The following is a 57,036-nucleotide window of genomic DNA, read 5'->3' on the forward strand; positions in this document are numbered from 1 at the left end:
CGACCTCGATATTCTGGCGTCCGTGCAGGCGTTTGGGCGCAAGATCCTGAGCGATCCCGAAAGCCGTAAGGTGCTGGATGCGCTGATGATTTACCGCCTGACCTGGGATGAGGCGGCACTTGAACCGGTGCGCCGACCGATCGAAGGTGTCTATTTCGACAACGAGCTGTGTGCCCCCAATGAGCGCGAAATCTTCGTCGACGGCGGGGCGTTTGACGGTGATACGGTGCGTCAGTTCATCGCCCGCACCGGGAGGCAATACCGCCATATCCATGCCTTTGAGCTCGACCCAATCAATGTTGATAGCTTACGGGCCAAGACGGCCGATGTGCGTGATATTAGTGTCCATGCCGCCGGTCTGTGGAGCCATGCCGACAGCATTGGGTTCGAGACGACCGGGGCTATGGGTAGTGCGATAAATCAGGCCTCAGAGGTGCGTTTGCCGGTTGATGCGCTCGATAATATGAACCTTGGTGAGATCACCTTTGTTAAGTTCGACATCGAAGGCGCCGAAGGCCCGGCTCTTGACGGCATGACCCGCACGATTACCGACTATAAACCGAAAATGGCCTTAAGTGCCTATCACAAGGCGGATGATATTCCGGTGTTGGCGCAAAAGCTGCTCGATCTGCGGCCGGATTATCGGTTTGAACTGCGCCACTATTCGTCGATGATCTGGGAAACGGTGTTGTACGCCTCCTGAACTCGCCTCCCCATGGAATGGGGAGGCGTGAGGTCAAACCCCAATATTATCAATCAGCCGCGTTGTCCCAAGCCACGCCGCGGCCAGTATGCGCTGAGGTTCACCATCGACCGGATCGCCCAGCGTTTCGGCATGGCGCACGGCGATGTAGTCGACCTTAGCAAAACCGGCGGCGGTCAGATTACCGGTCGCCTCAGTTATAGCGGCTTCAACATCCAAACCGTCCACAACGGCGGCCCGGACATGGCGCAGGGCATTATAGAGGGCTATAGCCTGCGCGCGGTCCTCTGGCTTGAGATAGGCATTGCGCGACGACAGCGCCAACCCATCCATTTCGCGCACGGTCGGCAACCCCACCACCTCAACCGGCATATCCAAATCACGCGCAAAAGCCTGCACCACCTTTAGCTGCTGATAATCCTTTTCGCCAAAGACGGCGACATCGGGCATGACCTGATTGAACAGCTTACAGACAACCGTGGCCACGCCGTCAAAGAATTGTGGGCGGAAATCGGTCTCCAGACCCTGCGCGGGGCCATCGACATGAACGCGGGTGACGAAATCCGCCGGGTACATAATCTCAGGTGTCGGCAGATAGACCAGATCACAGCCGACCTCAGCCAGCTTTGCGATATCTTCGACCTCCCGGCGGGGATAGCGCTCAAGGTCTTCGGTCGGGGCGAACTGCATCGGATTAACGAAGATCGACACCACCACCTTGTCGCTTACGGATTGGGCGTGCCTGACCAGCGCCAGATGCCCGTCATGCAGCGCGCCCATGGTTGGCACAAACCCGACCCGCAGGCCGTCGCGCTTCCAGGTCGTCACAACGGTGCGCAGATCGGCAATAGTGCGGGCAGTCTTCGGGTTTTGCGGAAACACAGGATCTTGAACGACAGGGGCGGACATAAGCTTACGTTAAACCTTTAAAGCAGGATGGGGATTAACCATCTCTGTTAAGTACATTTTCTAACCCCGTTTTAAAGGGCTATGAAGTAGAGTGGCGTTATGGCGTATCTTCTCCCTCTTAGTAAAGATCTGGCCCCTCTGAGTAAAGGTCTGGTGCATAAGGCGTGGGTCGCAGGTGTTGCGACCTTGAGCCTTGGCGTAAGCGCGTGCGAAGGCCCTAAGCGCGACGGGCAGGATTTCCAGCGTCTGGCCGCTCAGATCCAGTCCATTCAGGTCGATGAGACCTCACCGGCACCGGCGGCGAAAACCGATCCGGCTGCGGCCCCTGTGCTGGCGCAGGCTGAGATAACAGGCCCGCGCGACGATAAGGCGATCAATGTTATTGTCGACACCGCCCGCGACATGGCGGTGGGCCAAGGCGGGCTGTTTACGCAATATAATAACCTTAAGGTTCAGATCGTTGACCCGCTGGAGCTGGATCGCAATCAGCCGCCCAAGGGCGTGGTGTTGTCTGAGGCCGAGCCTGAAGAGGCTTCCTCCGTTGAAAAGGTGGTGGCCCCGGCCATGGCCTTTGCGGACGCTAATCTATCGGCAGTTCTGACGGAACGCGAAGTCAAGCCGGCTTCCCAGACCGTCAACACTGGTCGTACCATCCAGATCGGGTCATTTTCCACCCGTCAGGGTGCGCAGGCGGCTTGGGATAAACTGACCACCGTCCACCCGGAAATCGCGCGCTTTAACCCGCAGATGCAGAATGTCCGCACCAATGGCGGCAAGGTTCTGGTGCGGCTCAAGGTCGGGCCGGTCTATACCGATGCCGAAGCGCAGGTTTTGTGCGCCAAGCTTGAGGTCAAGGATAGCTGGTGCACCCGCGCGGCGGGATAAGGTTCAGGCCCCAGCCGGTGACGGTTTTGCCCCCTGAATGTCACCCAGCAACTGCGTAAAGCGGTCCAGGCTGACGGGTTTGGTGACATGGTGATCAAATCCGGCTTCAAACGCGGTTTTGCGGTCGCGTTCCTGACCCCAGCCGGTCTGGGCAATGATGATGGTGTCTTTCAGCGCCGCGTGTTTGCGTAACTCACGACATACCTCATAGCCGTTCATGCCGGGCATACCGATATCGAGCAGGATGACATCGGGCGGGGTCGCCTGTGCGGCGGCAATGGCGTCCCTGCCGTCATGGACCATGCGCGCCTGATGGCCGATCAGTTCCAGCATCCAGCTTGTGGTCTGGGCAGATTCGCGGTTGTCATCGACCACAAGCACATCCAGCACCTGTCCGCCCGCCACCTGCGGGGCGGCGTCTTCGGTGACGAGGCCTTCGATATCGGTGACCGGCAGATGGACGGTAAAGGTCGAGCCCTGATTTTCACCGGCGCTTTCCGCCGTGATCGTACCGCCATGCATCTGCACCAGCCGGTGCGCGAGCGCGAGCCCAATGCCTAGGCCGCCCTGCGACAGATTAAGGTTGCGCTCGACCTGGGTGAACAACTCAAACACCTTGGGCAGCATATCGCGCTCAATCCCAAGCCCGGTATCGGCCACATGGATGCGGGCCTCATGGCCGTCACGCGTCAGGGTGAGGCGGATTTTACCGCCGTCAGGGGTATATTTAGCGGCATTGTTCAACAGGTTTGAGACCACCTGCGCCAGCCGGGTCAGGTCGCCATTTACCGGGATCGCCTCGTCCGGCATGTCCAGGCTAAATTCATGCCTGCCGGCATCGATGGCTGGGCGGCTGGTTTCCAGCGCGGCCTTGATCACATCCTGAAGGTCGATCCGTTCACGGCGCAGGTCGATCTTGCCCTGACTGACCCTTGAGACATCAAGCAGATCATCAATCAGCCGCACCAGATGGGTCATCTGGCGGTCCATCATGTCGCGCACATCCTCAGCAATCTTGGGGTTGGGCGACATCTTGAGGATATGCAGGCCGTTGCGAATAGGCGCCAAAGGATTGCGCAGTTCGTGGGCGAGGGTGGCCAGAAACTCATCCTTGCGCCGATCGGCGTCTTTTAGGGCCTCAGCATATTTGCGGCTCTCATTGAGCAGGCGGACGTTTTCCTCGAACGCCGATTGCAGGGCGTCACGCTGAACCACAATGTGCTGCCTCTGGCGGTAAAGCTCGAAAAACACCTCGACCTTGGATTTGAGGACATCAGGTTCTAGAGGCTTTTGCAGAAAATCGACGGCACCGGCCTCATAGCCGCGGAACCGACGGGTGTGATCTGCCGTGCCTGCGGTCAAAAACATGATCGGCACGCGCTTGGTGCGCTCAGAGCCGCGCATCATTTCGGCCAGTTCAAACCCGTCCATCTCTGGCATCTGCACGTCCAGCAGCGCCAGGGCAACCTCTTGCTTGAGCAAAATCTCCAGCGCTTCGGGGCCGGAGCGGGCTTTCAGCAGCACCAGACCGTCGCGCCGCAGCAGCGCCTCCAGAGACAACAGGTTCTCTTCGAGGTCATCGACCAGCAGAATATGAACGGGCGCTTTCAGTCTTTCAGGCATATAAGGTTCGGTCTCAGTTATGGAAATTCATAGTCAGGCAGGTGTCAGGCGGCGTTTTTCAATTCTAATAGAATGTCGTCCAAATCTAAAATCAATGCGGATGGGCAGGCCTCGATCGCCGCTTCGGGCATGGCGCGGGAAAAGGCGGTGGCGGGGGTCTGGATTAAGCCCTTACCGCCATAAGCCATCACCGCCTTAAGGCCCGCCGCCCCGTCATTATTGGCCCCGGTCAGTATAACACCAATCAGGCCGTCACCATAAGCATCCGCCGCCGTTTCAAACAGAACATCAATGGACGGACGCGAAAACAGCACCGGCGCTTCGGACGACAGCGACAGTTCAAAACTGCGTTCCACCAGCAAATGATAGTCGGGCGGCGCGAAAAAGACGCATCCCCCCTCAATCGGGGTTTTGTCCTCGGCTTCGACCACGCGCACCTGTGATTTTTCCTCAAACAGGGGGGCGATCAGGCTGCGGCGGTGCGGCGGCACATGGATAACGACCATGATCGGCAGGGGGTAGTCGGCGGGCAGGTGAGGCAGGATCGCCGACAGGGCTTTCAATCCCCCGGCCGACGCGCCGATGACCACGGCACGATAGGGTTTATGGGCGGGCTCAGGCATCAGATACCCCCGCGCTTCTGATACAGACGTTCATCGCGCGAAAATTCAGTGAATTCATCGGCATGGGGCGAAAAGCGCAGGGTTTCCTTGGCCCCCAGCCCCAGAAAGCCATTGCGGGTCAGCGAGTCCTTGAACAGGCCGATGGCCCGGCCTTGCAGGTCGCGTGTAAAATAAATCAGCACATTGCGGCAGGACACAAACTGGGTTTCCGCAAACACCGCGTCGGTCACTAGAGAATGGTCTGAAAATACCGTGCGTTTGCGCAAAGATTTATCGAAGGTCGCCGCCCCATAGCCTGCCGTATAATAGTCCGACAGGGACGACTTGCCGCCCGACAGGCGGTGATTTTCGGTGAACAGCTTCATGCGTTCAAGGGCGTAGACGCCCATCTCAGCCTTGCGCAGGGCGTCGGCATTGATGTCGGTGGCATAAAACATGGTCCGTTCCTCAAGCCCTTCCTCACGGAACAGGATGGCGAAGGAATAAAGCTCCTCACCGCTGGAACAGCCCGCAATCCACACCTTGAGCGACGGATAGGTTTTAAGGTGCGGCACCACCTTTTCACGGATGGCCCGGAAATAGGCCGGGTCGCGAAACAACTCGGAGACCTGCACCGTCAGATACCCCAGCAACTCATCCATCATGCCGGATTCATTCAGCACCATATCCTGAAGCTGGGAGAAGGAGCGGCACCCGAACTGATCGCGGGCCTGGGTCAGGCGACGCTTGATCGACGCCAGAGCATAGTTCCTGAAATCATAGTGATATTTCAGGAAAATCGCCTCCAGCAGCAGGCGTAATTCTATGTCTTCGGTGCGGGCGATGGCGTTGGGCATGGGACTATTTTTTATCCTATCTCGGCATCCACACGCGCACCAGTGAGACCAGTTTTTCGACATCCAGCGGCTTGGCCATATAGTCATTGGCTCCGGCGTCAATGCAGCGTTCCTGATCGTCCTTCATGGCCTTGGCGGTCAGCATGATCACCGGCAGTTTGGCCCAATCCGGGTTTTTCCTGATTTCGCGCGTGGCGGTCAGGCCGTCCATTTCCGGCATCATCACATCCATCAGCACCAGATCCACGGCGGTCTGCGGGGATTCCTGCGCCTCGGTCAGGGCCTCCAGCGCCTCACGGCCATTGCGGGCAATCTGGACGATGGCCCCCAGCGGTTCAAAGATGTTGGTGACGGCATAGACATTGCGCACATCGTCTTCGACCACCAGAATCCGGCGTCCTTCCAGCATGGCGTCGCGGTTCTTGGCCTTTTTGATCATCTTTTGCTGTTCGGGCGACAATTCTGAGACGACCTTATGCAGGAACAGGGTGACCTCATCCAGCAGACGCTCCGGCGACTTGGCGCCCTTGATGATGATCGACTTGGAATAGCGGCGCAGTTTCTGCTCATCGGCGCTCGACAACTCACGGCCGGTATAGACGATGACCGGCGGGAAGGAATAGGCGTCCTCATGGCTTAAGGTTTCCAGCAGCGAATAGCCGGACTGATCAGGCAGAGACAAATCCAGTACCATGCAGTCAAACGTCTCTTCTTTAAGCTTTTCAAGACATTCGGCTGCGGTGCCGACCGCGACCGTTTCCACGTCTGTGGTTTGCAGCAGGCGGGCCACGCTGTCGCGTTGTACGTCGTCGTCCTCAACGATCAAAATCCGACGCACGCTGGCGGTCAGGCGCATCTCCAGCGCCTTAAAGGCGTCGACCAGTTCCTCACGCTTGACGGGCTTAAGCATGTAGCCGATCGCCCCCAGCGACAGGGCGGCATGGGTGTAGTCGTCGCCGGAGACCACATGGACCGGAATGTGGCGGGTGCGCGGATCGCGCTTGAGGCGGTCGAGCACGGACAAACCGGAATGATCGGGTAGGCCGACATCCAGAACGACCGCCTGCGGCAGGTACTGACGTGCGACGCTGAGCGCGTCCTCAGCCGTGTGGGCCACCAGGCACTTAAAGTCCAGTTCGTGGGCCAGATCAAACAGGATGCGGGCAAAGGCCTCATCATCCTCGACCACCATGATGGTGCGACTGTCGGGCTCCAGCTTATCTCGATCATCCTGCGCCGCCGATGCGGTCAGCAAACTGTCGTCCATGGCCGTGCGGCTGGCCAGGGCCTTTTTCGCCCGTGACTTTGCGGTGGCAGTGGGCTGTTGCGCAGCCATGTCAGGGGTGACCGACATCGGCAAGGCGTCGCGCACGGCAATACCTGTGGAATCATAGATGGCGGGGACGGTGACCGCAAAAGTCGAGCCCTGACCATAGGCGCTGTTCAGCGATATGGCCCCGCCCAGCAACCGCGCCAGTTCGCGTGAGATCGACAGCCCCAGGCCCGTGCCGCCATATTTACGGCTGATGGTGCCGTCCGCTTGCCTGAACGCATCAAAGACTGTGGCCTGATGGTCTTCCGAAATGCCGATACCGGTGTCGGTGACGCTGAATGATATCTGACCATCCGCCGCCATCTGAACCCGGAAGCGTACCTCGCCCCGCTCGGTGAATTTAAAGGCATTGGACAGCAGGTTTTTCAGGATCTGCTCAAGACGCAGCCGGTCGGTCTCAATCACCTCGGCCACACCCGGTTCAACAAAGGTACTGAATTTCAGCCCCTTATCGCCCGCGACCGGATCAAAGGTGCGTGTCATGTCACTAACAAGGCGTTTAATCGATACGGTTTCCGGCCGGATGTCCATCTGGCCGGCTTCGATCTTGGACAGGTCGAGAATATCGTTGATCAGCAACAAAAGGTCGTTGCCCGATGATTGAATAGTGCGGGCGAACTTAATCTGTTCTTCGCTGAGATTGCCTTCGGGATTGTCGCCCAGAAGCTTGGCCAGAATAAGCGACGAATTGAGCGGGGTGCGCAGTTCGTGGGACATGTTGGCTAGGAAGTCAGACTTATAGCGGCTGGCCTGTTCCAGTTCCTGAGCCTTGAGGGCGATTTCGGACTGTGATTGCTCCAGATTATCGCGCTGAACCTCCAGAAGCCGTGCCTGTTCGGACAACTGAACATTGGTCTGTTCCAGTTCGGCCTGCTGCTGTTCAAGGCGCAGTTGCGATTCGCGCAAAGCCCGGCTTTGTTCTTCGAGTTCTTCGTTATTTACGCGCAGTTCCTCAGATTGGGTCTGAAGTTCTTCGGACTGGCGTTGGGTTTCCTCCAGCAGGTTTTGCAGGGAGGCACGGTAGTTGGCCGACTTAATCGCGACTGATACGGACTCCGCCGCCCGCTCCAGCAAGGCGCTGATTGTGAATGGCATAGGGTTGATGAAGCCCAGTTCAATGACACCGTCGACCTGACCGTCCGAAGCCACGCCCACAAGGGCCAGATGCCGCGGTCGCCACTGTCCAAGGCTTGTCCCTACCATAAGGGCATCGTCGCCCGGCATGTTTTCAATGACGATGGCGCCACTCTTGAGCGCAGCCTGACCCGGCAGACCGTCACCGGGGCCAAAAGTCAGGGGCAGGTCGTTTTCTGGCGGTACGCCAAAGGTTGAAACCTGCTTGAAAATGCCACCATCCTTGGCATAAAACGCTGCCGCCTGAGCGCCGGTATATTTGGCCAGGAAACCCAGAATGTTCTTGCCCAGTTGATCGAGCCGAAGTTCGCCCAGCATGGCTTCGCTCAGGCCAACCTGAGCGGCCTGCAGCCAGGCCTGACGGCGACGCTCCATAGTAGAGCGGCGGATGATCACACCCACAATTATGGTCAGGATTAGTCCCAGAATGGCGGTCGTGATGACACTGACGACCGTCGCCCGGTAGGCTTTTTCCATTTCATTCAGGCGCTCGGTGCGTCTCTGGCGCTCAAATGATTGCATTTCCTGTATATGCAGGCGGATGGCATCCATGTGATTTTTGCCAAGGTGCTTATTGACCTCTTCTTGGGCGGCGCTTAACCCGCGGGTACGCCTTACATCAAGGGTGCGGGCCAGTTCGTCAGTCTTGGCGGCGATCAGCCCTCTCAGGATCGACAGCCGCTGCCGCTGGTTAGACGTGTCGGTCATCAACCGGTCAAGATTTGACAATTGCGCCTGAACGCCATTCAGGCCGGTGGAGTAAGGCGTCAGATAGGCACTGTCGCCGGTGATAATATAGCCGCGCTGTCCGGTTTCGGCATCCTTCATTGACGACATGACTTCGCTCAAGGCCAAAAGCACATCGTGGGTCTGCGTCACCTGGCGCGTGTCGCGGTTCAGGGTATGAATGTTATTATAGGAAATGGCACCGGTGATAACAAAGAACAGTCCGACAACGATCAGGCTTATCAATATACCGAGATCAGCGCGTGCAGCTCGGTCAGATAGCGAAAGCTTAACAGTGTTCGGCATTTGAAACGGCATCCCCCAAAAAATACAAAGTCTTACAGGTAAAAATTAAAGCGGTGAAGCCCCTTAAGCCGCCGCGTTTTGGGCTATGGCATCTAAGGTTGCCTGTAATTTTTCAATATTGACCGGCTTGACCAGATGATGGTGGAAACCGGCGTCTTCGGCCATCTGCCGGTGTTCGGGTTCGGCACGGCCGGTCTGGGCAATGAATACCGTCTCCGACAGGTGCGGCTGCGCGCGCATCAGGCGGCACAGGTCATAGCCGTTCATGCCGGGCAGGCCAATGTCCATGATGATGACGTGCGGCTTATACTCAGCAGCAGCCGCAATGGCGCTGTCGGCGGTGTGGCTGAAGCGGTAGTCGTGCCCAAACATTTCCACGATCCAGCCGGTCGTCTGGGCAAGGGCTTCGTTGTCCTCAACGATCAGAATCTTCATTGTGCAGTCCCCACGCGTGGCGCCATTTATAACCGAACAGGGCTATGGGCCGTTTTGATTTGATGGGGAAAGCTAGAGCATTTCAAAACGGCTGGCAATATTATAGGGGCGAAATTATGGCTAACGTATCCCTGCTTATCGATTACTTATAATTTTTGCTTAAATTTTTTCAAAATAATGATGTGTATTTGCTTATGTGTTATTGTGTTTATTTTGACACTATTTGCTTTGGTTTTAAAAATTAAACTGACTTTATAAGTGTAATTTATATTTATTTCTGCAAAGTCATTCTTATATATTCATTTATTTTCTGATGATTAAAAGATTTAGTGATCCACAGCCTGCGCGTTATGATGGCTAAGACCGTTAAGGGATTCGGTCGCTGTAAGGTTTAAAGTCATGGCCACCCGGCTCAACGTCAATCATCTTCTGATCGATGCGGCCACGCGCCTGGTCCCCAAGTTGTTCGGTATTTTGACGTTTGTGGCCGGGGTTGCCCTGCTGCTGCTGGTGCTGACGCCGATCGACCCTGAGGCACTGCCGGTGGTACAGCGTCTGTTGCCGCTGGAACTGGTCGAAATTTCGCACATGGCGGGCACGGCGATTGCGGTACTGCTAATTCTGGTGGCGCGCGGTCTGTGGGAACGGGTCGATACCGCCTGGTATATGGCCATTGCGCTCCTGCTGTTGGGGGCGGTGGTGTCGCTGACGCGGGAACTGGCGGTCGCCCCGGCGGTCGTGCTGGCGGTCTGTGCGGCCTTGCTGGTGCCGTGTAAGCAGGCCTTCCGGCGCAAGTCGCAATTGTTGACGCTTAAGGTACGGCCCCTGTGGATGGGGGTTATCGGCATGACCCTCCTGCTGATCGGGCTGGGCGGTTTCTATGCCTATGAGCAGGTGCCCTATGCCCACAAACTGTGGGGGCAGTTTGAATATGAGGCGTCCGTGTCGCGTTTCCTGCGCGGGCTGGTCATCATGGTGGTGACGGTTGGGGTATTTGCGCTCTACCGCCTGTTTGGGGTGGCCCGCGCCGCCCCGCCCATGCCGGATGAAGATGACCTGTCTGACCTGCATGAGGTGGTGTCGGAATCGGTGAACCCTCAGGCGTGGCTGGCCTTGCTGCGCGATAAGCACATCCTGTGGAGCGACGACCGTAAGGCGTTTGTGATGTATGGCATCAGCGGTAAGCAGTGGATCGTCATGGGTGAGCCGGTTGGCGATGAAGCCCACCGCACGCAACTGTGCTGGCAGCTCAAGGACATGGCGTCGCTGGCCAAGGCCAAGCTGTCGTTTTATCAAATATCTCCGGCTATGCTGCCGCTGATTATCGATCTGGGCCTTACGCCCTATAAGATCGGTGAGGAGGCGATGGTCGATGTCAATGCCTTCACAACGGCGGGCAAAAAAGGCATCAATCTGCGCCAGACCCTGAAAAAATATGACGGCACCGCGACCTTTGAAGTCATTCCGCCCGAACAGATCGAGCCGGAACTGCCGCGGCTGCGTGAAGTCTCCGACATCTGGCTGAAGTCCAAGGGCGCCAAGGAAAAGAAATATTCGCTCGGCTTTTTCGATGAGACCTATATCCGCCTGATGCCGGTCGCAGTGGTGCGCATGGACGGTAAGATCATGGCTTTTGCCAATCTGTGGCCGACCGGCGATCGCAGTGAGCTTAGTCTTGACCTGATGCGTTATGACACCGACGCGCCGCACGGGATTATGGAGTATCTGTTCCTGCAACTGATTTTCTACAGCCGTGATGCCGGGTATCGCTATTTCAGTCTGGGGTTGGCGCCGCTGGCCGGGCTTGAGGCCGGGCCGCTCAGCCCGTTGTGGTCCAAGCTGGGGTCGCTGATCTATACGTTCGGGGGGGAGATTTACAATTTCGAGGGCCTGCGGGCCTATAAGGAAAAGTTCCGACCGCAGTGGCAGCCACGCTATTTCGCCATTGCCGGTCGCGAGACGGCGCTGGTGCCTGCCCTGATCGCGCTGGCAGCGCTTGGGGTTAAGTCCGACAAACCGCATCCGGCGAAGGCTCTGGTTAAGAAAGCGTAAATTTTGTGTGCAAAAACCCGCATCATCCCTATGTTTGATGCGTCGGGTGCATTGACCAAGGCTACCACGGCGCGACATTAGGGGGATAAAGACTGCACTTGATTGGGAGTAACGGGTTTGGCGTTTAAACAGGCATCTGGGCCAGCACGCATTTTGGTGTTCGGCAACGAAAAAGGCGGGGCTGGCAAATCAACGGTCGCCATGCACATCGCCGTGGCCCTGCTGCATCAGGGAAAGTCGGTGGCCTTCATCGATCTTGATCTGCGCCAACGCTCACTGGCGCGCTTTTTCTCCAACCGCAAGGCGTGGACGGAGGCTAACCAGAAAACCCTGCCGCAGGCGTTTGAGCCCTTCCTGCATGAAACGCCCGCCAAACTGGTCGATGCCCCCGAAGACGTAGCGGTAGCCGCCTTTGACCGCGCGCTGGGGGAAGCGCTGGCAACCTGTGATATGATCGTCATCGACACGCCGGGCGGAGATTCGGCCATGTCGCGCCGCGCCCATATGTGCGCCGACCTGATCCTGACGCCGATGAACGACAGCTTTATCGACTTTGACCTGTTGGGGCAGGTCGATCCGGTCACCCTCGACCTCAAGCGCCCCTCCATCTATTCCGAAACCGTATGGAATGCCCGTAAGCACCGCGCCATTGAAAACGGCCAGAGCATCGATTGGGTCGTTCTGCGCAACCGTCTGGCCACAACCGAAGCCCGTAACCGTAAGCGGGTCGATGAGCGGGTCGCTGCCTTATCTAAGCGCGTCGGTTTCCGGGTTTCGGCGGGTTTGCGCGACCGGGTGATTTATCGTGAGCTTTTCCCGTTTGGTCTGACGGTGGCCGATTTGAGCAGCGATGTCCGGCCGGTGGCGGTATCTCTGGCCCATGTGGCCGCGCGTCAGGAATTGCGCAGCGTGATGATTGAGCTTAATCTCGAACAGGGTGCCCAGATTGCGGGCGCCGTGGATGAGGATGAGCGCGAACGCGTTCAGGCGTAGATGATTTATATTCTGGGTGCGCTGCTGGGTGGGTTTGCCCTTCTGGTCTGGTTGGGGCGTAAGGCAAACGCCGGTAAGCTGAAGCCCGGGCCGTGGATTCGTCAGGGCGGCACCATCAATGCCTTATTGGCGCTGATGACGCTGATTTCAGGAGGTATGAGCGTGTTTCGAGGACAGTGGATCATCGGTGGCGCACTTATCCTGCTGGCGCTGGCCTTTTTAGGCGGCACACGCTTTCGTTATGAAGGCGACAAAAGCCCGCAACCGGCGCGCACCGACATGACGCGGGCGGGGGCGTTCAAGGTTTTGGGCCTGAGCGAAGGGGCCGATCGTAAAACCATATTGAGCACCTATCGCCGACTGATGAAGGATGCTCACCCGGACCTGGGTGGCACCAAGGAAAAGGCCGCAGCGCTCAATGCCGCGCGCGATATTCTGCTGAAATCCTGACAGGCGTGTTGGGGCGGGTTCTCCTTCTGTGGCTGGTGTTGGCGGTGCCGGTAAAGGCGGCGGCGATTGAGGATATGACCCGACCCTGGCCGGGAGCGGTTGTGCCGTACAAAATCGATCCCGCCATATTAAAACGCGCCGGTGCCAAGGGGACAGATTGCCGCAACTGGCGCGACTGGAGCGCGGCGACCCAAGGCTATAAGGTCTGCCGCGCCATGTCGGAATGGCAAACTGAGACCGGGGTGCGCTTTGTGGCCTACAGCAAGGGCCCAAAGTGGCTGGATATCCGCACGTCCGACAGCCGTACCAATGCGACTTTGGGCTATACCGTCATCAACTGGGTCAATGTGCAAAGCCGCTCAAGCTATGGGGCGGTGCTGCATGAATTTGGCCATGTCTTGGGCCTGACCCATGAGCATATGCGGCCCGACCGCGACGACTATATCGTGCTGGCGCCGTTCATTGCGGATAGCCTTAAGGGCTGCAATCCCGCCTCGGCCATGTGCCGGGATGTTCTGCTGAATTTCCCGCGTCATGGCCGCCTTCAAATGAAAACTGACTATGATCCGTGCTCATTGATGCATTACCTCAGCCATCAGGGGCCGCGCTATCCCGACGATCCGCGCTGGCGGCAGGCCTTTACCCTGACGCGGGCCGGGGCCGATCGCATGGATGTCTGTTCCGGGCAGTTTCAGCAGCGCGAAGCCCGCTGCCGTAAGGTCGGTCAGAAATGCGCGATCACTGAGGATGATGCTGGCCTTGTGCGCCGGTTTCATGGCCTTGCGCTCCATTGAGACGGATATCGTCCACGCGGTCGGTAATCCAGCTTTGGATCTGCGGCCATTTGTCGACCATCTGATGCAGGAGGATGCCACCGGCCACAGCCGCCGCCGTTTCAAGCACAGGCATCAAGGGGCTATGGTATCCCGTGTGTCCCAAAAGATATTGCAAGGGTTTGGCCATCCATATCTGACCCAGATATATATAAAGTGTAGCCCCGCCAATGAGATAGACGATTTTGCTTAAGCCGCGCATTACATAGATCGTTGGCACATACATGATCAGGAACGCGCTGATAATCACGCCCAGAGCACTGTGATCGCTGAAATAGAAACTGTTTATGGAGCCGGTAATTAAGCACAGGATCATCATGGTTTGTTTGGACAGGTCGACCTTAAGCTGCGACATGACGATGCCCATGTAAAACAGAGCCAGATTGGATACCGGGTTCAGTTGCAGCCAGATGGTGTTCGGCGCGAAATAGTCGACGGGCATGTCCGTGAATAAGGTCGGCAGGCCGAACCGGATCGCACACAGGCCCAGCATAACCCCGATGGTCAGGCGCAGTCTATCGGTATTCGGCCACAGTTTCTGAAGGCCCCACTGCACCCCCGCCGTCAGCAGGATCAACTTGATCAGGTCATGGGTGTACCAGTAGAGCGTATGGCGCAGCGGCTCATTCGGCGAGGCAAACATATCGGTGGTCAGGGTCAGCATCGGCCAGTAGACCGGTCCGCCCTTTGCCATATCGATCAACACCACAGCCACAGAGCACACAAAGGTTGCGGGTAAAATGGCCTTAAGCGGCTTGAGTAAGGCACTGAATTTGCCGCTTGCGAACATATTGTCCCATTGGGTGCGCCCGTACAGAAAGCCTGAGACGATAAACAAGGCCGTGGTCATGCCGTTGCCCCAGGTGCCCAGCCCGAAATGCAGCCCGACCAGAAAGATGATGGCGACGGCCCGGATCATAATCGTGCTGTCTATAGCGGCAAACATTTTATCCCGCGGACGGGCGCGGGCGACAATGTCTTTCAGCGGCAGGGACTGCCATCCTTCGGGCACGCCCCCGACCACCTCTTCGGCCGCCAGAAACGCGCCGACATAGGACAGACTGTCACCGCCCAGGCCCACAAACGTGCTGTCGGGGGTGATGTCGCGGCGCTGAAACACTTTGCGCCAGCCACCGATCAGTGTGTTGACACGCGGGTCGTCGCTTTCCGCCATAGCAACGGGCAGGTCTTTGTCCGGTTCTGACGCGAGCGCAATCAGGGCCTGCCGGTCAATCTTGCCGTTGGGCAGCAGCGGAAGTCCGTGCTCCATGACCCAGAATTTCGACGGAACCATATAAACCGGCAGGACTGACGCGAAGTGACGGCGCAGGGCTTCAACGCCATGGATCAGCGGATATTTCGGGCTGACAAAAGCTTCGATACGTCGGTTATCGCCATCGCCGGTGGTCAGGGCAATCGCGCCGCACAGGTCGGGATGCGCGTTGAGTGCGGCTGTAATTTCAGATAAATCAACACGATATCCGCGTATCTTAATCTGATCGTCAGCCCGCCCCAAACCGATGACCTGACCGTCTGCGTTCATGTAGCCGCGATCGCCGGTATAGTAGATGGTCTGACCATCTGCCGAGTGATGGCGATCGTCAGGGGCTGAAATCTGACCGTTACGGGCATATCCCAAGCTGAGATAGGCGGATTTGACGGCGATTTCACCGGTTTCACCCATAGCCACAGGTTGTTTGTCAGTATTGACGATTATCAGTTCGAAGCCGTCCGAGCCTTTACCGAGCGGGATCGGCTGATCACTTGGAACTGAGGGCAGGCGATAGAAGGCTGCCGCCTGCGGAGTTTCGGTACTGCCGTAGAAATTGATGTGCTCTGCGTTGGGCGCGACCGTTTTCATCTCTGTGACGAGGCCGGCTTGCAACTGATCCCCGCCCCAGAAGAAGCGGCGTATGGCTTTAAGCGTCGGGACTTTCGGACAGCCGGCCAGCAAAAGCTGCCCCATCGGCGGTGTCAGATGCACGACCGTGGCCTTAACCTTATGCAGCCATGTCCTGAGCGCCCCCGGCGCCGTTATGGTCGACTGCGCCGGAATATTGAGCACCGCGCCCACCGACAGGGGCGTGAATATGTCGCGCAGCAGCGGATCATGCGACAGGCCCGACAGAAGGGTGAACTGATCGCGCGCACTCAGGTCAAATGTCTTTTTATGCCAGTCAACGAACCGAACCAAGGGCGTGTGATGGCAGGCAACGACCTTGGGGTGGCCGGTGCTGCCGGAGGTAAAAAGATAATAGGCCGGCGCATCGGGCGAGGTGGCCGGGTCGTTAAACTCAGCTTTACGACGCATATCCAGATCGGCCAGATGCAGATGGATATCTGGCGGTGATGTTAGTGCATAAACTATTGATTTAAGGTGCGCGCCGCCGCAGGTTATGATCGCGTTCGGCCGGACCTGAGCGAACAAGGTATTGATGCGAGCGGCCGGGTAGGCGGAGTCGACGACCGTGAATATGGCGCCCGCCCGCAGCACCCCGAGTATCGACCAGATCAGTTCCGGGCCGCGCTCGGCGATAATGGCGACGACATCGCCGGGAATGATGCCCGCCTGGGTCAAGTGCCACGCTACCTGACCCGAGCGATCGCGGACATCGCGGTAGCTATAGGTCCGGGCGTCAAATTTGAGGCAGGGGGATGAGGGCTTGCGCTCGCAAACCGATAAAAAAGTATCCTGAATCCGCATTTAGCCGCCGCCTCGTTAGACCTGAATCGTGTTCAGGTCGTGCCCCGAACCTCTTTGGGTACAAGGTGTGAGCAACGGGCGTGCCAGATTATAAAGATTACATAAATTAAAACCTGGGCGTGTCGGGCCCTGTAAACTTAAAGGGTTGAGTGCGATTCAGCCTCACGTTGTTTAGGTTAATCGCGCACGGGGGCTTGGCGGTATTGGGTTAAATTGAACCGTCTGCAAAAAGAACTTGTCCCGAACTGGGCTTAATGGCGAAAGACGGTGTTAATGCACCGTTTCGGTTCGCCTTTATTTCGGTAGGGCCCGCAATTGACCGAACGCTAATCACGGTGGAGCCGAGTAGGTGCCTGAGTTGGGGCCGGAGGGGTGTTTCGCGCTTGCGGTTTTTTCGGCCAGTTTTTCAGCTAGGCTGCGCGGGGCACGACCCAAGGCCCACTGGATGCCGTTGGGCCAGCAGCCGGGGCAGTGGTCGTCCATGCCGCTGTTGGCATTGATCTGCGGGTCGTGGAAGTGATGCAGGCCGTAGTTGGGATCGGCGGCGTCATATATCGTGCCGTCGGGCCAGACACCGTGGGCCTCAGCCTGCGCCTTATGGATGCGGTCAAGGCGCGTGCCGATGATCTCAGCCATTTCGAGAAAGGCCTGGGCTTCGTGGTCGATGCGCTCAGCTTCGCTTAAACCTTCCAGATCGTCGTCATCGTCCTCGTCGCGTGACGGGCGGCGTGAGGGGCCAGATGCGGTCGTGGCGCGCGGGGCGGGCGCAAGCTTTTCCGCCGGTTCGCCGTAAAGCTGCACCAGCATGGCGTCGCAGGCCTTGACGGCCTTATGGGCGCGCTCAGCCTCAAGGAAGCTGTCGGGCATGGGGATCATCTCGACCGGCTTCCAGCAGCCGGTCGGCATAGGCGCGCAACCGTAACCGGCGCGTCTTTAGCGCGTCTGCGTCGGTGATGTCGGTGTCCGTGTCCATCGGGTGATGATGGCGCGGGATGGGGTGAGGGGGGATAAGTGACGCTATAACTCAGGTTAGTCTGATGGAAAAGTGAGTTCAATTTGATCAGATTGAGGTGGTAATTCCATCTCCCAAACTCTGACGACATTAAGATCAGCCAATTTTGCAAAATTTGCGAGGTTTTTATCGTCACTGTAAATTGTGTCAGCACCATTAACTTTGGCTATAGCAACGATTTGCCGATCAAACTTAATCTTAGTCCAGCTTTCATCTGATCCACCCTTTTTATCCCCCGATGCAATAGCGGCGCGATGTATAATCGCTAGCTCTACCGCAGCACGTTCATCAAATGGAACGATTTTGAATCTGGCTGATTTATGAAGTCTTTCAAGGATCAGCGGTGCACTGTCCCCTGCGAAGATCAATATTTCAGATAGGACTGGTGTGGGAATTAGTAAGGTTTCTTGTTCTTTAGCAAGTTTGGTTTGAAAAAAATCAAAACGCTCTTTTATGCGCGTTACCACGTTGCCAGTGGCAGGGTCTAAAGGTGCATTTGCCGATGGGTTTATAAGCAAAGACAGAGAGTTAGCGTCAATAGCTATCACTTAGTGAACCTCTTCATCGCCATTGCGCAAACTCATCAGGTCGCGATAAATTTGAGGCTCCATAAGTTCAGGCGAAATCGCCCTAACTTGATCCAATGTTTCGGTCAGCGGTGCATCATCAAGCAATTCATGCCTGTCTACAGAAAAGGATTCCAGCTTCCAAGCGCCGTCGGGCAATCTGGCCCAACGACCTGTGCCAAATAATCTGATCTTTTGGCCATACAATTGCGAAGCAAGGTTTCGAGCAAGCTCTCTCGATAAACTTATTCCGGTATAGGTAATCTTTCCATCTTGAAGTGTTACATGTGCAGATGCATCGGTTCCGCCTATCCTTACAATTTGGCCGTCTATGGAGCCATCTTGCTTGATGATGGGGAAATTCAATGGCTTGGGGCGGTTTCGGCCAGGGAAGGGGATTACGACAGCACCTTCGTTGTTTAATAATTTGCCGACAGCATTGTCAGAGGCAAGCATATCGTCGAGCCTACTGAAAGCTGCTTTTACATCTTTAGCTGCAAGTCCATTTAGGCGTTGCTCGACTTTGGGTGCAGTTTGATACTCGACACTGGATACAATACAGGCGCTTCCAAACTCTAGTCGTTCGAAGTGAACATTAGGTTTGTAACCTATAAGATCGGCTAAGGCGCTCATGTACTGAGCCAAGCGGTCTAAAGGGAGAGTTTCCGGAGTAAAGGCGTCGATATGAAATGTGTATTCTGTTTTCATAATCTGCCTCCTTCCACGACTCGTTCATCAGCCTATCTCGGACTGTATAATAAAATCTTGCCAACAAATGGGCGATAAATCCAGAAGAACATAAGGCGTGGGGTTGCCCTGCGCATGGCTACGGGCGTTCGGTGCGGAAATCGCTGCATTTAGTACCGATTTCATCCGGTTTGCAAAATGGCAAACCGGCGCACCTCACCCCCACACCCCGTTAATTTAGTACCAACCTATCCACCCGCGCCAAGTTACGGGTGCAGGGTCTAAGACCCTGCTGGTATATAGACTTCCGAACCCAGCGCTTTGAACTTTTCCGACATTTCCGACATGCCCGATGAGGCGGCCTCAAGGTCGGCTTTTTCGTTGTCAGTCAGGTTGGCGGCATAGTCGCGCACGTCCTGAGTGATCTTCATCGAACAGAACTTCGGGCCGCACATCGAGCAGAAGTGCGCCGTTTTGTGAGCGTCCTTGGGCAGGGTTTCGTCGTGGAAGGCCCGCGCCGTATCGGGGTCGAGGCCGAGGTTGAACTGATCCTCCCAGCGGAAGTCAAAGCGCGCCCGTGACAGTGCATCGTCCCATAACCGTGCGGCGGGATGACCCTTGGCGAGGTCGGCGGCGTGGGCGGCGATCTTATAGGTAATCACGCCGACTTTCACGTCATTGCGGTCGGGCAAACCCAAGTGTTCCTTGGGTGTCACGTAGCACAGCATGGCCGTGCCGAACCAGCCGATCATGGCCGCACCTATGCCGGACGTAATGTGGTCGTAACCCGGTGCGATGTCGGTCGTCAGCGGGCCTAATGTGTAAAACGGCGCTTCGCCGCAGGTGGCCAATTGCTTATCCATATTGGCCTTGATCTTGTGCATCGGCACGTGGCCGGGGCCTTCGATCATAACCTGGCAGCCCTTGGCCCACGCGACTTTGGTCAACTCACCCAGGGTTTCAAGTTCGGCAAACTGAGCGCGGTCATTGGCGTCGGCAATCGAGCCCGGACGCAGGCCGTCACCGAGTGAGAAGGTGACATCGTACTCACGCATGATGTCGCAGATGTCCTCAAAATGGGTATAGAGGAAGTTTTCTTTATGGTGGGCCAGACACCACTTGGCCATGATCGAGCCACCGCGCGAGACGATGCCGGTGACGCGCTTGGCTGTCAGGTGGACGTAGGCCAACCGCACGCCGGCGTGGATTGTGAAGTAATCGACACCCTGCTGGGCCTGCTCAATCAGGGTGTCGCGGTAGACTTCCCAGGTCAGATCTTCGGCCACGCCGTTCACTTTTTCCAGCGCCTGATAGATCGGCACGGTGCCGATCGGGTTGGGCGAATTGCGCAAAATCCATTCGCGGATGTTGTGGATATTGCGGCCGGTGCTTAGGTCCATGACGTTATCCGCGCCCCAACGGATCGCCCACACCATCTTATCGACCTCTTCTTCCATCGATGAGGTGACGGCCGAGTTGCCGATATTGGCGTTGATTTTGACCAGGAAATTGCGGCCAATGATCATTGGCTCGACTTCGGCATGGTTGATATTGGCGGGGATAACCGCGCGGCCACGGGCCACTTCGTCGCGCACAAACTCAGGCGTGATAAAGTCAGGGATCGACGCGCCGAAATCCTCACCGTCGCGGACGACTTCTGCATCTTGTTTGCGGCGGATGTTTTCGCGGATGGCGATATATTCCATCTCAGAGGTGATGATACCGGCGCGGGCATATTCGAGCTGGGTCACCGGACGCCCGGCCTTACCGCGCATCACCTTGGGCAGGTTCGGGAACTGCGGCGCCAGAGCGGCCTCAGAGACGTTGCCGTTGTCTTCGGGTTTGACGGGGCGGGCTTCGATAAACTCGACATCGCCGCGGTCAAGGATCAGCTTTTCGCGCACCCGTGGCAAGCCCTTATCGATCTGCGGCACAAAGCCGTCTTCGGTATAGGGGCCGGTGGAATCATAAAGGCTGACCGGCGGCTCATTGGCCTCCGGTTGCAGGGCGACTTCGCGGAACGGCACGCGCACGTCGGGGAACAGAGTGCCGGGTTCGTAGACCTTTTTCGACCCCGGAAAGGGCGAGGCTTCGACGCGGATGGGTTTTAAGTCTTTGATTGGCTTGTTCATTTGAAATCCTTCCAAAATAAGAAGGATCATGAGCGTAAGGTGCGGCTATGCTGTCGAGGTGACGGCATAGCGTTTCAACTCCCTTCGCCGGCATGACCCGGATCAGGTTCGGCGGTTTTAGGGTGAGGCTCCCGCAAGGGGTAACACCCAGTCTCAGCCCGCATAAGCCTGCGGACACTCCGGTGAACTAACTGGGTTCAATGTAAGGGAAGCCGTGCGCCTGAGCAAGCGGATAAAAAAAGACCCGAAGCGGACAAGCCGCGCCGGGTCGAAGTTTCACCACAAGGACTTAAGCCTTAATCACCCTCATGGTGTTATCAGCAACGCTCAAAAAGGGGTGCAAAGTGAACGTTCATTCATTTGTACGCATGGCCGTGCACTTTCCGTCGCGGGAATTGTAAATTTTTGATGGGGGGGAGAGGGGGGATAGAAAGCTACCCCTCCGTCGCGGACTTCGCCGCGCCACCTCCCCACTACGTAGGGAGGAGGATCGGCGCTGAATCTCCTCCCCATATCATGGGGAGGTGGATGCGAGCACAGCGAGCAGACGGAGGGGTATTACCTCAGGTGCGGCGTCACGCGGGCCTTAAGGATGGTGATGAGGGTTTCATCCATATATTCAAACTCATCAGGAATATTCAGGCAGATGATGCGCGCCGATTTCAGATGGGCTTTGAACTTTTTGCTCAGTTTGGTGCGATGGGCTTTTTCCATCAGGAAAATGGTGTCAACGCCCAATAGATGCTCAGGCGTCAGGGGATCGACGGCATCGTGGTTTAAGCCTGCTGAACTAACTTCCAGATTGGGATACTGTGAAAATACCTGTTCACCGGTCGGACTTCTTAGTCGGTTAGCGCTGCAAATAAACAGTATTTTCTGCATAACAACCAAAGGCCATGGTAAAAATTGACCATGACCTGAGTGGCGTTGTTTTTCAACGAAGATTAATCCTTACGGGCCGTCTCACCCTTTTTCGGGATATCCGCTTCGCGAAGAGCGATGGCGACGATCTGTTTGCGGCTTTTGACCTTATCTCCACTGCTGCTTTTCAGGTCACCTTCTTTAAATTCGTGCATGACCTTTTCGACCTTTTTCGACTGAGCCGGGGTTTGTTTGGGCATGATGATCACCTTGGGCTTTGGGGAGGTCATCATTATAGTCCCAATGCCGTAAGGATCGGGTGCGGATGCAGGAACGTAGGTGCAAGATTTTGGGGATGTAGTTTACCCCCTCTTTTTATTGATGCGCGCATCAATAAAAAGCTCCCCCTCCAAGAGGGGGAGTTCTTAAGGAAAGACTAAAGATTAAGCAGGGCCGGATCGCCACCCTGCGCGGTGATATTGTTGGACACGGCGCGTTCTGACGCAAAGCGGATCAGGCTGAACGGGCCGCCCGCCTTGGGGCCAGTGCCGGAAAGACCTTCGCCGCCAAAGGGTTGCACACCAACCACCGCGCCGATGATAGAGCGGTTGATATAGACATTCCCCGCCGGCACGGCGTCCGCGATATCCTCCGCAAAGGCCTCGATCCGCGAATGTACGCCCAAGGTCAGCCCGTAGCCGCGCCCGGCCATAGCGTCGGTCGTCGGCTGATAATTCTGCGAGTCATAACGCACCACATGCAGAACCGGCCCGAACACTTCGCGCTCCAGCTCATCAGCCGAGGACAACTCCACCAATGTCGGCGCGAAATAATCGCCATTAAGGCCCGCAGGCATGGGCGTGCGGTGCAGAACCTGCCCCTTGGCCTCACAGACGGCCAGATGGGCCTCTAATATTTCGCGCGCGTCTTGGTCGATCACCGGGCCGGTGTCATTGACCGGGTTGGCCGGATCGCCGATCAGAAGCATGTCCATCGCGCCTTTGAGGCCCTCGATATAGGCATCGGCGACCTCATGCGGCAGGAACAGTAACCGCAGGGCCGAACAGCGTTGACCCGACGATCCAAACGCCGACAGTATGACATCGTCAATGACCTGTTCTTTCAGGGCGGTGGTATCGACAAACAGGCCGTTCAGCCCGCCGGTTTCAGCAATAAACGGCACGATCGGGCCGCGTTTGGCCGCAAGAGTCTTATTGATCATCCATGCGGTCTCAGTCCCGCCGGTAAAGGCGACACCGGCGATATGCGGATGGGCGGTCAGTTCTGCGCCGACCGTCTCCCCGCGTCCGGGAAGCAGAGCCAGCAGGGCTGCGTTCAAACCCGCTTTGTGGAACAGCTTGACGGCCTCAGCGGCGATCAGCGGCGTCTGCTCGGCCGGTTTGGCCAGCACCGCGTTACCGGCAGCCAAAGCCGCGGCAATCTGGCCCGTAAAGATCGCCAGCGGAAAGTTCCACGGGCTGATGCACACAAACACGCCGCGGCCATGCAGTTCGTGGGAATTGCGCTCACCGACCGGGCCGGTCAGCATCTTTGGCTGGCCGAATTGTTCAATGGCAAGACGCGCATAATAGCGGCAGAAATCAACGGCTTCACGCACTTCGGCAATCGCGTCAGCCCAGGTTTTACCGGCTTCACGCACGATCAGGGCGCACAGACGGTTGAGGTCGGCCTCCAGCGCATCGCCCATTTTGTTGAGTACGTCGGCGCGCTTGGCCCCGCCCAGCTTGTTCCAATGCGGTTGCGCCGATTTGGCGAGGTCAAACGCGCCCGCGATATCGGCTTTTGAGGCTTCGTGGACGACGCCGACCTTGATCAGTCGGTTGGCAGGGGCGGTTACGACGTCAAATGCGCCGGATGTATTTTCCTGACCGCCGATCAGGGGCGCGGCGACGAATTTGGCGGCATCGACCTTATCCAGCGCGGTGGTAAAGCTATCGCGCACCTTTTGCACCGACAGATCTGGCCCTACGGAGTTCAGCCGATCCCCATAGATATTGCGCGGCAGGTTGAGGCGCGGGTGACGATCCGGGTGGGCCATGACCTCATCAATCGGGTCATGAATGACCGCTTCGGCGGGGATGTTTTCATCCATCAAGGCGTTGACGAACGACGAATTGGCCCCATTTTCCAGCAGGCGGCGCACCAGATAGGGCAGCAGGTCTTCGTGACCGCCGACGGGGGCATAGGCGCGCAACGGGAAGTCGCCAAACAGACCTTCCGCGCAGTCATAAAGCACCTCACCCATGCCATGCAGGCGCTGGGATTCGACGGTGACCTTGGCGTCGCGGGCCATGCGGCGCACGGCGGCTAAGGTATGGGCATTGTGGCTGGCGAACTGGGCATAGATATGGGGGGCGGCGCCGATCAGGGCCTTGGCGCAAATCAGGTAGCTGAGGTCGGTCGCCACCTTGGTGGTATGCACCGGATAGTCTTCGCGGCCAAGCACCTGCGCGCGCTTGATTTCCGAATCCCAATAGGCGCCTTTGACCAGCCGTACCATCAGGCGGCGACCGGATTGTTCAGCCAGGGTTTTGAGGGCGGCGATCACTTCGGGGCAGCGCTTCTGATAGGCCTGAACGGCAAGGCCCAGCCCCTGCCAGTCGCCAAGCTCCGGCTCATAGCACAGTTTGTCGAGCAGTTTCAAAGAGATAGCCAGACGGTCGGTTTCTTCGGCATCGATCGTGAAGTTGATATTGGCCTTGGCGGCCTGCACGGCCAGCGCCTTGAGGCGTGGATAGAGCACCTCGAATACGTCAGCGACCTTGACCGCCTCATAGCGCGAATAGATGGCCGACAGCTTGACCGAAATGCCGTGGTCGGCTTCGGGGCCGCGGGTGCAGACTTTTGAGAGGGCGGTGATGGCGTCAGAATAAGCCTCAGCGTAGCGGATTGCGTCGGCTTCGGTGCGCGCCCCTTCGCCCAGCATGTCGAACGAACACAGATAGCCGTCTTTTTTCGAGCGTTTCAGGGCGGCTTCGATGGTGCGGCCCAGCACAAACTGTTCCCCCATGATGCGGATGGCGGCGGCGACCGCCTGACGGATGACGGGTTCGCCCACGCGGGTGGCAAGGCCGGATACATAGCCCTTCACGTCCTTTTTTGCATGGTCTTCGACGTCGATCAGCTTGCCCGTCAGCATCAACCCCCAGGTCGAGGCATTGACGAACAGGTTGTCGGACTTACCAAAATGGCTGGCCCAGTCGGCGGAGGCAATTTTTTCGGCGATGAGTTGATCGCGGGTGTCTTCGTCAGGTGTGCGCAGCAGGGCCTCGGCCAGACACATCAGTGCCAGACCTTCGCGGGTGCCGAGCGAAAACTCTTTCAGGAAGCTTTCGACCACGCCCTGCCGACGGGCGGCTTTGCGGGTGGCGCGGACCAGATTTTCGGCTTCGGCGCGGATAACGGCGCGGTCTTGGCTCGACAGGGTGTTGGCCACCAGCAACCGCTCACAGGCTTTGGCGTCGGTCATGTATTTGGTGTCGTCGAGGGCGTCCCAATCGACGGTGAAGCTGGTGAAGGTCGCCATGTTCGCACTCCGGCATTAGATGTGCTGGTAAACTACATTATGCCGTGCCGGAACGTAATGATGTCATGTTATGATAAAACGGAATGACCTGTTTCCGGTTTTGCGGGACGTTGGAAAAGATACCCCTCCGTCCGCTTCGCGGCCACCTCCCCATGCTTGTTCGGCGCGCTACCGCTTCGCTGCTTGAGCGCATGGGGAGGAGAAGAGGGCGCGTTTTTCTCCTCCCTACGCAGTGGGGAGGTGGCGCGGCGAAGTCCGCGACGGAGGGGTATCTTTCAGGCCTTTAGGATCGACCGTGCCGCAAGAACGGCCGTGGCGAAGGTCGCTTGCAGCAGATAGCCGCCGGTCGGGGCTTCCCAGTCGAGCATTTCACCGACCGCATAGGTGTGGGGCAGGGCCTTCAATTCAAACGCGGGCGTCAGACTGTTGAAACTGATCCCGCCCGCCGACGATATAGCGCGCTCAAGCCCTTGCGCGCCGGTCAGTCGCAGGGGGACGGCCTTGATATCGGTCGCCTTGGTTTCCTGCACCAGCGCGATGGCGGCGGGGCTGAGGTTCAGCGCTTTGCGCAGGCGGTTGCTGTGGCTGTCCTTGGGCGAGGCGCGGCCCAGCTTCGAGATCACCTGACCGGCATTCAAATCAGGGCGCAAATCAACTACCAATTCGGCCTGACCGTGGCGGGTGATGGTGTCGCGCAGGGCCGCACTTAAGGCATAGATCGCGCCGCCTTCGATGCCGGTGCGGGTCAGCATCAGTTCGCCCTTGACCTCACGGCCCGCAAACTGAACGGCGATATTTTTGAGTGGTTCGCCCGCGAATTTCTCGCGGAAATGGTCGCTCCAGACGGTGGTGAACCCGGCGTTTGATGGCTGAAACGGTATGATCTCAACGCCTTTATCGCGCAGGTAGGGCACCCAGCCGCCGTCACCGCCGAGTTTAGGCCAGCTTGCGCCGCCCAGCGCCAATAGGGTGTAATCGGCCGCCACACGCACGGTCTCGCCCTGATGATCGAACACCAGATCAGCGCCCGACCATCCGCGCCAGTCATGGCGGGTGTGGAGGGTAACCCCTTGGGCTTCCAGCCGTTTCAGCCATGCCCGTAACAGCGGTGAGGCCTTCATCGCCTTGGGGAACACCCGGCCCGATGAGCCGACAAAGGTTTCGGCCTCAAGGTTATCGGCCCAGTCGCGCAAATCCTTGGGCGTAAAGGCTTCCAGTGCGGCGCGTAAATGCGGACTGCGTTTGCCGTAGCGCGCGATAAAGCGCTCAAACGGCTCCGAATGGGTCAGGTTCAATCCGCCGCGGCCGGCCATCAGAAACTTGCGCGCCACCGACGGCATCCGGTCATAGAGGTGGGCGCGGTGGCCTGCCGCGCTTAAAATCTCTGCGGCTATAAGACCGGCTGGGCCGGCGCCGATTATGGCGACGGTCTTAGTCATGGATAGCCCCCAGTTCAATATCGGCGCGAACCGGGAAATGATCCGAGCCCACGGACGGCAGCACTTTGAAGCGGGCGGAAGGGATGTCACGGGTCAGTACATGGTCAATCTGAATGGCCATGAGCGGATTATTCGTGGGCCAGGTGTAGGCAAAACCGGAGCCTTTAGGCCGCTGCATCTTGGCCGCAACCAGCGGTGTCAGGCTGTACGACCACAGGGTCGAATTGAGGTCGCCGGTGACGATGACCGGTTTTTGCGCATCGCGCACCTGATTGGCCAGCGCCTTAAGATAGATGCTGTTTTCCAGGGCGTAGGCGGCGTTAATTGGCGGCACCGGATGAGCGACCAGCAGGATGAAATCGGCAAACTCCGCCCGTAACAGCGGCACCGCCGCATGGGCAGGCGTAATCACGCGGGCCGTAAACGGGGCCTTGGCATAGAGGCTGATGCCAAAGGCGCTGCGGCCGGAAACATCGTAGCTGTAAGGGTAGCGGGTTTTCAGATCGGTCAGGGCTGATTGCCAGTGATCGGCGGCTTCGACCACGGCAAAGATGTCCGGGTCTTCGCGGGCGACCATATCAAGAACCGTGTCATAATCCGTGCTGACATAGAGCACATTGCTCATGATCAGACTTATGGGCTTTGCAGCGGGTTCGAGCGCGGGCAGGGCGGGGACACTTAAGGTGCGGGTGATGATCGGGGCCAGAGTAAGCGCAAATACCACCAGCGACGCGGTAATGGTTAGCCGGTGGCGCATCAGTAAACTGGCCGCACAAAGCACGGCGGCGGCCATAGCGATCTGAAGCCGGAACGGTGTGATCAGGTCGGCAAACCATATCCATCTAGCCAAAAATCCGAACAGGCTGACGGTGGCCACGCCCACAAGGGCAATGGTAAGGCCTGAGAGCAGGCATGAACGAAGACGAGGGGGCATTATGATCCGAGACGGTAAGTTTGCGTCACATAATCGTCTGCGAGGGCTTAAGGCCAGCCTAAAAATGCAAGGCGGCGGAATAAATTTGTCTTATCTCATATTCAAAAACAATTGATTTTACCTATATTGTAATTGCGAGTAATTTGCATTTATCGAATTTCAGGAGAGACCACCATGCGTTTAGCCGCCAAAACATTGTCGTACAGCCTTATGCACGTCACCGTTGCCACCAGTGTGGCCTATGTGCTGACCGGAAACTGGGCGATCGCGCTCGGCATCGGTTTGCTGGAGCCGATGGTGCAGACCATTGCCTATCCGCTGCACGAGTATCTGTGGGAACGCAAGCCGGTCAAGGTTGAGCTGTTCCATAACCACGGGCATTAGGAGGGGCAAACCCTAAAAGATTGCCCCTCACCCTAACCCTCTCCCCGTTGTACGGGGAGAGGGAACTTACACGAAAAAGGCCGCTGGCGTCTCTCTTCCGCCAGCGGCCTTTTCCATAAGCATGCCGGTTAAGGCGTGCGTTATCTTACATTGTCATAGTCGGCATCGTTCCACTTTTTGATCTGGGAATCGACTTCGTCCTGAGCGATGCCGTAGCGTTCCTGCAGCTTACCGGCCAGTTGCTTGCGGTCGCCTTCGATGACGTCAAGGTCGTTGTTGGTCAGCTTGCCCCAGGTTTCCTGAAGCGAGCCCTTAACCTGTTCCCAGCTACCTTCGATACGATTGCGATTCATGGTCATTCTCCGTAATTTCAATATGTTGGGTCGGTTTATACTTTAACGCGGAGGGGGCTAAAGGTTCAAAGCGGATGGTGGGCTGACACGTAAGAATGACGTAAACGAAACCGCCCTCCCGGCCGGGGAGGGCGTGATCTCAAGCCGCCACCCCGGCGGCGGCCAAGGTGGCGCAGCCACCGCCCGGCGAGGGACTAAAAATTCAGTGGGCGGCGTTGAACACCTTCTCCAGACCGGCGGCATTGGTGGCCCAGGTCGCACCTATCGCCTGAGCGGTCGGATCGGGATAGATATAGAGATCCCCCGCTTCGATGCCCGCGACGATCAGGGCGGCGGCCGATTCCGGTGTGGCTTTGCTAAGCGGAATGTCGCGCGCCATGTCGGTGTCGATCGGGCCGGGGAAGACGCCTAAGACGTCAACGCCGCTGTCTTTCAATTCTTCGCGCACCGACTGGGTGATCGACAGCAGGGCGGCCTTCGAGGCGGAATAACCCGCCAGACTATGGGCGGCCACAAGGCCTACGACGCTGATGACATTGACGATCGCGCCGGATTTTTTAGCCACCAGTTGCGGCGTGAAGGCGCGCAGTACGTTCAATGTCCCAAAGACGTTGGTGGTAAAGTCATAGCCGAACGCTTCATTGGACGTGGTCAGCACCGTGCCGAACTGAGCGGTCCCGGCATTATTGATGAGGATGTCGATGTCTGCGTGGACTGCGGCCAAAGCCTGAATGGCGGCCTCATCGGTAATGTCGAGTTTTACCGGCACGACCCGGTCATCGCCAAAGTCAGGCAAGGAGGCAGGGTTGCGGGCACCGGCATAGACTTTGGCCACGCCTTTGTTCAGCAGTTCGCGCACAATGGCGGCACCTATGCCGCGGTTGGCGCCGGAAACGAGGACGGTTGCGTTAGAGATTTTCATGATCTGGGCTCCGAAAAAGAAGGGGGATGGGAACGCTTTGAGGACTAATAGTAAACCGATCTGTTTACATTGAGGCTGTGTGTAAACCGATCGGTTTACATTGTCAACGATATCCGCTATAAAAAATATCACCCATCCCCCATCGGACTGTGCGCACATGACCAAGGCTCTGAAAAAACAGGAAATTATAGATCACGCCTATGAGCTGTTTTACGATCATGGCTTTCACGCCACCGGCGTCGATAAGGTCATGGCCGACACCGGCATATCAAAGCGCACGCTCTATAAGTATTTTGCCTCCAAAGAGGACCTGATCGCCGAACTTATCGGTCACTATGGCGAGACGTTTTTGAAAATAGCTCCGGTTGAGATCGCGCGCCTAAGCCCCGATCCCGCAGGGCAGATCATGGCGCTGTTCGATTTCCGTAAGGCGATGTTTGATGAGGGCAGTTTTCGCGGCTGTTTTGCCATCAGCGCCAATCTGGAATATTCCGGTCGCGATACACCGGTGCAGGCGGCCAGCCTAAAATTCTTTGAGACCTTCCTGAACTACATCAAAAGCCTGTGCGCGGACGGCGGCTATAAAGACCCCGATAAACTGGCGGGGCAAGTCATTGTCCTGTTTAACGGGGCGGTGGTCGCGTCTCAGGCCAGCCGCAGTCCGGCGCCGTTTGATGCCGCCAAATCGGTGCTGGCCATGCTATTGGCGGCGGCGAAATAGGCTGCACTTTACAACATTCAAATAACTGTTTATATGTTTGTCATGGATAAAGCCGTGACCAATATCGCTGTGGCCGATGACGATGATGTCGTTATCGAACTGGCTGAGATTTTCCACCTGCTGGGTGATCCCATGCGGCTGCGCATTGTCCTGTGCTGTCTGGCGGGCGAGGCGGCCGTCGGTGATATTGCGGCCTCAGTCGGGGCCTCAACAGCCCTGACCAGCCACCATTTGCGGCTGCTGAAAGCGGCGCGGCTGGTGCGCTTTCGCAAGCAGGGCAAGCAGATTTTCTATACCCTAAGCGACCATCACGTCCGCCATATGATTGAGGATATGCGCGACCATATCCGGGAGCCCGACCATGACTGAGCATGACCATTCCCACGAGCATGGCGCGACCTGTTCCCACGGCCATGATCACAGCCACGACAAAGGCCACGGTTTTCTGGGCTTGGGCCACCATGATCATGATACCGGCCCGGTGGTTGAGGCGCGCTATCGCAAGGTGTTGTGGATCGTGCTGGCGGCCAATGCGGCGATGTTTTTGGTCGAAATCGGGGCGGGGCTTAAGGGCCTGTCGATGGCGCTTTTGGCCGATGCGCTCGATTTCGCGGGCGATGCCGGCAATATCGCTATTAGCCTGCTGGTCTTAAGCGCCGTGCAGTCGGTGCGCGCTAAGGCATCCCTGTTCAAGGTCGCCTGCATGGTCGCGTTCAGCCTGTGGGTCGGGGTGGCGACGGTCGTGCAACTCATCAACGGGACGGTGCCGCGCCCTGAGATCATGGGGATAGTCTCGGTGCTGGCTATCGCCGTTAATCTGGGCAGTGCGGCGTTTCTGTATCGTTATAGGTCGGGTGATTCCAACGTCATGTCGGTGTGGCTGTGTGCGCGCAATGATGCCATCGGCAATGTTATGGTGATGGTCGCCGCCGTCATCGTCTGGCTGACCGGATCAAACATCGCCGATGCGGTGGTAGCTCTGTTGATGGTGGCTCTGGGGTTATCGGCGGCGTGGCGGATCACGCGTCAGGCGATATTGGAATTGCGCACCAGATCAAAATTTTGATCTGGTTATTTGTTTTGTCGCTCTTTCTTCACCCAAAAGTGGGGCCACTTTTGGGGAAAACGCTCTCATTAATCCCTATCAAAAACTTATTTTGAAGCGGGTACAAAACCTTTATAAGACATATGGTAAACCGCACAGGTCGTCGAAAGACCGAAGGAAAAAGGGCAGGGACATGATCCGCATTTTAGCCGCGTCAACCGCAGTGATCACCTTATCGGCCTGCGCCACCATGCCGTCCGCCCCGCCACCACCTCCGCCGCCACCTTTGGGCGCACCGTCAGCCGACGGTATCCCGTACACTTGCGCGGATGGCACCAGCTTTGTGATCAGCTTTACGCCGGATGCGGCCATTGTGACTCTGGCTGACGGTACGCAACTGCAACTCAAGCAGCAGCCGGTGGCGTCCGGCATGTGGTACACGTCGGGCAAGCATGAGTTCCGCGGCAAGGGCTCAGAGGCGACCTGGGGCGTCGGGCGCATGGTGCCCACGCAGTGTAAGACAGATTAAGTCACAAAACCGGCGGCAATATTTATCGTTAGCGCCAGTATGGCGGTATTGAAAAAGAACGCAAACACCGCATGGAACAGGTTCGTCCGGCGCATGGCTTTTGAGGTGATGGCGACATCAGCGGTCTGGGCGGCGGTGCCTATGATAAATGAGAAATACAGGAAATCGAGATAGTCGGGCGTTGGGTCTTTATCCGGAAAGCTCAGGCCGGGGGACTTATTGCGCTCAAGGCCGATATAATAGGCATGGGCGTAATGCAGCGCGAAAATCGTGTGTACGAAGGCCCAACTGGTGACAATGGTGGCCACCACCAGCGCAATGGTCAGGCTGCGCTGCGCACCATGCAGGGTTTTGGCTTCAATCAGTTCAGTGACCACCGCGGTGATGCAGATGATGATCGTCAGTACTGACAACATGAGGATGGCGACCTGCGCCACGTCCTGCTGTTCGGCCCGTTTATGCATTGACGCTTCGTTCGCCTTAAGCATCATCCGCCAGCTAAGGCTCAGATAGATGACGGCGGCGATATTCCACGCAATCACTATGTCTTTGGACAGCCGCCAGTCGGTCAGCCACATAAGGCCCGCGACTATGGCCACGGCCAAGGCTGCGCACCCGGACAGGATGGGGCGGGCATGGACAAAGCGTATAGCGATATGGGGCGGCTTTGAGGTAGACATGGTGGTATAATAGGTTGAATTTAACCCGCGTATATCTCTAATTCTTTGAGCAGCGCGGCCTTTCGTGCATCCGGGGCGAATGACCCGGTGATGGAGTTGCGCGCCAAGGTCACGCAGTCGGCTTGGTCGATCAGGCCAATCGCCGTCAGGGCGCGGAAATTGTCATTCACATAACCGCCGAAATAGGCCGGATCATCGGAATTGATGGTGGCTTTCAGGCCGCGTTTGAGCATGTGCGGGATGGGGTGGTGGGTCATGTCCTCAACCACGCACAGCTTATAGTTCGACAGTGGACACACGGTTAGCGTCAGGCCGGACGCCACCAGACGCTTCGTGAGGGCGTCATCCTCCAGTGAGCGGTTACCGTGGTCAACGCGGTCGATGTTCAGGATATCCAGTGCTTCGTAAACGTATTCTGGCGGGCCTTCTTCGCCGGCGTGGGCGACCAGCTTCAGCCCCAGTTCGCGGGCGCGGGCAAAGACGCGGGCGAATTTCGACGGTGGGTGGCCGACTTCGGAGGAATCAAGGCCCACGCCGATAATCTTATCAAGGTGGGTCAGGGCCATCTCAAGGGTCTCTAACGCCGCCTCTTCCGGCAGATGGCGCAGAAAACACAGGATCAAACCGCTGGTCAGGCCCCATTTAGCTTCGGCCTCAAGCTGTGCGCGGTTAAGGCCGCCAACTACCGTCTCATAGGCTATGCCGCGATCGGTATGGGTCTGCGGATCAAAGAAAATCTCGGCATGGCGGACGCAGTCGGCGGCGGCGCGCGCAAAATAGGCCATGGCCAGATCGTAAAAATCGGCCTCGGTGCGCAGGACATCGGCGCCCTGATAATAGATGTCGAGAAAGTCCTGAAGGTTCGAGAAATCATAGGCGGCCCGTACAGCCTCTATGCTGTTGAAGGGCAGGGTGATGCCGTTACGCTGCGCCAGATCGAACATCAGTTCGGGCTCCAGCGTGCCTTCGATATGGACATGCAGTTCCGCCTTGGGAAGGCCCGCCACAAAATCATCCAGCGTCAAATTGTTGGTCATCACGATCTCCATATCTTATAGTTGGTTGGAAACCATAGCGTGGCAAGGGGCTTAAGCCGTAAAATGCAGTTCGGCGCTTTGGATAACGCGGGCAAGGCGCGGCAGGATGTGCTGGACGCTCAGGCGGTGCAGGTGGTCGGACTGGCTGGTGCAGATATCTTCGCAGATGACGACATCATAGCCATGCTCCCACGCCTGACGCGCCGTTGATTCGACGCCGAAATTGGTGGCGATACCGCCGAGGACTATGGTTTTCATCCCGCGCCGGCGCAGTTGGGCATCAAGCTCGGTCCCGTACAGCGCGCCCCACTGATGTTTGGCAATTACCAGATCGTTGTCTTTGACCAGACCGGGGTGAAAGGTGGCAAAATCGGCAGGCAAGCCGCCTTCGGGACGGGCCATGGGCTGATCGACATTCATGGACGGCATGTCGGCATAGTCCTTGGCCCAGCAGACGTGAACGGGTACGACCAGTGCGTTCGCAGCCCTGAACCGTTCCGCCAGAGCCATGCCACTTTGCGCCACCACCTGACCGTCGCGCGGCTCCAGCGGCCGGTTGATGATGCCGTTTTGCAGGTCGATCAGGACAAGGGCGGTGGTGCGGGGATTAAGCGCGATCATATCAGGTCTCTTTTGGTATAGTCTCTCCCCATCTTCGAGAGGGGGGAGGTAGGTTGTCAATTCGGAAGTCGGTTTAAGGGCTTGCTTTGGCGGTGCGTTGCGCTAAATTAATCGCAATCAATCAATATCGAGCATATGTTCGGCTCGGTAAATCTCAGGGGCTTGTGCATGGATCGTCGTCGTTTACTCACGCTGGGGGCTGCGGCCGCGTTTTTTCCGCAGGTTGCCTGCGCCCAAACGCCAACTGCGCCTGCGAGCCTCGCGCCAAAACCCGTTCCGGCGCTGAAACCGCCGCTCGAAAGCTTTAAATTATGGCCCAACGGTGCGCCGGGGGCGGAAAACGTCACGGCCAAAGAAGACTGGATTTTGCGTAACCCCGGTGGCGACCCGAACGACACCGCCGCCACCCATGTTACCGATCCGATCCTGATGGTGCGCAGGCCTAAAAACCCCAATGGCGCAGCGGTGCTGATGATCCCCGGCGGCGGCTATGTGCGGGTGGCGGTATCGCGCGCGGGCGGAGGCACCGATCAGTGGCTGGCCGATCAGGGCATCACCACCTTCACCATGACCTACCGCTTACCGGCCGATGGTTGGGCCGCGGGACCGCAAGCGCCGCTTCAGGACGCCCAGCGCGCCATCCGTCTGATCCGTCACCGCGCCGCCGAGTTCGGTATTGATCCGAACCATATCGGGGTGATTGGTTTTTCGGCGGGCGGGCATCTGGCCGGTTGGGTGTCGGAAAGCTTTGGACGGGAAACCTATGCCGCCGTCGATGAAGCCGATACGCAATCGTCCAAGCCCCTGATGGCGGCTCTGTTCTATCCGGTTATGACGATGATGGCCCCCTATGCCCACGGCGGGTCGGTCAAGCAGTTGTTCCCCAATGGCCCGACCGATGCCCAGCGCAAGGCCTTGTCGCTGGAGCAAAACCTGCCGGTCGATATGCCGCCGACCTTTCTGGCCCATGCCGGTGATGACCGGGTGGTGGTGGCTGAAAACAGCCTGATGCTCTATCAGGCCCTGCGCGCCAATAAGACGCCGACGGAACTGCATATCTTTGAGAAAGGCGGCCACGGACTGCGCACCGACGGCAAGGATGAGCCGTTCATGGAGCTATGGTTGCCGTTCGCTAAGCGGCACGGGCTGTTGGGCTAGCGGGCTAATTGCCGCTATTGGACTGTGTAAACAATTATTAACCATGATGGTTGTTTGTTGATTTCCATCAAAATCTAAATGCACCAAGTGTTCTGTAGTGCTTATATTTTGGTAATGTATTTTTTTAAATTATATATTGTTAATTAAGGGGGAAAGATGACTGAAGACACTGATTTATCGGAAGGGTATGTAAGTATTCCTACAGATGAAGATGATTTATCAATATTTCTAAATGGGCTTGATAGCATGCCTTTAGGAAAAGCTGGCAATAAATCTTTAAGAGAGAAATTAGGTTGGAACGAAGATCATAACCGGTATTGGCGTGCTCATGGACGAGCTCTCGATCAAGGTAAAATAGAGGTTGGTCGCGGTAGAGGGGGGAGTGTTCAGTTAGTTAAAATTATTGAAGAGTTAGACAATGGTTCAGAAGCAACTAATGTTTTACACCAATCAGCTCCTTTAAACCCTCAACGAGAAGCGAATTTATATGAACCAGCGAGGAAAGTTATTGATAATAGTTGGGCAAAAGCTGAAAATTACGATGAATATGTAGTGAGTATAACCGCAACTCGTGGACGCGCGTACACTGGGGGAAAGTGGACACGGCCGGATATATCAATACTAGCTATAAAGGCGTATCCTTATTTACCTCATCGTTATTTTGAAATCGTAACATTCGAGGTAAAACCAAAAGACCAAACTACTGTTGAGGGAGTTTTCGAGGCGCTATCCCATCAGCAATTTGCAACCAGATCATATGCTATTTTTCATGTTCCCGATCTAAACCAGAATGAGGTTTTTCTTGATAAATTTCCTGATGGTCAACGCATCCTAGCAACTGCTCGGAAACATGGAATAGGCGTAATATTAGCTACGGATATTGAGGATTGGGAAACTTGGGACGAAATTCTCAGCGCGGAGAAGACAATTCCTGACCCTGAACAAGCTAACAGATTTATTGCGACCGGGTTTGGTTCTGATATCCATGATAAGATTATAAAGTGGCATAAATAAAATGTCAGGAATATTGGGCAGGTAATCTTAAGTCGCTCTAAAACAATCCTTAACGTGGTCATCAACCATGCCGATGGCCTGCATATAGGCATAGAGTATGGTCGAGCCGACAAAGCTCATGCCGCGTTTTTTGAGATCTTTCGAGAGGGCGTCCGATTCAGGCGTCATCGCGGGCACGTCTTTGAGCGTTGCTGGCCGGTTGATCTTGGGCGCACCGCCCACAAAGCGCCACAGATAAGCATCAAACGATCCGAACTCTTTTTGAATGGCCATGAACGCAAGGGCATTTTTGCGCACCGAATATATCTTGAGGCGATTCTTTATAATGCCGGGGTGGGTCATCAGGGCCTCACATTCGTCATCGGTCATCTGCGAACAGGCGACCACATCGAAATTGTGAAAGGCCTCGCGATACCCTTCCCGACGGACCAGAATGCTTTCCCAGTTCAGGCCCGCCTGCGCGCCCTCCAGGATCAGCATCTCGAACAACAGCCGGTCGTCGTGGACGGCCATACCCCATTCCGTGTCATGATAATGGACATAGTGAGGCTTGTTCAGGTTCACCCAGCCGCAGCGGATTTTATCGGTCATAGGCATCTCTTTTTTAGCTGGCGGATGGGAAGTGTTCTATATGCTGTGACCCGTCGCGTCCGAAATAGATAGCCTGTCTGCCCGAAATGAATACCCAATAATGGCAGCAGCCCGCCCTAACGATCAGGTCCATAAAGGTCAGATATTTGATCCGGCCATGCTGGATGTCGGTAATGGCAGACTTGACGGCGGCGGCATCGAAGGTGAGGGGGATGTCGCCCGCGTCATAATCATAGGCGCCGACGTGGCTGGAACCATCTGTGCCCCAGGCCAGATGACGCTGGCCCGGAATGTCGACCAGATAGCGTTCCGTACCGCTTTGCGCCAGACGCATGACCACTTCGGGAAAGGTGATCTGCTCGGCCAGCGACAATTTCAGGGTGCTTTCGACAATATGTGCGTCCATGATCTATACCATCCGGTCTTTGCCGCGCGTGTCAGGGTTCCAGCCATTGGCGGCGAGCAAGGCTTTGATGGTGGCGGTGAGTTTGGCCTTATCGGCGGCGTTTAAGGTACTGAAAAACGCCGCATCATTGGCATCGGCCTCATCGGCAAGCTGCGGCAAAAGCTGCGCGCCTTTGCGGGTCAGGGATAGTTTCACCGCCCGTCGGTCGATCGGATCGGTGTTGCGGTTAATCAGCCCTTTGTGGACCATACGCTCGGCCATGCGCGACAGCGACGAGGCATCGATGCCGACGATTCGCGCCGCTTCGTTAAGGCTCAGGTCGCCTTTGCCATATAGTGAGCGCATGACGACCCACTGGGCGACGGTGATATCGTGTTTTTCGAGCCGTTTCGCAAAGCTGTCAGACACGAAATTCGACAGGCAACGCAGCCAGTAACCCAAATGATCGTCGAGGGATGAGATTTTTTTCATGATTCATCATTAATTGCATATACATTAATTGTCAATGCAATATCAAGTTCGACTGATTAATCGTTGACGGTTAACGGTTTGCGATGGATTTGCAAAAAGTGAAATAGGGCGCAATCTGGCCCTTGTTAACCCCTGACGCGAACGGGTTTTTTCCTGATCGTTTCTTTATTCTGCTTGGGTTAGCGTGGTTTTCGAAGGGCCATGCGGGGCTTAACGGCCAACGGCTTTATCGCTCCCGCAGACCTTACGGTGGATGTATCCACCACCTTATTAGTTTCGATAATCTGGCACAGCCTCCCCCTGAATATGTGCGGGTTATCGGGTAAGTCCATACTGGACATCACGTTCGTACTGAACCTAACTTGAAAAGAGAAACGTTCATGAAAACCACGACCTCAAAAATTGCTGTTGCTGCCCTGCTGGGTGCCTTTGTTGCCGCGCCGGTAATGGCTCAGGAAGCCACTATGCCAGCGACCCCGCCAACCACAGCCACACCGGCGACTACACCTGAAGCGGCGACAACCGCTGAACCTGCGGCTGATGCGGTGCGTGTCACCGGCACGGTGGCCGAAGCGGCTGGCGACGGCAAAAGCTACTCGGTGGAAGTGGTCACCCAGTCCGGCAAGAGCCGCCCGATCGCGGTTGATGCCTCGGCTGTGACCGGTGCGCCCTTTGCGGTCGGTGACACTGTATCCATCACGGGTACGCTGGATGCTGACCAGACCAAGTTGACGGCTTCGGCCATCACCAAGGCGGACGCTGCGGGCCAGTAAGCCCCCACCCCTGACCGCAGTTTGGCCTGAATAGGGTCGACCGCGCTTGCGTCAACGAAAAAGGCCCTCCTAAGCGGGGGCCTTTTTTGTGTTTGCAGATAAGGCCCGCGCGGCATAAAACTTGCTGATCATTGCGCGACGAATTGCCTGTAACCGCCGAAAGCCATTATGAGCCACCTGAAAATCGATATCGGTATAGCCACCGCCGGACGCCGCGACATTTTGAGCGACGTCATCAATTTCATGGGCCGCATGAAGCGCCCGGCCAACAAGCTGATTATCTGTCCGGCCAAACCCGAAGATGTCGATGCGGCTGCCCTGACTGGCTATGGCGCGCCGATTGAGATTGTCTCCGGACCGACCGGCTTGCCCGCCCAACGTAATGTCATTATCGAGGCGTCGGATGCCGATGTGATCGTGTTCTTTGACGACGATTTCCTGCCTTCCGAAGATTTTCTGATCGAGCTTGAGGCCCTGATGACGGGCGACCCGCAGGTTGTGGTGGCGACCGGCCATGTGGTCGCTGATGGCGCGCTGGGGCCGGGTCTTGAGTTCGCCGAAGGCGTCGATATCGTTAAAGGGCTGGGGCCCAATGACGATTCCACCCTTGAGCCGACCTATAATGGCTATGGCTGCAATATGGCGATCCGCATGGACTCTGTGCGCAAACACAATATCCGCTTTGATGAAGCTCTGCCGCTTTACGCATGGTTTGAGGATGTCGATTTTTCGCGTCAGTTAGCGCCGTACGGCACGATTGTGCGCTCATATCGGCTGCGCGGCGTGCATCTGGGCACCAAGAAGGCCGGGCGCAGTCCGGGTAAGCGGCTGGGCTACTCGCAGGTCGCCAACCGAATCTATCTGGCGCGCAAGAAAACCCTGTCGTGGCCTGCCGCGATTGAGGGCATTGCCAAGCATCTGGCCGCCAATCTGGTGCGCTCCATTGCGCCTGAGCCGTGGGCTGACCGGCGCGGGCGGCTGATCGGCAATCTTAAGGCACTCAGTGAATGGCCGAGCGGGCGGATGTCGCCGGGGCGTATCCTCGATTCCGATCTTAAAAACTCCTGAGCCATTATAAACCGCCAGATGCTTCCTGATGGGATACTTACCCACGCGCGCCTAAACTTTTTGGGCAGGGTAGGGCGCACAGGAGATATGGAAATGGCAGGTTTTATCACCAACGGGCCGCTGAGCGAAGAAGCTGAACGCGGCTGGAGCAACCATGATGCGCACTGGCGTCAGGCCTATCGCGGTCGGCCAGAGCACGCTGAGCGCGACTATTCGGACGTTCAGCCCGCCTATCGCTATGGCTACGAGCTTTATAACAACAACCGCAACCGTCCGTTCGAGGATATAGACGAGGCCGATTTACGGGCGGAATGGGAAGCGCGCAACAGTGCCGTACCGTGGGAAAATGCTCGCGGTGCCGTGCGCGATGCCTTCACTCGCGGTGATATCGATCATCCGCAGGCGTTTGAGCGGGCGACCGATTAAGCGGCAAGAACGTAAAAAAGCCCGCCGGATCAATCCGGCGGGCTTTTTTGATGGCTATGAAACGGATCAGGCTTTTCGACCCTTGAGCATTCGCCCAAGCGCGATCAGGATACAGGCCCCGATAACACCGGCGACCAGGAAGCCGACAATACCACCGAACGAAATGCCTAGGATCGAGAACAGGCCATTGGCGATCATGGCGCCGACGATGCCTAAGATTATGTTTAGCAACAGGCCCTGATCGGATTTCATGATCTTTTCAGCGATCCAGCCCGCAAGGGCCCCGACGATGATAGCGGCCAGCCAGCCGACTTGATTTTCTTCCATAACAGCCTCTTACAGTTGGGTTGATAGTGAACTGACTTTGGCGGTTACCCCATAAGGTTGAAATGGGTGGGCGTGGGTTGAAAATAAGGATGTTGCAAAGCGTTTAACCCGCAGGAAATCTATCAAGATTTGCAAATTATCGGTACTTTGGATTCCGGTTGTAAAGTGTCAATAATCTCAAAGCTTTTGACTTCGATAATATTGAAACCGAAGCTTCCGTTTACACGTAACGCTTTTGCTTTGAATTGGCCTTTAAGAAGAGTTGGCCTTGGATTGGGATAGGTTGGGCGAGGAATATGGGAAACAAAGTTCGCTTTATTTTCCGCCAAGCCATCAAGGATAACAAAGTATTGAGCGTGGCAAGATTCATCCATGATAGAGTAATGATTATCTCCGCCATCTTTTATATATCCGTGGACATTGATGATGTTGCCTACCAGAGCGTTTTGGTATCTCCACATATGACGGACAGAATGGTCGTGCCATTTAAGGGCGTAAACATAAAAACCAACCAAAATCATCATCATAAGTATGAGTATGGCTGTGAGTTTTTTCATTGAGCGATCCCCCCGTAGTTGCTCCAATTCTATGTATATCGATAAGGCCCATATTTATATAATTCGCAGCTTTTAACAGCGATTTTTTAGGCGCACCGCTTCAGATTACCCCCATCTGAACAAAGGAACCTACCATGACTTTCAAACATTTAATGCTGGCTGGCGGTATGTTGGGCCTGATGGCGATTGCGCGCAATGTGACCCGTAAAGGGGCTGGTCTCACGCAGAAGATTACCCCTGAAAATCTGGCGGGTGAGTTGCGCATCATCGGTAATTTCCAGAAACGCGTCGGGGCGCTGGCGGCCGAAAAATCGCAGCGCGAGGCGGTACGCGGCTTTGCGCGCCGGATGATGGACGATCATGCCCGCTTGTCGCAGCGGCTGGAAACCATAGCCATTAATGAAGGTCTGTGGATGCCGGGCGTAGATCTGGATGGCCTGCGCACCTCACTGGCCGATAAGCTGCAACGGGCACCGCTCAGTGCCTTTGATGCCCTTTATCTTCAGACGCAGGACAATGCCCATAATGACGCCATTGCCCTGTTGGAAGGCTTTGTCGCGGCATCCGAGGCCGGAGCGCTCAAGGACTTTGCCGAAGACGCTCTCAACCAACTGATTGATCATCAGAGTCATATCCGTGACCTGATGACCACCCAGCCGGAAGACGCCTTAGCTTTCTAAATCGAGTAGATGGAGGGGGGCTCACCGCCAGAATACCCCTCCGCCTCGATAAACTCGGCACCTCCCCATGGAATGGGGAGGAGGTAGAGGAAGCACTCAGGCCGGTTCGGGCAGGGCGCAGTAGGATTTCAGGAAATCCCCGTGGGCGGGCATAGCGGCCACGGCCTTATCGATCTGGGATTTGATGGCGGCCAGAGCGTCTCTGGATTGCTCAACCGTCATCATCTGCCCCAGACGGTGCCATGATTTCGGCTCAAGGCGCTGGCCGGTCATGACCTGCAGCCAGGAATCGATCCGGAAGACCTCATCGGCGACCTGCCAGGCGTGGCCGGTGTCGCGGAACATCTCAATGCGCTCAGTTAAGGTGTAGGGTACGGCCATGTCGCGCCGCTCCCGCCAGTAGGCGGTGTCGTCACGCTCGGTCAGCTTATAGTGCATGATGACGAAATCGCGGATGTTGACGACCTCATCCTCGGTCAGCTTATTGAAGCGGTTGATCAGGGCGTCGGTGATCCCGTCGAATGGGAATAGCTGCACCAGTCGGGTCGCTGCAATCTGCATCAGGTGGATATTGGTCGATTCCAGCGGCTCGATAAAACCGCTCGACAGGCCCATAGCGATACAGTTTTTGTTCCAGATTTTTAAACGACGGCCGGTGCGGTATTTAATCGTGCGCGGTTTTGTCAGCGGCTTGGCGCCGACGGTCGCCATAAAGCTATCCATAGCCTGATCATCGCTCATGTGCTGGCTGGAATAGACGTGCCCTTGTCCGACCCGGTTTTGCAGCGGGATGCGCCAGTGCCAGCCCGCGTCATGGGCTATGGCCTGCGTGTAGGGCACAATCGCGCCGGTCGGCTCGGTCTGCATGGCGATGGCGCTGTCGTTGGACAGCCAGTGGCTCCAGTCCTCATAGCCGCTTTTCAGCGCCCCTTCGATCAACAGGCCGCGCAGGCCCGTGCAGTCGATATATAGATCGCCTTCGATAGTTTGACCAGACTCAAGCTTTAACGCGGTGATATCGCCGCTTTCCGGGTTTTGATCGACGCGGGCGATCTTGCCCTCGATGCGGGTAACGCCTGCGGCCTCGCTAAGGCGGCGCAGGAACGGGCCGTAAAGGCCGGTATCGAAATGATAGGCATAGTTGATGCGTGAAGTGGGGGAGGTCTCGAACTTGCCATTTTCTGCGGCCTGAAGCTCGAAACAATAGTCGCTTAACGGGCCTGCGACCCCCTTGGCGCGCGCCTCCAGCCAGATGTGGTGAAACGGCGCCATCCAGCTCGATTTGCCGAGCACGCCAAACGAGTGGAAATAGTGATCGCCCTTGCGCGCCCAGTTATCGAACGAAATGCCGAGTTTAATGCTGGCATTGGTCTCGCGCATAAACTGGCGCTCATCAATCCCCAACAGGTGGTGAAAGGTGCGGATGGTCGGCACGGTCGCTTCGCCGACACCGATAATGCCGATTTCATCCGATTCCACGAGGGTGACCTCAATCAGTGGGCCGATCATTTTGCTCAGGGCGGCGGCGGCGCACCAGCCAGCGGTGCCGCCTCCGGCGATGACGACTTTCTTAACGGGCGGTCGGGTCATGGGCTTTACTACCTGTTTAATTTCTGAAGTATCTGTGCGCGCAGACGGCGCGCCGTCAGGTTATCGAGCGGGGCGAGGGGGCCACGCGCCGCCTCTGGCAGATGGGCGGCAGGCACTTCGGCGGGGCCGAAGATGTAGTAATCGAACAATTCTCGCCAGGCGGCCTTTTCAGGGTCTGGCCGGTCACGCAGGCTGAGCATCCCGTGCAGCAGCGTCGTCCAGGGTGTGTCCATGAAGGTGGGCGAGGTGTTCCACCAGTAATTGATCAGGATATTGAAGGGCTCAAGCGCTTCGACATGATGCCACCACAGGGCCGGATAGAACAGCACATCGCCGGGTTCGAGGTCTGCGACCTGAGCCTGAGCCAGTGCCTCACGAAAGCGCGGGAAGCGCTCATAATCGGGGTTGCGGAAATCGACCATGCTGACGACCTGACCGCCGGGGGTCGGCTCCAGCGGGCCCGGATAGAGGTTGTGGACCTGATCGGGTGGAAACAGGGTAAATCGGCGCTTACCCGCGACACAGACCGCCAGATTATGCGACATATCAAAATGACAGGTGGCAATGGTACGGTTACCGATCCAGATGCTGGCCAAGGGCGGATTGGCCTCAAACATATCGTGGTTCAGGATCAGGTCATTGTCATCGCGCAAACCGGGCAGATAAAGGCCCAGATCGGTTGAACCGATGTAAAAGGCGGGCGCGGTGGGGTCGTTGATGTGGTCGTGAATTCGGGCCAGAAAGTCATTGAGCGCCACCCGCTCGCCCTTAAAATTCATGGCGGTGACGTCATCATTATAGAAAAAACGTCCGCCGATACCGGGGGCTGCGGTATAGGCGGTGACTGGCCGGCCCTGATAATAGCGCAGCAGATCATCCATGGCCGCTTTGTGGCTGTTCAAGCCTGCCTTAACAAGCGGCCAGTCCCGCGCCAGCCCTTTCAGAATCACCGGGCGTTGCCCTGCCATCAGGTCATCATAGGGGATGTCGCCCGGTGCGATGCCGTCCAGGATCAGTGGCTGGGTGGTGGGGGCGCGGCTGTCGGCCATGTCACAGGCCCGCCCCACGTTTATGGTTTTTCAGTTCTATGATCTTCGACATATTGCCCAGCGACGACATCACCTGAAACGCCAGGGCGAGAAAGCCGGATTGATTGAGCGCGTGCAGCGCCTCACCCTTAAGGCCGTTCAGCGCTTCGGCGCTGATGCCGAACAGATCGGGTATCTTATAGGCGGTGGTCTCATCAAGTCGGATGTCGACCTCAATCGGCGCCAGCAGACCGGCGGCTTCGAAGCTTGAGAACATCACCGGCATGACCTCAGCGCCGGTGTGAATGGTGCGCAACGTCCGGGCGATGCGCTCAAGGCGCGGGGCATTGCCGCCGTGGGGCAGAAACAGAGGCTCGCCCTCGGTACGGCTGAAACGGGGGTGGGTAATATCGGCGTGGATCATCGGCTCACGGCGGGTTTCACCGTCGATCTCTTCGGATTTGAAGCCGATCAGGAACGGGCCGCGCGCGATCATGGCCGGGATATAACGGGCATTCCAGTGGTTGCCGTCAAGAAACAGGTTCTCGTCCTTGTCCAGACCCAGCAGGGCTATGGCGTAGAATGTTCCCTGATTGTCACGGCGGAAAAAGATCGGGTATTCGCGCTGAATATCAGCAAATTCAGTGGGGAAGACCGGGGCCTGATTGACGCTGTCGCCAAAGGCAGGCGCATGGCCTGAGATATATTTCAGGTCGTGGTGTTCGACATTATCGATAAGGACGGGCTGGCTCATAACGGTACTTTATATACTCGGCAGAGAAAGAAAAGGCCGCGACGGTACGCGGCCTTTTCCATCAGTTTAAGCGACGCGATTAGAACTTGTAACGCAGACCCACTTGATAGCGGGTGTCCAGTTCCTGAGCGTAGTACAGGTTGACCTTGTCACGTCCGTGCTGGCGGATGTGTTCCTTGGTCAGGTTCAGCCCTTCGACGGTGAGCTGGATCGACGGTGTGACCTGATAGTTGACCGACACATCGACCACGCCGAAAGCTTCGACATAGGTCGGGTTGTGGGCGGAACCATCGCGGTTAGCGCCGCTGATATACTCATCACGCCAGTTGTAGGACAGGCGGCCCGACAGTGGCCCCTTATCGTAGATCAGGGTGACGTTATAGGTGTCCGACAGACCCAGAAGCGGGAACTGAACCGTGTCGGTATCCGCCTGAGAGTTGTCGAATTCGACATCGCCATCAACCGTGGTCAGGCTGCCCGCGACCCCAAAGCCCGTATCACCAAAGAAGTGCTGGAAGGCCAGTTCAAAGCCGTACAGGTTCGCGGTTTTGTTGTTGATCGGGATGCTGGTGACAAAGGTATGCAGCGGATCATTGGCATCAGCGGTGATGTCATAGGCAGCCAGAACCTGATCAACGAACGACTGGTTCAGATTGCCGCCGGTCGAGTTGGCCTGATACTCGGCCGTTGCCGCGGTAGCATTACCATTGTTCTTGATCAGCAAGGCGGTCATGGTGAACAGGTTCACGTCCGTTGTGCCCTGACCGATAGCGGCCAGTGCGGTAGCTGCTGTGCCGGAACGCGACCCCGCCTGACCCGATGACGGATCACGCAGACCGAACAGGCTTTGTTCGACCGAGCCCTGACCTACGAAGTTGGCTATGTCCTTGTTGTAGAAGCCAATCGAGGCGTAGTTGGTCGGGCCATAGTACCATTCGACCGAGAAATCGACATTGCTCGATTCCAGCGGCAGAAGGCCGGGGTTGCCACTGGTGGCGGTCGGGTTGACGCCGTTAAGGGTCGGACGTGGCGGACCATTGACGGTGGTGGTGGCGTACATATTGCCGAACGACGGACGGGCAATCGTCTTAGAGAACGATCCGCGCGCCACGATGTCATCACGCACGTTGAGCGATACATCCAGGTTCGGCAACCAGTTATGGTAGCTGGAGTCGAAATTCAGAGCGACTGTGCCGCCATTGAAATCAACGGTGGTGTCGTTATCAGCCGTCCAGCGAATGGCGGTAGGCAGGCTTTGCAGGGCCGATGCGGTGACATCGGTCTTTTCGTAGCGCAGGCCGGCGACCACAGTGGCGGACATACCCAGGAAGTCCCCCTTCATCATGAACTGACCGTAGATAGCTTTGATATCTTCTTCGATCTGGTTCGAGGTGATGGCGGCGGTTGGGATGGAGACGTTGTAACCATCAGCCAGAGCATTATAGATATCAAGCGCATTGCCACGGAAAGCTACGCTGGAATCACCCGGCGTAAAGTCCTGGAACATGGCCCCGATATCGTAGGTCTGAACCAGACCCGGTGCGTACTGTTGGACATCGCCTGGATTGGAAATGCCCCAGTCACCCAAAGCCTGATAGGTGGAGCCGGTGGTGGTGTCCATCTTTGACTTTATGAAATCGATACCGGCATCAAAGCGGCTTTCGCTGTCAAAGTCGTAACGGAAGTTAGCTTTGAACTCATCGATCTTATGCGACTGGCTGTTGGTCACCATACGACCGACCTGAGAGCCCAAGTCCCCTAGGTCCAGTTGTCCGTTACGGTTCCCACGGTAGCCTATGATAGTGGTTGTGCTGTTAGGGGCGTAGATAGGCGTGCCGTCATTGATCACATAGCGCTGGATCGGAATCTCACCGCGGAAATCAACCGAGTGCGAGGCAATAACCGGTGCACCCAGGGCGATCAGCACGGCGGTGGTGCCGTTTGGATTACCGGGCAGGGCTTCGGCCTTGGAGCTGTGGGCGTCCAGGGTCAGCGTCATGCTGTCATTGATGTTCCATTCGGCGTTCAGGCCGTAGGAGGTCAGCTTGTCGTTAACGCCGCGCAGAGCCTGTTCAAAGCCCATGTCCTTGGTGCCGGACAGATTTTCCTGCATGAAGACGGCGTTATAGATGCCGGAGGCGCCTTGTTCAAACACGACCTGATCGAACGGACGGTTGAACCAGTTACCAGCGTCGGAGCGGTTTTCGGTCGCCTTGTTTTCGGCATACAAGGCATCTGCCGTGAACAGCCAGTTTTCAGCCGGACGCCACTGAACCGTCGCCTGAAGGTTGGTGCGCTCGGTATGAGCATCGTTCAACTGGTAACGGCTGTCGTTGGCGTAGGAGACCTGCGCGCCGTCGGGCGGACGGTTGGTGATGGTCGACAACAGGTTGCCATTGGTGTCATAGCGCAGACGGCCGCTGCCGCTGGGCAGGAACAAAGAACAGTCTGGCTTCAGTTCAGGGCAGGTGGCGAAATAGTCGATGTTCCAAGAGTTCTGGGTGGCGGTGCGGGTGGCTACGTCACGTTCGGAATAGGAACCGAATACGGCGACGCCAAAGGTCTTGTCTTCGCTGCCCCAGCTATAGGCGCCGGAAACTTCCGGGGTCCAGTCCTTGCCATCGACCATGTTTTCGCCGTGCAGCCCCTTGACGGTGATGCTGCCGGTCGAGCCTGAACGGTTAATCGGGCGCAGGGTCTTGATGTTCAGCGTGGCACCGATGCCGCCCGAAGCTACATCCGCCTTGCCGGTTTTGTAGACTTCAAAGCCGCTCACGCCATCAGAGGCAATGTTGGAAAAGTCGAAGTTACGGCTGCCGCCGCCGCCAAAGTCGTTGTCCTGACCCACCACGGCGATGTTAGCCGAAGGCATGACCCGTCCGTTCAGGGTCGTCAGGTTAAAGCCCGGACCGAAACCGCGCACGGTCACTTCGGAGCCTTCGCCGTTGATGCGGTTGATCGATACGCCTGAGATGCGCTGAATCGATTCGGCCAGGTTGGTGTCCGGATACTTGCCGATATCTTCGGCCGAGATCGCATCAACCACGCCGATGGCGTTGCGCTTGATGTTCATAGAGCGTTGCAGAGAGCCGCGCACGCCGGTGACGATGACGGTTTCAACGTCTCCGGCTTCCGGTGATGCCGGGGCCGCGTCCTGCGCATAGGCGCCGCTGGCCACGAGGGCGAGAGTCGAGGCGCTGCATAGCACCGCCGCCCGTACCGCCCGCGTCAACCCCCTGTTGGATTTAGTCGTGTTCATTTCGCTTCCTTCCAGCTTTGTTTTTTTGGTTACGCAGATACTGTGGCGCGGCCGTGATAAGGCCGCGCCATTCGCTGTCCGCCACACGTGCGGACGCGCATTTCCATGCCCGGAAACGCCATGACGGAATTGCCGGTACTGGATCTTTTTTAAAACGCCTGGACTTTTGCCCTAAGCCGTTTCCTTCCCTTGGCAGCTCTTATGTGGGGGAACGCATCATGTGACTCGTTCGGGCTGCCTGTGTCGTTACCGCTATCATGACAACGCTATCATTGTAAAACACTGTCGACACAATTTTGCGCTGGTGAAAGCGCTTTGGGGCGCAATGTTGTATAATTGCGACAAAAATTTGACTAATGCGTCAAATGAACTGCATTTGTCTTACAAAATAAGGGTTTGGTAACCGCGTATTGGCCTGTGTTTGGCCATATTTGTATTACGAATTGACGCGTGAGTTAAAAATTTGAGGTGCGGCGGCAGGGCTTTTTATGCCCTTGGCGATGGGATTCGCGCGCGGTTTAGAGGCTTTCAGGTTGAGCAGAATGACCCCGGTCGAAACCAGTGCCGCCCCTGTCAGCAGAAGTGGCGTCAGGGGTTCTCCCAGAAAGAGGCCCGCGCAGATCGCCGTGACGGCCGGTGACAGCGACCCCAGCGCCGAGGCTTGCACCGCCCCCAGCTTGCGGATGGCAAAGGCGTAACACAGGCCCGCCATCAGGCCGGTGCCCACGCCGTGCGCCAGTATAAACGGCCATGCGGACAAGATATTATGCAGGCCCAGATGAATGGGCGCGTAGCCTGAGACCGACAGAACCGCCAGAGCGGCCAGAGACGGCAGGCACTGCACCAGCGACACGGCGATCGCATCGAGACCGGTTTTACGCACCGACAGGGTAAACAGGGCCCATAGAGCGCCTGCGACGAACACCAGAGCTGTCCCCAGTGGCGACAAGGCGGTGGCGCCCGTATTCAGACGGCTGACCATCGTGACGGCCGCAAGGCCGCAGGCGATCAGGGCCAGCCCGGTCATGACCGAGACGGAGACTTTTGAGCGGGCGTTCAGGGCCTGAAACAGGCTGACGATCAGCACGCTGCCGCCGGGGATGAGTGCGGCCGACAGGGCGGCTGAGGTCAGGGTAGCCCCCTTAACGGCAACCAGATAAAACGGCAGGCCGCCCCCGGCGAACACCGACAGAACCGCACTTAAAGGGGCGCGGCGGATGTGGGGCCAGCGTGATTTCAGCAGCGGCAGGAACAGCAGGGCCGGCAGGCCAAAGCGGACGAGGGCGGCATCAGCCGGCGTCAGGTTCAGATGGCTAAGGCCGCGTGCCGATAGGCTGAAGCCGGTCCATACGGCGATGACCATCATCATGGCGGCTATGCCCGTAATCGAACCCCAGAGGGCGGGCAGCGTACGCGCCTGTGCCGTCTCTTCGGAGAGCAAGGCGTTGCAGGGTGTTTCGGGCTTAGATGAGTCTGATTGCTGCATTGCGAAACAATATACGCTGCGCTGCGAAATTTCTTGCCTCAATTGCCGTCAGAGACGGGCGTTCACGAAAAATTTAGTCTCCGGTGAAATTTTATTGTATACCATATTCGATAATTGATTTAGGGTGAAAATTTCCGGATCGGATAGGTTTACGGAAAAAATCATGCGGCAATGTGGAATCAATCATCGTTTAGGGGTGATATTTTGCCGATGATCATGCTATGCTCACGGCAAAAGGGGATTGAGTGTCATGCGTCAGGGATTACCGGGTTACAGTACCTACTTACCGCATAACATTGAGCAGTTGTCTGAGATGGTGTCAGCTATTGCCGCGGCGGCTCATGACGCTCACGGTCTGACCGCCACCGAATGGCGTATCCTGGCGATGCTGAGCGCTCACGGGCGCGTGCCACAAAAGGATATTGCGGCGGGCGTTGGTGTGGAAAAGGTGGTTGCCTGGCGCGCCATTACCAGCCTGCGCAAGAAGCGCTTTGTCAGCCGCCAATTCTGCGAAGGTGACTACCGGGCCTATGACCTGTTTCTGACGGAAGCCGGTCGACACAAATTTGAAGACACCGTGCCGGTGGCGCGCGAACGCGAAGCGGCGTTGATTGCCGGGTTGACGCGTGATGAGGTGCGCCGCCTGTGTGAATTGCTAAAAAAGCTGGCCCCGGCTGAGGCCTCTGACGACGAGGCTGAGGCGTTTTCATCCCATCTGCCTGCCGGTTTCGAGCAGGCCAGCGCCGCCTAAATCAAATATAAATCAGATACGGTATTGGCGCAGGCCCTGCGTCATGCGCTCCAGCGCCTGCGACATGCCGGTGATATCCTTGGCAAAACCGATGCGCACAGATCCCGCCGCGCCAAAATATTCGCCGGGCGCTACGCGAACATTATGGGTTTTGGCCAGCCAGTCTGAAAAGGCGATGGTATCGTCTATGCCGACCAGTTTCGGGAAACAGATGCAGCCATGTTCAGGCAATTGGCCCTCAATCAGGCCTTCCGCACGCCATAGCTCGAAAAACCTGGCCATGACCGGACGGCTCTCCAGCATCACCTGACGGCGGTAGGCATCGTAGGCGTCATCCGCGTCGAGCACCAAAGCGGCGACGGCATGCGACAGGTTCGAGGTGGTGAAGTCGTAACGGCCCGCCACATCGCGCACGGGTGCCAGCGCTTCGGGCGCCCCCATTATCCAGCCGCAGCGAAGCGTCGACAGGCCATAGATCTTGGTCAGGGAGTTGATAGCGATAAAGTGGGGCGAATATTTCACGGCCGATCCGGTGCGCGCGTCACCGGCATAGTCGCCGTAAACTTCATCGATCATGACCTTAAGGCCATGAGCTTGCGCCAGTTCGGCAAGGGCCATGAGGGTCGCCTCATTTAGCAACATGCCCGATGGATTATGCAGATCCGACAGGACGATAAGGCGGGTATCCGGGCGGATGCGAGCGCGCAGATCGTCCATATCAATGGCAAAATCGTCGCCGGTGCGTTGAAAATCCTCAACCTCGACCCCCATGCTGAGGGCCGTGGTCGCCAACAGGTCAAAGCGCGGCGTTTCAACGAGGATATGGTCACCCGCTGACAGATAGGCGCGGTAGACCAGGGCAATCGCGGTCGTGGCGGCGGACGTCGTCAGAATGTGATCCTGCGGCACGCCGTACCGGCGCGACAGGGCCCCCAGCACATAAGGGTTGCCGTTCACAAAGGCCGAGGTGTAGCGGTCGCTAAAACCGTCTGCGAAACCGGCGCTGATCGTTTGTTGCAGCAGGGCCTTGGGTTCATCGACCGAACTGTCGAACAGGACAAAGGCTTTGGCCCGATCGGCCAGAGCCTGCCGCACCCACTGGGCATAGGACAGCGGCGGCCAGGCATCTGCGACCGAAGACAGAGGTGACGCCACAAGGCCGGTATCAGACCGGCTCAGCCGCGAGGAGATATTCATACTGTTTTCCATATGCGCCTACCCCGGTCAAAGGGTGGCTATGAGGAAAAATTTAGCTGATAATCCGGGCAATTCTTATGTGAAGTGCTAAGGGTCAGACCCGGTTTTCGCATAAATTACATCGTATTCTACGGGTTGCGGGGCTGATTTATCCTTGAGCGAACCGCCCAGTAGATGACGCCGATCACCGCCCAGACTGCCAAAAGGCCGTAAGGGCGCACATCGGCTTCGATACCGGCAAGTATCACCACAACCGCGCAGGCGGCCCCCAGATAGCCCAACCACAGCACGGAATTTTTCTTCCACTTCAAACCCGCATTAGCGTGCAGTTCGGGGTGATGCTTGACCAGATTGGTGGCGGAGATCGAGCAGGCCATATATTTCAACATGGTCGGGATATTGACGGCCAGCAGCAAAAACACCAGATCATCTGGCAAAAAGATACCGGCAAGGCCTGCGCCCCAGCCGATCAGGATCGCCATATAGGGCGTGCCGAATTTCGGATGAATCTTATTGAACACGGAGGGCAGGGCGCCTTCGCGGCCCATAGCAAACAACGAGCGCGAAAAACCGAGCGCCAGACCATTGAGCGACTTCATGATCGAAATGGTGGCGGCCCCGATGATGACGGGGGCTGCCCATGGGCCAAGGGGAATTTTGGCGGCGTCCAGCAGTGGGGTTTTGGTACCCGCCAGCGCGTCCGGCCCGATCAGGCCCAGCGCCGTCACCGCCACCAGACCGTACACCACCAGCGTCAGCAGCACGGCCAGCACGATGCCGCGCGGCAGGGTTTTTTGCGGGTTTTTGACCTCTTCGCCGATTTCGACGGCGGCTTCGATGCCGAGAAACAGGGAGATCATTAGCGGCACACAGGCCAGAATGGCGACCCAGCCGTGACCGACGATCGGCTGGATGAGATCCATGCTGGTCATCGGCAGGCCGGTGAAGGTAAAGGCCGCCAGCACGATCAGCAGCAGACCCATCAGCACGGTCTGGATACCCGACGCGATCGACACCCCGAAATAGTTGAGCGCAAAGGCAATGGTAATCGCCGCAGCCATGGTCGGTTTACGCGGCAGGTCGAACGCCATGCTTAAGTAACTGACCAGCACCGACGACAGCACAATGACCGCGCCGACATTGGCCACGATCCGCAGCCACGCAATCATGAAGCCGACAAATGGGTGGATGAACCGGCGCGGCCATTCATAGGACGCCCCCGATGTGGGCAGGGCTGAGCCCATGAAGGCGTAGGATGAGGCAAACAGCACCATCGGGATCGTAGCGATCAGCATGGCGATCAAAAGGCCGGAACCGGCGACCTGAGCTGCCGGTTGCAGCACCGAGAAAATCGACACGCCGATGGCGCTGCCCGCGCCAAACATGACCACGCCGGTCAGGCCGACGTTCTGTTTCAGGAGGCGCGAAGGTGTTGGTTCGGTCATGGGGCGGTACTCGAAGCGGTGATAAAGGTGCGAAGATCGGCCGACAGGGCCTTACGGCTATCCGGGCCCATATAGGGCATGTGGCCGGAGTCGTAGGTTTTGAAGGTGACGGCTTTCAGGTCGATCCCTGAATGCGCAAGGGTGTATTCGGCGGAACCGAGCGTGGTCACCAAATCATAGACGCCGGTGCCGACCATCAGTTTAAGCGACGGATTGCGGCGCATGGCGATGGCCAGATCGGTGGCATAATTCTTTGACGGCGGCGTACCGGCCCCGCCACCCCAGTCCCAGCGGGCATTGACGGTACGAAACTCAATCGCCTTGTAGGGCGCATCGATTTTGACGCCGAGATTCTGGGTGAAGTGGGTATTAAGGGCGGCCAGATAACCCGGCACATACTGACCCATGGCCGGATCATCAGCGACCGGATCGCCGCCGGACGATTTGAGCGGCAGGGTGTAGCGGCCATCATACATGCCGATCTGGATGTTTTTCGAGGCCAGCACCTCAGAGGCAAATTCATTCAGACTGACGCGCAAGTTTTGGCGCACGATATAGTCTTGCGTCAGGCCGGTCAGCGTCGACAGCTTTGCGGCCACGGCGGCTTTTTCGGACGGCGTGGCGCGATCACCGAGATAGAGCGCGCGCAAATAGTCTCCGGCGGCAAAGGCCTCGGCCTCGCTGATCTGTTTGGACAGCGTGGTCGCAGACTTATCGACGGCGCCGTGATACCAGGCGGTGGCGGCCATGGTCGGCAGGCCCGTAAGATAAGCGGTGTCGCCCTTGGGGGACATGTCCATCGCCTGACCCAGCAGGATAACGCCGTTGAGCGTCAGGCCGGTCATGGAGCCGGTTTCCGAGGGCCCTCCGGCCAGAAGTTTAGCTAAACGTGCGGCGCGGATGGTGCCGTAGGATTCGCCGACCACAAATTTGGGGGCACCCACGCGATCATATTGGCGCAGCCAGCCCTGAATGAAGCCAGCGGTGATTATGGCGTCCTGTTCCACGCCGAAGGCTTGGGATTCTTTACCCATGACCACTTGCGAATAGCCGGTGCCGGGAGGGTCGAACAGGACGATATCGGCGACATCAAGCGGGCTGTCCGGGTTGTCGGTGATCTTAAACGGCGGGGTGGTTTCGGGCTTCACATCGTCAGTGAAGGCGACGCGCTTTGGGCCCATAATGCCCATGTGCAGCCAAACCGAGGCCGAACCGGGGCCGCCGTTGAAGACGAAAATAACCGGCCTGACCGTGCCTTTGGGTGTGTCGGTGCGGATATAGCTGGTGGCGACGATCTGGGCGATAGCCTGACCGTCTGCGCCCATGATCGGGGTTTGTTCGACCACGGCCTTATAACGGAGGGTCTTGCCGCCAAAGTTGCCGGAATGTTGGGTTTCAAAACGCATCGGTGCGGATGTCGCCGCGGTCTGGGCGAGGGCGGGGGCTGTGCTGATCGGGGCTGCCATCAGCACGGCGGCCAGAACCCATTTGGAGGCTGCGGTTTTCATCATCTATCCCCTCATTTTACGTTTTTTAGGCTGACTTCGATTTCGACCTGCGCGCCGTAGGCCAGGGCTGATATCCCAAACGTCGTACACACCGGCAGGCACAGAGGCTTGAAATAGAGCCGGTAAATCTCAAATACCTCCTCTAGACGGCCAATATCAGTCAGCATCAGGCGGCATTTGAACACATCATCGAATGTGGCGCCGACCGTCTTTAATGAGGCCGCGACATTGCGCATCATCTGCTCGGTTTGCTCGGCCAGAGTGTCAGGTACATTCCCGTCATCATCGTCGCCAATATGGCCGGACAGGTGCAGGATGCCGCCGGTTGAGACAGCTTCTGATGCCGGAAGGTCGAAATCGTAAGGCCAGTAAGCAATATCAGTAGTGGAAGTGGGCGCCATCGGACTCTCCGTGATCAGAGTGATCGGATGCGGCGACCGGGCTGTCGGGCTTGGTCACCGTGGGCGCCGTGGTGAAGGGCGTGATGCCGAGCGCGTCATAGATCTCGTTCGGGAAATAGACAAAGCCGCCCTTGAGCACCATGCGGGTTTCACGCAGCGCGCTTAAGTCCTGGGTCGGATCGCCTTTGACGAGGAAAAAGTCGGCCAGCTTGCCGCGCTCAATCGTGCCCAGTTGCTGGTCGCGGCCCAGATAGACTTCCATGTCGTAGGTGCCGACCTTGAGCGCCTCCGCCGGGGTCATGCCGGCCTTGACATAGAGTTCCAGTTCGCGCTTGACCGAGAAGCCGAGCGTATCGTCGGTGCCCGGCAGTAATTGGATACCATTATCATGCAGCATCTTCATAATATCGACCAGCTTATCAAAGGCGGTGAAATAGCTGGCGTCTTCGGCAGCATCTTTCAGCGGCACATAGGTGCGCTTGCGGTAGCGCTGATAGCCGATAGGCATGTTCTTGAGGTACCACGCATCGGCCGGATTGACCTTGCCCGCGCGGCTGAGCATCAGGCGCTCAACGATCACGGCGGTGGTATCAAGGCCCATGCCCTGAGCCTTCATGGTCGCAACCGACGCCTGAACCGGGGCGGAATTGAGATCAAGCGTGGCCGCGCGGGCAAGGGCCGTCAGCCGCAGCGGCGTGCGGGTGTCCTCGCCGTCTTTCAGCAGCCAGCCCAGCACTAACTGGTTGATGTGCGTGATTTCGTCATAGCCGTCTTTCATGCCGCGATCAGGGCTGTAAAAGGCGGGGATATGACCGACCACATCCATGCCGAGGCGGTGGGATTCAGCGGCGACGGCGGGAATCCAGTCGGGGTTGAAGCTGTTGTAGATTTTGAGCTGATAATAGCCGTGATCGGCGTACCAGCGCACAGCCTTCATCGCCTCATCTAATGACGACACCACAAATCCGTGGTTGGCGGAATAGGGGCTCTTGCCTTCGATAAAGCCGTTGCGGACGATGCGCGGGCCCGCGACCGTGCCTTCATTCATCAGGCGGATCTGAGTATCCAAAAAGCCGTTATCATTGCCCATGTCGCGCACCGAAGTGACACCTGATGCGAGCAGAAATAGCCCTGATGAGCGCGTGGTGTGGGAGTGCATGTCGTGCAGACCGGGCACCAGCGTGCCGCCTTCACCATCGATGATGGTCTCATCTTTTGGGGCGTTGGTCGCGGCCTCCGCTTCGGGCAGGATGGTGGCGATGGTGTCACCATTGACCACGACGCTGGACAGCGCGCTAAGCCTGCCGGTTTTGGGGTCGAGCACCCGCACATTTTTGATACGCACCGGCCCGTCAAAGCGGTGGCCCAGTTCGGCCTGAAGGGTCTTCTGGCGCTCGGCCTCCAGTTCGCTGTTGAGCTTACCCAAGGCTTTGATCTCGGCCTCATAGCCTTTGCGCACCATATTGCCGGCGGCGAACAGTTCGTTTTGCTCATCGAGCAGGATATAGGCGGGGGCGAGGTCGAGGCCATCCAGACGGTAGATGGTGACCGCAATCGCCTGATCGCCCTGACCGACATCGAGGGTTTTGATCGCTTGCAACCGCGCCGATCCGCCGGGCAGGGTCTCGGCGGTCTGGTTCGGCTGGGTCAGCAGGTAGCGGGCATATATGGCCAGGTCGTATGGGTTGGAATCGTTGACGATATAAATCTTGGGGGCTTTCAGCGCCATCTTGCCTGAATCCGCCTGTGACGACCAGGTGAATGTTGTGCCCTTGATGGCAAAGGTCTCATTGACAGCGCCACCCATCAGGGAGGTTCCGGCAACCGTACCTGCGACCGGAAGGCCCTTATCGTTCAGGGTGATGGTTTGCTTGTGCTTGGGGCCACGGCCATTGTCATCAACGACGTAGTCGATATTGAGGGTTTTGCCCTTATCGGCAGCGGTTTCCACCACCTCGACATGGCCGACATTCTCGCCGTTCTGGATGATGACAAAGCTGGCGTCAGCCAAGGCTGCGGTCGCAAAGCCTAATCCAAACACGGTCGTCAACAGGGCGGAACGGATCAGGCGTCGGGTCATGGCAGATACTCTCTTAAGCGGTGGCTTTGGCGTGGATATAGGCGGCGGAAC

At 57.2% G+C, this 57,036-nt stretch carries 55 protein-coding genes and 1 riboswitch (2 of these 56 running past the window's edge); of the genes, 18 read left to right on the forward strand and 37 right to left on the reverse strand.

Annotation, left to right across the window (positions count from 1 at the left end; translation table 11 throughout):
• Positions 1–703 carry the 3' portion of an FkbM family methyltransferase gene (locus IE102_RS15945; RefSeq protein WP_189488529.1) on the forward strand. The gene continues 470 nt to the left of window position 1, outside the view, so the window shows 703 of its 1,173 coding nt (coding positions 471–1,173); its start codon lies off the left edge, out of view; its stop codon occupies positions 701–703.
• Between the two features lie 33 nt (positions 704–736).
• On the opposite strand, the gene panC is transcribed toward IE102_RS15945, so the two are convergent.
• A complete protein-coding gene (gene panC, locus IE102_RS15950; protein WP_189488531.1) occupies positions 737–1,612 on the reverse strand; it encodes a pantoate--beta-alanine ligase in 876 nt (291 codons plus the stop codon).
• A 99-nt stretch (positions 1,613–1,711) separates the two neighbouring features.
• On the opposite strand from panC, the gene IE102_RS15955 reads away from it, so the two are divergent.
• Positions 1,712–2,497, forward strand: coding sequence for an SPOR domain-containing protein (locus IE102_RS15955; RefSeq protein ID WP_189488532.1), 786 nt, complete (start codon positions 1,712–1,714; stop codon positions 2,495–2,497).
• A 3-nt stretch (positions 2,498–2,500) separates the two neighbouring features.
• Here the strand turns inward: IE102_RS15955 and IE102_RS15960 are convergent, their stop codons facing one another.
• The 5 genes from IE102_RS15960 to IE102_RS15980 all read right to left on the reverse strand — a co-directional run bounded on the left by IE102_RS15960 (position 2,501) and on the right by IE102_RS15980 (position 9,513).
• On the reverse strand, positions 2,501–4,120 hold the full coding sequence (locus tag IE102_RS15960) for a response regulator (RefSeq protein WP_189488534.1): 1,620 nt from the start codon (positions 4,118–4,120) through the stop codon (positions 2,501–2,503).
• Between the two features lie 44 nt (positions 4,121–4,164).
• The gene (locus IE102_RS15965) at positions 4,165–4,743 is read right to left on the reverse strand and encodes a chemotaxis protein CheB (protein WP_189488537.1); all 579 of its coding nucleotides are present in this window, start codon (positions 4,741–4,743) and stop codon (positions 4,165–4,167) included.
• Complete coding sequence (locus IE102_RS15970) at positions 4,743–5,579, reverse strand: CheR family methyltransferase (protein WP_189488539.1); 837 nt, start codon at positions 5,577–5,579, stop codon at positions 4,743–4,745. The genes IE102_RS15965 and IE102_RS15970 overlap by 1 nt, the downstream gene beginning before the upstream one ends.
• A 16-nt stretch (positions 5,580–5,595) precedes the next feature.
• Positions 5,596–9,078 carry a response regulator gene (locus IE102_RS15975; protein ID WP_189488541.1) on the reverse strand — a complete coding sequence of 1,161 codons (3,483 nt, stop codon included), beginning with the start codon at positions 9,076–9,078 and terminating at the stop codon, positions 5,596–5,598.
• 63 nt (positions 9,079–9,141) lie between these two features.
• A complete protein-coding gene (locus IE102_RS15980) occupies positions 9,142–9,513 on the reverse strand; it encodes a response regulator (protein WP_189488543.1) in 372 nt (123 codons plus the stop codon).
• 399 nt (positions 9,514–9,912) lie between these two features.
• Here IE102_RS15980 and IE102_RS18000 point away from each other — a divergent pair, with 399 nt between their 5' ends.
• The 4 genes from IE102_RS18000 to IE102_RS16000 all read left to right on the forward strand — a co-directional run bounded on the left by IE102_RS18000 (position 9,913) and on the right by IE102_RS16000 (position 13,802).
• Positions 9,913–11,565, forward strand: coding sequence for a phosphatidylglycerol lysyltransferase domain-containing protein (locus IE102_RS18000; RefSeq protein ID WP_189488545.1), 1,653 nt, complete (start codon positions 9,913–9,915; stop codon positions 11,563–11,565).
• Positions 11,566–11,682: 117 nt separating this feature from the next.
• The gene (locus tag IE102_RS15990) at positions 11,683–12,558 is read left to right on the forward strand and encodes a division plane positioning ATPase MipZ (RefSeq protein WP_268247495.1); all 876 of its coding nucleotides are present in this window, start codon (positions 11,683–11,685) and stop codon (positions 12,556–12,558) included.
• Positions 12,559–13,008 (forward strand): J domain-containing protein, encoded by a 450-nt coding sequence (locus IE102_RS15995; RefSeq protein ID WP_189488546.1) that lies wholly within the window; start codon positions 12,559–12,561, stop codon positions 13,006–13,008.
• A gap of 8 nt (positions 13,009–13,016) precedes the next feature.
• Positions 13,017–13,802 (forward strand): M12 family metallopeptidase, encoded by a 786-nt coding sequence (locus tag IE102_RS16000; protein WP_229807815.1) that lies wholly within the window; start codon positions 13,017–13,019, stop codon positions 13,800–13,802.
• Here the strand turns inward: IE102_RS16000 and IE102_RS16005 are convergent.
• The 10 genes from IE102_RS16005 to IE102_RS16050 form a co-directional block, all read right to left on the reverse strand.
• Positions 13,747–16,545: an AMP-binding protein gene (locus tag IE102_RS16005; RefSeq protein WP_189488548.1), complete on the reverse strand. Its 2,799-nt coding sequence runs from the start codon at positions 16,543–16,545 to the stop codon at positions 13,747–13,749. The two genes, IE102_RS16000 and IE102_RS16005, sit on opposite strands and share 56 nt — an antisense overlap.
• Before the next feature lie 330 nt (positions 16,546–16,875).
• A complete protein-coding gene (locus IE102_RS16010; RefSeq protein WP_189488551.1) occupies positions 16,876–17,451 on the reverse strand; it encodes a hypothetical protein in 576 nt (191 codons plus the stop codon).
• 123 nt (positions 17,452–17,574) lie between these two features.
• Positions 17,575–18,105, reverse strand: a complete 531-nt coding sequence (locus IE102_RS16015; protein ID WP_189488560.1) for a type II toxin-antitoxin system VapC family toxin — start codon at positions 18,103–18,105, stop codon at positions 17,575–17,577.
• Positions 18,106–18,831, reverse strand: a complete 726-nt coding sequence (locus IE102_RS16020) for a hypothetical protein (protein WP_189488562.1) — start codon at positions 18,829–18,831, stop codon at positions 18,106–18,108.
• Positions 18,832–19,091: 260 nt separating this feature from the next.
• On the reverse strand, positions 19,092–20,942 hold the full coding sequence (thiC, locus tag IE102_RS16025; protein WP_189488564.1) for a phosphomethylpyrimidine synthase ThiC: 1,851 nt from the start codon (positions 20,940–20,942) through the stop codon (positions 19,092–19,094).
• A 62-nt stretch (positions 20,943–21,004) separates the two neighbouring features.
• A riboswitch (TPP riboswitch) is annotated at positions 21,005–21,134 on the reverse strand.
• Positions 21,135–21,500: 366 nt separating this feature from the next.
• Positions 21,501–21,824: a low molecular weight protein tyrosine phosphatase family protein gene (locus IE102_RS16030; RefSeq protein ID WP_189488566.1), complete on the reverse strand. Its 324-nt coding sequence runs from the start codon at positions 21,822–21,824 to the stop codon at positions 21,501–21,503.
• Between the two features lie 62 nt (positions 21,825–21,886).
• On the reverse strand, positions 21,887–22,063 hold the full coding sequence (locus IE102_RS16035) for a DUF6496 domain-containing protein (RefSeq protein WP_189488568.1): 177 nt from the start codon (positions 22,061–22,063) through the stop codon (positions 21,887–21,889).
• Between the two features lie 176 nt (positions 22,064–22,239).
• Entirely contained in the window at positions 22,240–25,350 is a 3,111-nt protein-coding gene (gene putA, locus IE102_RS16040) for a bifunctional proline dehydrogenase/L-glutamate gamma-semialdehyde dehydrogenase PutA (RefSeq protein WP_189488570.1), read from the reverse strand.
• 275 nt (positions 25,351–25,625) lie between these two features.
• Positions 25,626–26,789, reverse strand: a complete 1,164-nt coding sequence (locus IE102_RS16045) for a BaiN/RdsA family NAD(P)/FAD-dependent oxidoreductase (protein WP_189488572.1) — start codon at positions 26,787–26,789, stop codon at positions 25,626–25,628.
• The gene (locus IE102_RS16050; protein WP_189488574.1) at positions 26,782–27,723 is read right to left on the reverse strand and encodes an endonuclease/exonuclease/phosphatase family protein; all 942 of its coding nucleotides are present in this window, start codon (positions 27,721–27,723) and stop codon (positions 26,782–26,784) included. The genes IE102_RS16045 and IE102_RS16050 overlap by 8 nt, the downstream gene beginning before the upstream one ends.
• 174 nt (positions 27,724–27,897) lie before the next feature.
• On the opposite strand from IE102_RS16050, the gene IE102_RS16055 reads away from it, so the two are divergent.
• Complete coding sequence (locus IE102_RS16055; RefSeq protein WP_189488575.1) at positions 27,898–28,107, forward strand: DUF2061 domain-containing protein; 210 nt, start codon at positions 27,898–27,900, stop codon at positions 28,105–28,107.
• Between the two features lie 140 nt (positions 28,108–28,247).
• Here IE102_RS16055 and IE102_RS16060 read toward each other — a convergent pair whose 3' ends face one another.
• Positions 28,248–28,460, reverse strand: a complete 213-nt coding sequence (locus IE102_RS16060) for a CsbD family protein (RefSeq protein ID WP_189488577.1) — start codon at positions 28,458–28,460, stop codon at positions 28,248–28,250.
• A 202-nt stretch (positions 28,461–28,662) separates the two neighbouring features.
• Positions 28,663–29,382, reverse strand: a complete 720-nt coding sequence (locus IE102_RS16065; RefSeq protein WP_189488579.1) for an SDR family oxidoreductase — start codon at positions 29,380–29,382, stop codon at positions 28,663–28,665.
• 157 nt (positions 29,383–29,539) lie between these two features.
• Between IE102_RS16065 and IE102_RS16070 the strand changes: the two genes are divergently transcribed.
• The 4 genes from IE102_RS16070 to IE102_RS16085 all read left to right on the forward strand — a co-directional run bounded on the left by IE102_RS16070 (position 29,540) and on the right by IE102_RS16085 (position 31,677).
• Positions 29,540–30,103, forward strand: coding sequence for a TetR/AcrR family transcriptional regulator (locus IE102_RS16070; RefSeq protein ID WP_189488581.1), 564 nt, complete (start codon positions 29,540–29,542; stop codon positions 30,101–30,103).
• A 54-nt stretch (positions 30,104–30,157) separates the two neighbouring features.
• A complete protein-coding gene (locus IE102_RS16075) occupies positions 30,158–30,472 on the forward strand; it encodes an ArsR/SmtB family transcription factor (RefSeq protein WP_229807816.1) in 315 nt (104 codons plus the stop codon).
• Positions 30,465–31,169, forward strand: coding sequence for a cation efflux transmembrane domain-containing protein (locus tag IE102_RS16080; RefSeq protein WP_189488583.1), 705 nt, complete (start codon positions 30,465–30,467; stop codon positions 31,167–31,169). The genes IE102_RS16075 and IE102_RS16080 overlap by 8 nt, the downstream gene beginning before the upstream one ends.
• 172 nt (positions 31,170–31,341) lie before the next feature.
• The gene (locus tag IE102_RS16085) at positions 31,342–31,677 is read left to right on the forward strand and encodes an MliC family protein (protein ID WP_189488584.1); all 336 of its coding nucleotides are present in this window, start codon (positions 31,342–31,344) and stop codon (positions 31,675–31,677) included.
• On the opposite strand, the gene IE102_RS16090 is transcribed toward IE102_RS16085, so the two are convergent.
• The 3 genes from IE102_RS16090 to IE102_RS16100 are packed head-to-tail and all read right to left on the reverse strand — an operon-like array spanning position 31,674 to position 34,015.
• Entirely contained in the window at positions 31,674–32,357 is a 684-nt protein-coding gene (locus tag IE102_RS16090; RefSeq protein WP_189488585.1) for a DUF1345 domain-containing protein, read from the reverse strand. The two genes, IE102_RS16085 and IE102_RS16090, sit on opposite strands and share 4 nt — an antisense overlap.
• Before the next feature lie 20 nt (positions 32,358–32,377).
• Complete coding sequence (locus IE102_RS16095; RefSeq protein ID WP_189488586.1) at positions 32,378–33,394, reverse strand: adenosine deaminase; 1,017 nt, start codon at positions 33,392–33,394, stop codon at positions 32,378–32,380.
• Positions 33,395–33,445: 51 nt separating this feature from the next.
• The gene (locus tag IE102_RS16100) at positions 33,446–34,015 is read right to left on the reverse strand and encodes a hydrolase (RefSeq protein WP_189488587.1); all 570 of its coding nucleotides are present in this window, start codon (positions 34,013–34,015) and stop codon (positions 33,446–33,448) included.
• A gap of 168 nt (positions 34,016–34,183) precedes the next feature.
• On the opposite strand from IE102_RS16100, the gene IE102_RS16105 reads away from it, so the two are divergent.
• Together IE102_RS16105 and IE102_RS16110 are read left to right on the forward strand one after the other, a co-directional pair.
• Positions 34,184–35,173, forward strand: a complete 990-nt coding sequence (locus IE102_RS16105; protein ID WP_229807817.1) for an alpha/beta hydrolase — start codon at positions 34,184–34,186, stop codon at positions 35,171–35,173.
• A gap of 156 nt (positions 35,174–35,329) precedes the next feature.
• Entirely contained in the window at positions 35,330–36,187 is an 858-nt protein-coding gene (locus IE102_RS16110; protein ID WP_189488589.1) for a hypothetical protein, read from the forward strand.
• 27 nt (positions 36,188–36,214) lie between these two features.
• On the opposite strand, the gene IE102_RS16115 is transcribed toward IE102_RS16110, so the two are convergent.
• Genes IE102_RS16115 through IE102_RS16125 form a run of 3 tightly spaced genes read right to left on the reverse strand, consistent with a single transcriptional unit; the run spans position 36,215 to position 37,655 of the window.
• Complete coding sequence (locus IE102_RS16115; RefSeq protein ID WP_189488591.1) at positions 36,215–36,778, reverse strand: DNA-3-methyladenine glycosylase I; 564 nt, start codon at positions 36,776–36,778, stop codon at positions 36,215–36,217.
• A 13-nt stretch (positions 36,779–36,791) separates the two neighbouring features.
• Positions 36,792–37,184 (reverse strand): DUF1398 domain-containing protein, encoded by a 393-nt coding sequence (locus tag IE102_RS16120; protein ID WP_189488593.1) that lies wholly within the window; start codon positions 37,182–37,184, stop codon positions 36,792–36,794.
• Between the two features lie 3 nt (positions 37,185–37,187).
• The gene (locus tag IE102_RS16125; RefSeq protein ID WP_189488595.1) at positions 37,188–37,655 is read right to left on the reverse strand and encodes a MarR family winged helix-turn-helix transcriptional regulator; all 468 of its coding nucleotides are present in this window, start codon (positions 37,653–37,655) and stop codon (positions 37,188–37,190) included.
• A 380-nt stretch (positions 37,656–38,035) separates the two neighbouring features.
• Between IE102_RS16125 and IE102_RS16130 the strand changes: the two genes are divergently transcribed.
• From IE102_RS16130 to IE102_RS16140, 3 genes are all read left to right on the forward strand, one after another.
• Positions 38,036–38,428 carry a hypothetical protein gene (locus IE102_RS16130; RefSeq protein WP_189488597.1) on the forward strand — a complete coding sequence of 131 codons (393 nt, stop codon included), beginning with the start codon at positions 38,036–38,038 and terminating at the stop codon, positions 38,426–38,428.
• A 168-nt stretch (positions 38,429–38,596) separates the two neighbouring features.
• Complete coding sequence (locus tag IE102_RS16135; protein ID WP_189488599.1) at positions 38,597–39,496, forward strand: glycosyltransferase family 2 protein; 900 nt, start codon at positions 38,597–38,599, stop codon at positions 39,494–39,496.
• 93 nt (positions 39,497–39,589) lie between these two features.
• A complete protein-coding gene (locus IE102_RS16140; RefSeq protein WP_189488601.1) occupies positions 39,590–39,922 on the forward strand; it encodes a hypothetical protein in 333 nt (110 codons plus the stop codon).
• Positions 39,923–39,988: 66 nt separating this feature from the next.
• Here the strand turns inward: IE102_RS16140 and IE102_RS16145 are convergent, their stop codons facing one another.
• Both IE102_RS16145 and IE102_RS16150 read right to left on the reverse strand, forming a co-directional pair.
• Positions 39,989–40,249 (reverse strand): GlsB/YeaQ/YmgE family stress response membrane protein, encoded by a 261-nt coding sequence (locus IE102_RS16145; protein ID WP_189488602.1) that lies wholly within the window; start codon positions 40,247–40,249, stop codon positions 39,989–39,991.
• A 122-nt stretch (positions 40,250–40,371) separates the two neighbouring features.
• A complete protein-coding gene (locus IE102_RS16150; RefSeq protein WP_189488604.1) occupies positions 40,372–40,806 on the reverse strand; it encodes a hypothetical protein in 435 nt (144 codons plus the stop codon).
• A gap of 134 nt (positions 40,807–40,940) precedes the next feature.
• Between IE102_RS16150 and IE102_RS16155 the strand changes: the two genes are divergently transcribed.
• Entirely contained in the window at positions 40,941–41,486 is a 546-nt protein-coding gene (locus IE102_RS16155; protein ID WP_189488606.1) for a DUF4142 domain-containing protein, read from the forward strand.
• A gap of 96 nt (positions 41,487–41,582) precedes the next feature.
• On the opposite strand, the gene IE102_RS16160 is transcribed toward IE102_RS16155, so the two are convergent.
• The 5 genes from IE102_RS16160 to IE102_RS16180 form a co-directional block, all read right to left on the reverse strand.
• A complete protein-coding gene (locus IE102_RS16160) occupies positions 41,583–43,076 on the reverse strand; it encodes a tryptophan halogenase family protein (RefSeq protein ID WP_189488608.1) in 1,494 nt (497 codons plus the stop codon).
• Between the two features lie 8 nt (positions 43,077–43,084).
• Entirely contained in the window at positions 43,085–44,125 is a 1,041-nt protein-coding gene (locus IE102_RS16165) for a cupin-like domain-containing protein (RefSeq protein ID WP_189488610.1), read from the reverse strand.
• 1 nt (position 44,126) lies between these two features.
• Positions 44,127–44,858: a SapC family protein gene (locus IE102_RS16170; protein ID WP_189488612.1), complete on the reverse strand. Its 732-nt coding sequence runs from the start codon at positions 44,856–44,858 to the stop codon at positions 44,127–44,129.
• Between the two features lie 79 nt (positions 44,859–44,937).
• Positions 44,938–48,117 carry a TonB-dependent receptor gene (locus IE102_RS16175; RefSeq protein ID WP_189488614.1) on the reverse strand — a complete coding sequence of 1,060 codons (3,180 nt, stop codon included), beginning with the start codon at positions 48,115–48,117 and terminating at the stop codon, positions 44,938–44,940.
• A 436-nt stretch (positions 48,118–48,553) separates the two neighbouring features.
• Positions 48,554–49,603, reverse strand: a complete 1,050-nt coding sequence (locus IE102_RS16180) for a DMT family transporter (protein ID WP_189488616.1) — start codon at positions 49,601–49,603, stop codon at positions 48,554–48,556.
• A gap of 250 nt (positions 49,604–49,853) precedes the next feature.
• Between IE102_RS16180 and IE102_RS16185 the strand changes: the two genes are divergently transcribed.
• On the forward strand, positions 49,854–50,354 hold the full coding sequence (locus IE102_RS16185) for a MarR family winged helix-turn-helix transcriptional regulator (protein ID WP_189488618.1): 501 nt from the start codon (positions 49,854–49,856) through the stop codon (positions 50,352–50,354).
• 12 nt (positions 50,355–50,366) lie between these two features.
• On the opposite strand, the gene IE102_RS16190 is transcribed toward IE102_RS16185, so the two are convergent.
• From IE102_RS16190 to IE102_RS16215, 6 genes are all read right to left on the reverse strand, one after another.
• Positions 50,367–51,551, reverse strand: coding sequence for a pyridoxal phosphate-dependent aminotransferase (locus IE102_RS16190; RefSeq protein WP_189488620.1), 1,185 nt, complete (start codon positions 51,549–51,551; stop codon positions 50,367–50,369).
• A 128-nt stretch (positions 51,552–51,679) separates the two neighbouring features.
• On the reverse strand, positions 51,680–52,996 hold the full coding sequence (locus IE102_RS16195) for an APC family permease (RefSeq protein ID WP_189488622.1): 1,317 nt from the start codon (positions 52,994–52,996) through the stop codon (positions 51,680–51,682).
• Positions 52,993–54,507, reverse strand: a complete 1,515-nt coding sequence (locus IE102_RS16200; protein WP_229807818.1) for a S10 family peptidase — start codon at positions 54,505–54,507, stop codon at positions 52,993–52,995. The genes IE102_RS16195 and IE102_RS16200 overlap by 4 nt, the downstream gene beginning before the upstream one ends.
• Positions 54,508–54,515: 8 nt before the next feature.
• A complete protein-coding gene (locus IE102_RS16205; protein WP_189488624.1) occupies positions 54,516–54,905 on the reverse strand; it encodes a RidA family protein in 390 nt (129 codons plus the stop codon).
• Complete coding sequence (locus IE102_RS16210; protein ID WP_189488632.1) at positions 54,883–56,985, reverse strand: amidohydrolase family protein; 2,103 nt, start codon at positions 56,983–56,985, stop codon at positions 54,883–54,885. The genes IE102_RS16205 and IE102_RS16210 overlap by 23 nt, the downstream gene beginning before the upstream one ends.
• A gap of 13 nt (positions 56,986–56,998) precedes the next feature.
• Positions 56,999–57,036, reverse strand: partial view of an ornithine cyclodeaminase family protein gene (locus IE102_RS16215; protein WP_189488634.1) — the end only. Its footprint extends 934 nt past the window's final position; only the last 38 of its 972 coding nucleotides appear in the window; its start codon lies off the right edge, out of view; the stop codon is at positions 56,999–57,001.

This window comes from Asticcacaulis endophyticus (assembly GCF_014652575.1).
Taxonomy (GTDB): Bacteria; Pseudomonadota; Alphaproteobacteria; order Caulobacterales; family Caulobacteraceae; genus Asticcacaulis; species Asticcacaulis endophyticus.

Excerpts from the sequence above, each read along its gene's own strand:
- panC (WP_189488531.1), bottom strand. The coding sequence starts at position 1,612 with ATGTCCGCCCCTGTCGTTCAAGATCCTGTGTTTCCGCAAAACCCGAAG.
- IE102_RS15955 (WP_189488532.1), top strand. The coding sequence starts at position 1,712 with ATGGCGTATCTTCTCCCTCTTAGTAAAGATCTGGCCCCTCTGAGTAAA.
- IE102_RS15960 (WP_189488534.1), bottom strand. The coding sequence starts at position 4,120 with ATGCCTGAAAGACTGAAAGCGCCCGTTCATATTCTGCTGGTCGATGAC.
- IE102_RS15965 (WP_189488537.1), bottom strand. The coding sequence starts at position 4,743 with ATGCCTGAGCCCGCCCATAAACCCTATCGTGCCGTGGTCATCGGCGCG.
- IE102_RS15970 (WP_189488539.1), bottom strand. The coding sequence starts at position 5,579 with ATGCCCAACGCCATCGCCCGCACCGAAGACATAGAATTACGCCTGCTG.
- IE102_RS15975 (WP_189488541.1), bottom strand. The coding sequence starts at position 9,078 with ATGCCGAACACTGTTAAGCTTTCGCTATCTGACCGAGCTGCACGCGCT.
- IE102_RS15980 (WP_189488543.1), bottom strand. The coding sequence starts at position 9,513 with ATGAAGATTCTGATCGTTGAGGACAACGAAGCCCTTGCCCAGACGACC.
- IE102_RS18000 (WP_189488545.1), top strand. The coding sequence starts at position 9,913 with ATGGCCACCCGGCTCAACGTCAATCATCTTCTGATCGATGCGGCCACG.
- IE102_RS15995 (WP_189488546.1), top strand. The coding sequence starts at position 12,559 with ATGATTTATATTCTGGGTGCGCTGCTGGGTGGGTTTGCCCTTCTGGTC.
- IE102_RS16005 (WP_189488548.1), bottom strand. The coding sequence starts at position 16,545 with ATGCGGATTCAGGATACTTTTTTATCGGTTTGCGAGCGCAAGCCCTCA.
- IE102_RS16010 (WP_189488551.1), bottom strand. The coding sequence starts at position 17,451 with ATGCCGACCGGCTGCTGGAAGCCGGTCGAGATGATCCCCATGCCCGAC.
- IE102_RS16020 (WP_189488562.1), bottom strand. The coding sequence starts at position 18,831 with ATGAAAACAGAATACACATTTCATATCGACGCCTTTACTCCGGAAACT.
- thiC (WP_189488564.1), bottom strand. The coding sequence starts at position 20,942 with ATGAACAAGCCAATCAAAGACTTAAAACCCATCCGCGTCGAAGCCTCG.
- IE102_RS16030 (WP_189488566.1), bottom strand. The coding sequence starts at position 21,824 with ATGCAGAAAATACTGTTTATTTGCAGCGCTAACCGACTAAGAAGTCCG.
- IE102_RS16035 (WP_189488568.1), bottom strand. The coding sequence starts at position 22,063 with ATGCCCAAACAAACCCCGGCTCAGTCGAAAAAGGTCGAAAAGGTCATG.
- putA (WP_189488570.1), bottom strand. The coding sequence starts at position 25,350 with ATGGCGACCTTCACCAGCTTCACCGTCGATTGGGACGCCCTCGACGAC.
- IE102_RS16045 (WP_189488572.1), bottom strand. The coding sequence starts at position 26,789 with ATGACTAAGACCGTCGCCATAATCGGCGCCGGCCCAGCCGGTCTTATA.
- IE102_RS16050 (WP_189488574.1), bottom strand. The coding sequence starts at position 27,723 with ATGCCCCCTCGTCTTCGTTCATGCCTGCTCTCAGGCCTTACCATTGCC.
- IE102_RS16055 (WP_189488575.1), top strand. The coding sequence starts at position 27,898 with ATGCGTTTAGCCGCCAAAACATTGTCGTACAGCCTTATGCACGTCACC.
- IE102_RS16060 (WP_189488577.1), bottom strand. The coding sequence starts at position 28,460 with ATGAATCGCAATCGTATCGAAGGTAGCTGGGAACAGGTTAAGGGCTCG.
- IE102_RS16065 (WP_189488579.1), bottom strand. The coding sequence starts at position 29,382 with ATGAAAATCTCTAACGCAACCGTCCTCGTTTCCGGCGCCAACCGCGGC.
- IE102_RS16070 (WP_189488581.1), top strand. The coding sequence starts at position 29,540 with ATGACCAAGGCTCTGAAAAAACAGGAAATTATAGATCACGCCTATGAG.
- IE102_RS16080 (WP_189488583.1), top strand. The coding sequence starts at position 30,465 with ATGACTGAGCATGACCATTCCCACGAGCATGGCGCGACCTGTTCCCAC.
- IE102_RS16085 (WP_189488584.1), top strand. The coding sequence starts at position 31,342 with ATGATCCGCATTTTAGCCGCGTCAACCGCAGTGATCACCTTATCGGCC.
- IE102_RS16090 (WP_189488585.1), bottom strand. The coding sequence starts at position 32,357 with ATGTCTACCTCAAAGCCGCCCCATATCGCTATACGCTTTGTCCATGCC.
- IE102_RS16095 (WP_189488586.1), bottom strand. The coding sequence starts at position 33,394 with ATGACCAACAATTTGACGCTGGATGATTTTGTGGCGGGCCTTCCCAAG.
- IE102_RS16100 (WP_189488587.1), bottom strand. The coding sequence starts at position 34,015 with ATGATCGCGCTTAATCCCCGCACCACCGCCCTTGTCCTGATCGACCTG.
- IE102_RS16105 (WP_229807817.1), top strand. The coding sequence starts at position 34,184 with ATGGATCGTCGTCGTTTACTCACGCTGGGGGCTGCGGCCGCGTTTTTT.
- IE102_RS16110 (WP_189488589.1), top strand. The coding sequence starts at position 35,330 with ATGACTGAAGACACTGATTTATCGGAAGGGTATGTAAGTATTCCTACA.
- IE102_RS16115 (WP_189488591.1), bottom strand. The coding sequence starts at position 36,778 with ATGACCGATAAAATCCGCTGCGGCTGGGTGAACCTGAACAAGCCTCAC.
- IE102_RS16120 (WP_189488593.1), bottom strand. The coding sequence starts at position 37,184 with ATGGACGCACATATTGTCGAAAGCACCCTGAAATTGTCGCTGGCCGAG.
- IE102_RS16125 (WP_189488595.1), bottom strand. The coding sequence starts at position 37,655 with ATGAAAAAAATCTCATCCCTCGACGATCATTTGGGTTACTGGCTGCGT.
- IE102_RS16130 (WP_189488597.1), top strand. The coding sequence starts at position 38,036 with ATGAAAACCACGACCTCAAAAATTGCTGTTGCTGCCCTGCTGGGTGCC.
- IE102_RS16135 (WP_189488599.1), top strand. The coding sequence starts at position 38,597 with ATGAGCCACCTGAAAATCGATATCGGTATAGCCACCGCCGGACGCCGC.
- IE102_RS16140 (WP_189488601.1), top strand. The coding sequence starts at position 39,590 with ATGGCAGGTTTTATCACCAACGGGCCGCTGAGCGAAGAAGCTGAACGC.
- IE102_RS16145 (WP_189488602.1), bottom strand. The coding sequence starts at position 40,249 with ATGGAAGAAAATCAAGTCGGCTGGCTGGCCGCTATCATCGTCGGGGCC.
- IE102_RS16150 (WP_189488604.1), bottom strand. The coding sequence starts at position 40,806 with ATGAAAAAACTCACAGCCATACTCATACTTATGATGATGATTTTGGTT.
- IE102_RS16155 (WP_189488606.1), top strand. The coding sequence starts at position 40,941 with ATGACTTTCAAACATTTAATGCTGGCTGGCGGTATGTTGGGCCTGATG.
- IE102_RS16160 (WP_189488608.1), bottom strand. The coding sequence starts at position 43,076 with ATGACCCGACCGCCCGTTAAGAAAGTCGTCATCGCCGGAGGCGGCACC.
- IE102_RS16165 (WP_189488610.1), bottom strand. The coding sequence starts at position 44,125 with ATGGCCGACAGCCGCGCCCCCACCACCCAGCCACTGATCCTGGACGGC.
- IE102_RS16170 (WP_189488612.1), bottom strand. The coding sequence starts at position 44,858 with ATGAGCCAGCCCGTCCTTATCGATAATGTCGAACACCACGACCTGAAA.
- IE102_RS16175 (WP_189488614.1), bottom strand. The coding sequence starts at position 48,117 with ATGAACACGACTAAATCCAACAGGGGGTTGACGCGGGCGGTACGGGCG.
- IE102_RS16180 (WP_189488616.1), bottom strand. The coding sequence starts at position 49,603 with ATGCAGCAATCAGACTCATCTAAGCCCGAAACACCCTGCAACGCCTTG.
- IE102_RS16185 (WP_189488618.1), top strand. The coding sequence starts at position 49,854 with ATGCGTCAGGGATTACCGGGTTACAGTACCTACTTACCGCATAACATT.
- IE102_RS16190 (WP_189488620.1), bottom strand. The coding sequence starts at position 51,551 with ATGAATATCTCCTCGCGGCTGAGCCGGTCTGATACCGGCCTTGTGGCG.
- IE102_RS16195 (WP_189488622.1), bottom strand. The coding sequence starts at position 52,996 with ATGACCGAACCAACACCTTCGCGCCTCCTGAAACAGAACGTCGGCCTG.
- IE102_RS16200 (WP_229807818.1), bottom strand. The coding sequence starts at position 54,507 with ATGATGAAAACCGCAGCCTCCAAATGGGTTCTGGCCGCCGTGCTGATG.
- IE102_RS16205 (WP_189488624.1), bottom strand. The coding sequence starts at position 54,905 with ATGGCGCCCACTTCCACTACTGATATTGCTTACTGGCCTTACGATTTC.
- IE102_RS16210 (WP_189488632.1), bottom strand. The coding sequence starts at position 56,985 with ATGACCCGACGCCTGATCCGTTCCGCCCTGTTGACGACCGTGTTTGGA.